This window comes from Arthrobacter sp. UYCo732 (assembly GCF_040547265.1).
Classification (GTDB): Bacteria; Actinomycetota; Actinomycetes; order Actinomycetales; family Micrococcaceae; genus Arthrobacter.
Genome location: NZ_JBEPPJ010000004.1, coordinates 1 through 55764, shown reverse-complemented (window position 1 = coordinate 55764; position 55764 = coordinate 1). Strand labels below are relative to the sequence as shown.

General features: G+C 64.6%; 59 protein-coding genes and 3 pseudogenes (1 of these 62 only partly in view). 31 read left to right on the top strand and 31 right to left on the bottom strand.

Features of this window, described 5'->3' with window-relative positions; all coding sequences use genetic code 11:
- On the top strand, nt 1-590 hold the 3' end of the coding sequence (locus tag ABIB45_RS08270; RefSeq protein WP_354183286.1) for a phenylacetate--CoA ligase family protein. The gene continues 772 nt to the left of window position 1, outside the view; the window shows 590 of its 1362 coding nt (coding positions 773-1362); its start codon lies off the left edge, out of view; it ends in the stop codon at nt 588-590.
- 85 nt (nt 591-675) lie between these two features.
- Here ABIB45_RS08270 and ABIB45_RS08265 read toward each other — a convergent pair whose 3' ends face one another.
- The 3 genes from ABIB45_RS08265 to ABIB45_RS08255 form a co-directional block, all read right to left on the bottom strand.
- Nucleotides 676-1212, bottom strand: coding sequence for an ABC transporter ATP-binding protein (locus tag ABIB45_RS08265; RefSeq protein ID WP_354215414.1), 537 nt, complete (start codon nt 1210-1212; stop codon nt 676-678).
- 91 nt (nt 1213-1303) lie between these two features.
- Nucleotides 1304-1492, bottom strand: a complete 189-nt coding sequence (locus ABIB45_RS08260; protein ID WP_354155565.1) for a YegP family protein — start codon at nt 1490-1492, stop codon at nt 1304-1306.
- A 183-nt stretch (nt 1493-1675) separates the two neighbouring features.
- Nucleotides 1676-1942: a hypothetical protein gene (locus ABIB45_RS08255; protein ID WP_354215413.1), complete on the bottom strand. Its 267-nt coding sequence runs from the start codon at nt 1940-1942 to the stop codon at nt 1676-1678.
- Between the two features lie 17 nt (nt 1943-1959).
- On the opposite strand from ABIB45_RS08255, the gene ABIB45_RS08250 reads away from it, so the two are divergent.
- A complete protein-coding gene (locus tag ABIB45_RS08250) occupies nt 1960-3573 on the top strand; it encodes a heavy metal translocating P-type ATPase (RefSeq protein WP_354215412.1) in 1614 nt (537 codons plus the stop codon).
- Nucleotides 3574-3604: 31 nt separating this feature from the next.
- On the opposite strand, the gene ABIB45_RS08245 is transcribed toward ABIB45_RS08250, so the two are convergent.
- The 11 genes and pseudogenes from ABIB45_RS08245 to ABIB45_RS08195 all read right to left on the bottom strand — a co-directional run bounded on the left by ABIB45_RS08245 (nt 3605) and on the right by ABIB45_RS08195 (nt 10288).
- On the bottom strand, nt 3605-4081 hold the full coding sequence (locus ABIB45_RS08245) for a pyridoxamine 5'-phosphate oxidase family protein (protein WP_354155563.1): 477 nt from the start codon (nt 4079-4081) through the stop codon (nt 3605-3607).
- A gap of 13 nt (nt 4082-4094) precedes the next feature.
- Nucleotides 4095-4958 carry a universal stress protein gene (locus ABIB45_RS08240; RefSeq protein ID WP_354155562.1) on the bottom strand — a complete coding sequence of 288 codons (864 nt, stop codon included), beginning with the start codon at nt 4956-4958 and terminating at the stop codon, nt 4095-4097.
- 14 nt (nt 4959-4972) lie between these two features.
- Nucleotides 4973-5419, bottom strand: coding sequence for a universal stress protein (locus ABIB45_RS08235; RefSeq protein ID WP_354155561.1), 447 nt, complete (start codon nt 5417-5419; stop codon nt 4973-4975).
- Nucleotides 5420-5494: 75 nt separating this feature from the next.
- Nucleotides 5495-5821: a hypothetical protein gene (locus tag ABIB45_RS22560; protein WP_502914525.1), complete on the bottom strand. Its 327-nt coding sequence runs from the start codon at nt 5819-5821 to the stop codon at nt 5495-5497.
- A pseudogene (locus ABIB45_RS08225) lies at nt 5798-6184 on the bottom strand (MFS transporter); the annotation flags it as partial. The pseudogene ABIB45_RS08225 and the gene ABIB45_RS22560, both read right to left, overlap by 24 nt.
- Before the next feature lie 101 nt (nt 6185-6285).
- Nucleotides 6286-7695: an MBL fold metallo-hydrolase gene (locus ABIB45_RS08220; RefSeq protein ID WP_354183283.1), complete on the bottom strand. Its 1410-nt coding sequence runs from the start codon at nt 7693-7695 to the stop codon at nt 6286-6288.
- A gap of 43 nt (nt 7696-7738) precedes the next feature.
- Entirely contained in the window at nt 7739-8101 is a 363-nt protein-coding gene (locus ABIB45_RS08215; protein ID WP_354155559.1) for a thioredoxin family protein, read from the bottom strand.
- Nucleotides 8102-8176: 75 nt separating this feature from the next.
- The gene (locus ABIB45_RS08210; protein WP_354215411.1) at nt 8177-8473 is read right to left on the bottom strand and encodes a rhodanese-like domain-containing protein; all 297 of its coding nucleotides are present in this window, start codon (nt 8471-8473) and stop codon (nt 8177-8179) included.
- 51 nt (nt 8474-8524) lie between these two features.
- A complete protein-coding gene (locus ABIB45_RS08205) occupies nt 8525-8866 on the bottom strand; it encodes a rhodanese-like domain-containing protein (protein WP_354155557.1) in 342 nt (113 codons plus the stop codon).
- Nucleotides 8867-8891: 25 nt separating this feature from the next.
- Nucleotides 8892-9665 carry a sulfite exporter TauE/SafE family protein gene (locus ABIB45_RS08200; RefSeq protein WP_354183281.1) on the bottom strand — a complete coding sequence of 258 codons (774 nt, stop codon included), beginning with the start codon at nt 9663-9665 and terminating at the stop codon, nt 8892-8894.
- Nucleotides 9662-10288, bottom strand: coding sequence for a rhodanese-like domain-containing protein (locus ABIB45_RS08195; protein WP_354155556.1), 627 nt, complete (start codon nt 10286-10288; stop codon nt 9662-9664). The genes ABIB45_RS08200 and ABIB45_RS08195 overlap by 4 nt, the downstream gene beginning before the upstream one ends.
- A 132-nt stretch (nt 10289-10420) precedes the next feature.
- Here ABIB45_RS08195 and ABIB45_RS08190 point away from each other — a divergent pair, with 132 nt between their 5' ends.
- The 10 genes from ABIB45_RS08190 to ABIB45_RS08145 all read left to right on the top strand — a co-directional run bounded on the left by ABIB45_RS08190 (nt 10421) and on the right by ABIB45_RS08145 (nt 19866).
- Nucleotides 10421-10678, top strand: a complete 258-nt coding sequence (locus ABIB45_RS08190; protein ID WP_354155555.1) for a metal-sensitive transcriptional regulator — start codon at nt 10421-10423, stop codon at nt 10676-10678.
- A gap of 38 nt (nt 10679-10716) precedes the next feature.
- The gene (locus ABIB45_RS08185) at nt 10717-11142 is read left to right on the top strand and encodes a DUF302 domain-containing protein (RefSeq protein ID WP_354155554.1); all 426 of its coding nucleotides are present in this window, start codon (nt 10717-10719) and stop codon (nt 11140-11142) included.
- 146 nt (nt 11143-11288) lie between these two features.
- Nucleotides 11289-11567, top strand: coding sequence for an SHOCT domain-containing protein (locus tag ABIB45_RS08180; protein WP_354155553.1), 279 nt, complete (start codon nt 11289-11291; stop codon nt 11565-11567).
- Nucleotides 11567-13045 (top strand): multicopper oxidase family protein, encoded by a 1479-nt coding sequence (locus ABIB45_RS08175; RefSeq protein WP_354155552.1) that lies wholly within the window; start codon nt 11567-11569, stop codon nt 13043-13045. The genes ABIB45_RS08180 and ABIB45_RS08175 overlap by 1 nt, the downstream gene beginning before the upstream one ends.
- 28 nt (nt 13046-13073) lie before the next feature.
- Nucleotides 13074-13703, top strand: a complete 630-nt coding sequence (locus ABIB45_RS08170) for a hypothetical protein (protein ID WP_354215410.1) — start codon at nt 13074-13076, stop codon at nt 13701-13703.
- Nucleotides 13704-15518: 1815 nt separating this feature from the next.
- A complete protein-coding gene (locus ABIB45_RS08165; protein ID WP_354215409.1) occupies nt 15519-16088 on the top strand; it encodes an RNA polymerase sigma factor in 570 nt (189 codons plus the stop codon).
- Nucleotides 16089-16123: 35 nt separating this feature from the next.
- Nucleotides 16124-16906, top strand: a complete 783-nt coding sequence (locus ABIB45_RS08160) for a hypothetical protein (RefSeq protein ID WP_354215408.1) — start codon at nt 16124-16126, stop codon at nt 16904-16906.
- A 739-nt stretch (nt 16907-17645) separates the two neighbouring features.
- Nucleotides 17646-18050: a helix-turn-helix domain-containing protein gene (locus ABIB45_RS08155; RefSeq protein WP_354215407.1), complete on the top strand. Its 405-nt coding sequence runs from the start codon at nt 17646-17648 to the stop codon at nt 18048-18050.
- Between the two features lie 519 nt (nt 18051-18569).
- Nucleotides 18570-19379 (top strand): glycoside hydrolase family 25 domain-containing protein, encoded by an 810-nt coding sequence (locus ABIB45_RS08150; protein ID WP_354215406.1) that lies wholly within the window; start codon nt 18570-18572, stop codon nt 19377-19379.
- Between the two features lie 247 nt (nt 19380-19626).
- On the top strand, nt 19627-19866 hold the full coding sequence (locus tag ABIB45_RS08145; RefSeq protein WP_354215405.1) for a DUF2188 domain-containing protein: 240 nt from the start codon (nt 19627-19629) through the stop codon (nt 19864-19866).
- A 59-nt stretch (nt 19867-19925) separates the two neighbouring features.
- Here the strand turns inward: ABIB45_RS08145 and ABIB45_RS08140 are convergent, their stop codons facing one another.
- Together ABIB45_RS08140 and ABIB45_RS08135 are read right to left on the bottom strand one after the other, a co-directional pair.
- Nucleotides 19926-20108, bottom strand: a complete 183-nt coding sequence (locus ABIB45_RS08140) for a hypothetical protein (protein WP_354215404.1) — start codon at nt 20106-20108, stop codon at nt 19926-19928.
- 468 nt (nt 20109-20576) lie between these two features.
- Nucleotides 20577-20825 (bottom strand): annotated as a pseudogene (locus ABIB45_RS08135) (transposase); the annotation flags it as partial.
- A gap of 76 nt (nt 20826-20901) precedes the next feature.
- Between ABIB45_RS08135 and ABIB45_RS08130 the strand changes: the two are divergent.
- Nucleotides 20902-21333 carry a recombinase family protein gene (locus ABIB45_RS08130; protein ID WP_354215403.1) on the top strand — a complete coding sequence of 144 codons (432 nt, stop codon included), beginning with the start codon at nt 20902-20904 and terminating at the stop codon, nt 21331-21333.
- 62 nt (nt 21334-21395) lie between these two features.
- On the opposite strand, the gene ABIB45_RS08125 is transcribed toward ABIB45_RS08130, so the two are convergent.
- From ABIB45_RS08125 to ABIB45_RS08115, 3 genes are read right to left on the bottom strand one after another with little or no spacing between them, the layout of a single operon-like run.
- Entirely contained in the window at nt 21396-22175 is a 780-nt protein-coding gene (locus ABIB45_RS08125) for a carbon-nitrogen hydrolase family protein (RefSeq protein WP_354215402.1), read from the bottom strand.
- A 36-nt stretch (nt 22176-22211) separates the two neighbouring features.
- Complete coding sequence (locus ABIB45_RS08120; protein WP_354215401.1) at nt 22212-23567, bottom strand: APC family permease; 1356 nt, start codon at nt 23565-23567, stop codon at nt 22212-22214.
- 9 nt (nt 23568-23576) lie between these two features.
- Nucleotides 23577-24455, bottom strand: coding sequence for a carbon-nitrogen hydrolase family protein (locus tag ABIB45_RS08115; protein WP_354215400.1), 879 nt, complete (start codon nt 24453-24455; stop codon nt 23577-23579).
- A gap of 93 nt (nt 24456-24548) precedes the next feature.
- Here ABIB45_RS08115 and ABIB45_RS08110 point away from each other — a divergent pair, with 93 nt between their 5' ends.
- Both ABIB45_RS08110 and ABIB45_RS08105 read left to right on the top strand, forming a co-directional pair.
- Nucleotides 24549-25307, top strand: a complete 759-nt coding sequence (locus tag ABIB45_RS08110) for a FadR/GntR family transcriptional regulator (RefSeq protein ID WP_354215399.1) — start codon at nt 24549-24551, stop codon at nt 25305-25307.
- 272 nt (nt 25308-25579) lie between these two features.
- A complete protein-coding gene (locus ABIB45_RS08105; protein WP_354215398.1) occupies nt 25580-25750 on the top strand; it encodes a hypothetical protein in 171 nt (56 codons plus the stop codon).
- A 407-nt stretch (nt 25751-26157) separates the two neighbouring features.
- On the opposite strand, the pseudogene ABIB45_RS08100 reads toward ABIB45_RS08105, so the two are convergent.
- Both ABIB45_RS08100 and ABIB45_RS08095 read right to left on the bottom strand, forming a co-directional pair.
- Nucleotides 26158-26846, bottom strand: a pseudogene (locus ABIB45_RS08100) (Re/Si-specific NAD(P)(+) transhydrogenase subunit alpha); the annotation flags it as partial.
- Nucleotides 26847-26935: 89 nt separating this feature from the next.
- Entirely contained in the window at nt 26936-27751 is an 816-nt protein-coding gene (locus ABIB45_RS08095) for a 2-oxo acid dehydrogenase subunit E2 (protein WP_502909112.1), read from the bottom strand.
- Nucleotides 27752-29257: 1506 nt separating this feature from the next.
- Here ABIB45_RS08095 and ABIB45_RS08090 point away from each other — a divergent pair.
- Complete coding sequence (locus tag ABIB45_RS08090; protein ID WP_354215397.1) at nt 29258-29455, top strand: hypothetical protein; 198 nt, start codon at nt 29258-29260, stop codon at nt 29453-29455.
- Nucleotides 29456-29555: 100 nt separating this feature from the next.
- On the opposite strand, the gene ABIB45_RS08085 is transcribed toward ABIB45_RS08090, so the two are convergent.
- Both ABIB45_RS08085 and ilvD read right to left on the bottom strand, forming a co-directional pair.
- A complete protein-coding gene (locus ABIB45_RS08085) occupies nt 29556-29783 on the bottom strand; it encodes a hypothetical protein (protein ID WP_354215396.1) in 228 nt (75 codons plus the stop codon).
- A 371-nt stretch (nt 29784-30154) separates the two neighbouring features.
- On the bottom strand, nt 30155-32023 hold the full coding sequence (gene ilvD, locus ABIB45_RS08080; protein ID WP_354215395.1) for a dihydroxy-acid dehydratase: 1869 nt from the start codon (nt 32021-32023) through the stop codon (nt 30155-30157).
- Nucleotides 32024-32099: 76 nt separating this feature from the next.
- Here ilvD and ABIB45_RS08075 point away from each other — a divergent pair, with 76 nt between their 5' ends.
- Together ABIB45_RS08075 and ABIB45_RS08070 are read left to right on the top strand one after the other, a co-directional pair.
- Complete coding sequence (locus ABIB45_RS08075) at nt 32100-32936, top strand: helix-turn-helix transcriptional regulator (RefSeq protein WP_354215394.1); 837 nt, start codon at nt 32100-32102, stop codon at nt 32934-32936.
- 596 nt (nt 32937-33532) lie between these two features.
- Nucleotides 33533-35128 (top strand): ABC-F family ATP-binding cassette domain-containing protein, encoded by a 1596-nt coding sequence (locus ABIB45_RS08070; protein WP_354215393.1) that lies wholly within the window; start codon nt 33533-33535, stop codon nt 35126-35128.
- A gap of 3 nt (nt 35129-35131) precedes the next feature.
- Here ABIB45_RS08070 and corA read toward each other — a convergent pair whose 3' ends face one another.
- Genes corA through ABIB45_RS08055 form a run of 3 tightly spaced genes read right to left on the bottom strand, consistent with a single transcriptional unit; the run spans nt 35132 to nt 37049 of the window.
- Entirely contained in the window at nt 35132-36127 is a 996-nt protein-coding gene (gene corA, locus ABIB45_RS08065; RefSeq protein WP_354215392.1) for a magnesium/cobalt transporter CorA, read from the bottom strand.
- 1 nt (nt 36128) lies between these two features.
- Nucleotides 36129-36554 (bottom strand): DUF1761 domain-containing protein, encoded by a 426-nt coding sequence (locus ABIB45_RS08060; protein ID WP_354215391.1) that lies wholly within the window; start codon nt 36552-36554, stop codon nt 36129-36131.
- Between the two features lie 9 nt (nt 36555-36563).
- Nucleotides 36564-37049 carry an Lrp/AsnC family transcriptional regulator gene (locus tag ABIB45_RS08055; RefSeq protein WP_354215390.1) on the bottom strand — a complete coding sequence of 162 codons (486 nt, stop codon included), beginning with the start codon at nt 37047-37049 and terminating at the stop codon, nt 36564-36566.
- Nucleotides 37050-37217: 168 nt separating this feature from the next.
- Between ABIB45_RS08055 and ABIB45_RS08050 the strand changes: the two genes are divergently transcribed.
- Entirely contained in the window at nt 37218-38462 is a 1245-nt protein-coding gene (locus ABIB45_RS08050; RefSeq protein WP_354215389.1) for an MFS transporter, read from the top strand.
- Between the two features lie 12 nt (nt 38463-38474).
- Here the strand turns inward: ABIB45_RS08050 and ABIB45_RS08045 are convergent, their stop codons facing one another.
- On the bottom strand, nt 38475-38978 hold the full coding sequence (locus tag ABIB45_RS08045; RefSeq protein WP_354215388.1) for an Lrp/AsnC family transcriptional regulator: 504 nt from the start codon (nt 38976-38978) through the stop codon (nt 38475-38477).
- A 146-nt stretch (nt 38979-39124) separates the two neighbouring features.
- A complete protein-coding gene (locus ABIB45_RS08040; RefSeq protein WP_354215387.1) occupies nt 39125-40381 on the bottom strand; it encodes an MFS transporter in 1257 nt (418 codons plus the stop codon).
- 95 nt (nt 40382-40476) lie between these two features.
- Between ABIB45_RS08040 and ABIB45_RS08035 the strand changes: the two genes are divergently transcribed.
- From ABIB45_RS08035 to ABIB45_RS08000, 8 genes are all read left to right on the top strand, one after another.
- Nucleotides 40477-41472 (top strand): LysR substrate-binding domain-containing protein, encoded by a 996-nt coding sequence (locus ABIB45_RS08035; RefSeq protein ID WP_354215386.1) that lies wholly within the window; start codon nt 40477-40479, stop codon nt 41470-41472.
- Between the two features lie 47 nt (nt 41473-41519).
- Nucleotides 41520-42497: an N-acetylglucosamine kinase gene (locus ABIB45_RS08030; protein ID WP_502909103.1), complete on the top strand. Its 978-nt coding sequence runs from the start codon at nt 41520-41522 to the stop codon at nt 42495-42497.
- Between the two features lie 190 nt (nt 42498-42687).
- Entirely contained in the window at nt 42688-43788 is a 1101-nt protein-coding gene (locus ABIB45_RS08025) for an ABC transporter ATP-binding protein (protein WP_354215385.1), read from the top strand.
- On the top strand, nt 43788-44498 hold the full coding sequence (locus ABIB45_RS08020; protein ID WP_354215384.1) for an ABC transporter permease: 711 nt from the start codon (nt 43788-43790) through the stop codon (nt 44496-44498). Before ABIB45_RS08025 ends, ABIB45_RS08020 begins: the two co-directional genes overlap by 1 nt.
- Entirely contained in the window at nt 44495-45241 is a 747-nt protein-coding gene (locus ABIB45_RS08015) for an ABC transporter permease (RefSeq protein WP_354215383.1), read from the top strand. Before ABIB45_RS08020 ends, ABIB45_RS08015 begins: the two co-directional genes overlap by 4 nt.
- Complete coding sequence (locus tag ABIB45_RS08010) at nt 45238-46197, top strand: ABC transporter substrate-binding protein (protein WP_354215382.1); 960 nt, start codon at nt 45238-45240, stop codon at nt 46195-46197. The genes ABIB45_RS08015 and ABIB45_RS08010 overlap by 4 nt, the downstream gene beginning before the upstream one ends.
- Before the next feature lie 201 nt (nt 46198-46398).
- A complete protein-coding gene (locus tag ABIB45_RS08005; RefSeq protein WP_354215381.1) occupies nt 46399-47619 on the top strand; it encodes a pyridoxal phosphate-dependent aminotransferase in 1221 nt (406 codons plus the stop codon).
- Nucleotides 47620-47669: 50 nt separating this feature from the next.
- Nucleotides 47670-48524 (top strand): PPK2 family polyphosphate kinase, encoded by an 855-nt coding sequence (locus tag ABIB45_RS08000; RefSeq protein ID WP_354215380.1) that lies wholly within the window; start codon nt 47670-47672, stop codon nt 48522-48524.
- Nucleotides 48525-48557: 33 nt separating this feature from the next.
- Here the strand turns inward: ABIB45_RS08000 and ABIB45_RS07995 are convergent, their stop codons facing one another.
- Both ABIB45_RS07995 and xseA read right to left on the bottom strand, forming a co-directional pair.
- The gene (locus tag ABIB45_RS07995) at nt 48558-48776 is read right to left on the bottom strand and encodes an exodeoxyribonuclease VII small subunit (RefSeq protein ID WP_354215379.1); all 219 of its coding nucleotides are present in this window, start codon (nt 48774-48776) and stop codon (nt 48558-48560) included.
- Nucleotides 48769-50082, bottom strand: a complete 1314-nt coding sequence (gene xseA / locus ABIB45_RS07990; protein WP_354215378.1) for an exodeoxyribonuclease VII large subunit — start codon at nt 50080-50082, stop codon at nt 48769-48771. Before xseA ends, ABIB45_RS07995 begins: the two co-directional genes overlap by 8 nt.
- Before the next feature lie 196 nt (nt 50083-50278).
- On the opposite strand from xseA, the gene ABIB45_RS07985 reads away from it, so the two are divergent.
- Both ABIB45_RS07985 and ABIB45_RS07980 read left to right on the top strand, forming a co-directional pair.
- Nucleotides 50279-51130 (top strand): hypothetical protein, encoded by an 852-nt coding sequence (locus ABIB45_RS07985; RefSeq protein ID WP_354215377.1) that lies wholly within the window; start codon nt 50279-50281, stop codon nt 51128-51130.
- 9 nt (nt 51131-51139) lie between these two features.
- Entirely contained in the window at nt 51140-52219 is a 1080-nt protein-coding gene (locus ABIB45_RS07980; protein ID WP_354215376.1) for a 4-hydroxy-3-methylbut-2-enyl diphosphate reductase, read from the top strand.
- Between the two features lie 74 nt (nt 52220-52293).
- Here the strand turns inward: ABIB45_RS07980 and ABIB45_RS07975 are convergent, their stop codons facing one another.
- Nucleotides 52294-53529 (bottom strand): DNA recombination protein RmuC, encoded by a 1236-nt coding sequence (locus ABIB45_RS07975; protein WP_354215375.1) that lies wholly within the window; start codon nt 53527-53529, stop codon nt 52294-52296.
- A 140-nt stretch (nt 53530-53669) separates the two neighbouring features.
- Between ABIB45_RS07975 and ychF the strand changes: the two genes are divergently transcribed.
- Together ychF and ABIB45_RS07965 are read left to right on the top strand one after the other, a co-directional pair.
- Nucleotides 53670-54755, top strand: coding sequence for a redox-regulated ATPase YchF (gene ychF / locus ABIB45_RS07970; RefSeq protein WP_354215374.1), 1086 nt, complete (start codon nt 53670-53672; stop codon nt 54753-54755).
- 257 nt (nt 54756-55012) lie between these two features.
- Nucleotides 55013-55666: an SDR family NAD(P)-dependent oxidoreductase gene (locus tag ABIB45_RS07965; RefSeq protein WP_354215373.1), complete on the top strand. Its 654-nt coding sequence runs from the start codon at nt 55013-55015 to the stop codon at nt 55664-55666.
- Nucleotides 55667-55764: the final 98 nt, after the last annotated feature.

The window sequence follows — 55764 nt, the reverse complement described above, 5'->3', positions numbered from 1 at the left end:
CCCCCTTCGACGTCTACGCCGCCACCGAAACGGCCGGCATCGCCTCACCGTGTACCTACCGGAACCGACATGTGTACGAGGATCTGCTGATTATTGAGCCTGTGGACGAGGCCGGGAATCCCGTGCCCGCGGGGACAACCGGGGCGAAGCTTCTTGTCACAGTCCTGTTCTCCCGCACCCTGCCGCTGATCCGCTATGAAATGTCCGACACTGTGAGGCTGGGCGGAGGGGGATGCCCCTGCGGGCGCACTTTCACCCTTCTGGAGGACATCGAAGGGCGGGTCGAAGATGTCCTGCAGCTGCCAGGCAAGGACGGCGCGGTCAGCGTCCACCCTATTGTGTTCCACCACGTTCTCGACGAAGCCGGAAGCGCGGGGTGGCAGGTCATCCAGGAGCCCACCGGGCTACGCGTGCTCCTCGCGGGCCTCGCTCCCGGAGCCTCCACTGAAGGAGTTCGGGATGCCGTGACCGGCGCGCTCAACGCAGCCGGCGTCAGTCCCCTCCGAGTCGAGGTGCAGTTGGTGGAACATGTTGAACGGACAGCCCTGGGGAAATCACCGTTCGTACGAGGCCTAACCCCACCGCAATAGGGCTCTTTCCCGTGCTGGGGCTCACGACGCCCAGCGTGAGCTCCGGTCAGAACCGGCGTCGGAAAACATGTTGTGCAGTAAACAGCTAGCGTAGTCTCGTTGATTCATTTACGACGGCCATGCCTTCGGTGGCCAATCCCTCCACCGATTCCAGGATGGAGTTGCGGGACTGCGGATCGACACCAACAGTCGGTTCATCCAGGATCAGCAACGTGGGACGGTGAAGCAGTCCGATTCCGATGTTCAGCCGGCGCTTCATCCCACCAGAAAACTTCTTGGTCTGGTCGCCGGCCCGGTCGGCCAGCCCGATGAGTTCCAGCACCTCTTCGGTCCGGGAAGTGAGTTCCTGGCCCCGAAGTCCCTGGAGGCGGCCAAAGAACCGCAAGTTCTCGCGGGCGGTCAGGTCCGGATATATGGCCAGTTCCTGGGGGAAGAGGACGATGTGCCGCTTCGGGCCCGTGGTCGAGGGCGTCATGGCTTCGCCAACGACACTGACCGACCCGGCATCGGCGGGGATCAGGCCCGTGACCATGGAAATGATCGTTGTCTTGCCGGCGCCGTTGGGTCCGAGGAGTCCGAAGGTTTCCCCCGCCCGGATCTGGAAGGTTACTCCGTCTACCACCGTTCGTTCGCCAAAGCGTTTAACCAGGCCTGTCACCGCCAGAACTTCGTCAGTCCGGGTTCTCACCTCCGGAGTCGCTGCCAGCCGCATCTCAGGCTGCCGCGCAGCAATCTTTGATGAGTCCTGTTCCGGCGCATTCACGGACATCGTTAATTGCGGCAACGGCGTGGCGTTTATCCGGGTACTGTCCGGAAACGGCGAGCACCGTCCCGTCCGGTGCCACAAGCGTGAACCGGACCTGTGATTCCTTGTCCGTGAACAGTTCGAATGATCCTGCCATGCGCTTGCTCCTTCCAAACTTCCTCGTTCGGGCCTTGGGCGGGGGTAGTCGTGCCAATGCTTCCAGAGCGGAACCACCTTTATCAGGGACGAAGGTCCCGGTATCGAGACAAAAGAGCGTGAAACCCTGGGTCCGGAAGCCCTGGCTGTGAACCACGGACGGCCATAGGGTCAAATTTATGACTCAGACAGATTTGAGGGACGCGGTGATGCGCTTCCCGTTGGTGGCCGGAACCATCGCGGCGGGGGCGGTCGTTGCGGTGTTGCTGGCCGCGGGTGAGGATTCGGCGGCCCAGTGGTTGGCCAGTGTCTTCGCCCTGCTTGTTGCTGCCGGCCGCACTGTCTCCATGATCAGGGCGTTGCGCAGCGGCCGGTGGGGCATTGATCTTCTGGCGGTGACTGCCATTGCCGCGACCGTGGCGGTAGGGGAGTACGTGGCAGCCCTGATCATCGTGCTGATGCTGTCCGGTGGCGAAGCCCTGGAAGAGATCGCCCGGGGGCGTGCTACCCGGGAACTCAGGTCCTTGCTCGAGCGCGTCCCGCACACAGCCCACCGGGAACTTCCGGGCCTGCCCCCCCGAAGACATCCCGGCCGGCGACGTCCGGCCCGGCGACACTCTACTGATCAAGCCCTCGGAAGTGCTTCCCGTGGACGGATTGCTCCTCTCCGGGACCGTCAGTTTCGACGAATCCACTTTGACGGGTGAGAGCTTACCGGCGGAACATGTCAAAGGCGACACGCTGCTCAGCGGATCCGTCAACGGCGACAACGCCGTGCACATGCTGGCAACCGCCACGGCGAAAGACTCGCAGTACAGCCAGATCGTGGCGCTGGTCCAGGAAGCGGCGTCGAGCAGGCCGCCGGTGGTCCGGCTCGCCGACAAATACGCTATCCCGTTCACACTCCTGGCTTTTGCCCTGGCAGGGGCCGGCTGGTACTTCAGCCAGGATCCAGTGCGGTTTGCCGAGGTCCTCTTCGTCGCCACCCCGTGCCCGCTGCTCATTGCCGCTCCCGTCGCATTCCTCGCCGGTACCAGTCGGGCAGCCCACGCAGGAATCATCATTAAGAGTGGCGGAACCCTTGAGCAGCTTGCCCGGGTGCGAACGGCGGTTTTCGATAAGACCGGCACCCTCACTCACGGCCGCCCGACCCTCCACGCCGTCCGGATCTCCAAGTCCTCAGCACCTGATATGTCTGAGGACAGGCTGTTGCAGCTGGCGGCTTCGGCAGAGCAGTACTCATCCCATGTCCTCGCCTCTTCCGTGATTGAGGCTGCCCGGCGCAGTGGGCTCCGGCTGCTGGCGGGCAGAAACGCGGTTGAGCACACTACGCAGGGAGTCACTGCCAGCTGCGGCAACCAAACCATCATGGTGGGCAAGCCTGACTTCGTACGCTCGGGCACGTCAGGCTTCGAGGAGGCCGACGTGGCCAGCGGACAACTGGCTGTCTACGTGGGCGTTGACGGACGCTTTGGGGGAGTCTTGATCATGAGCGACCCACTCCGGGAAAACGCGGTTGACACGCTGACCGCGCTGCGCCGGCTGGGCATTGAGGAAACTCTCCTGGTCACCGGCGACTCGTTGGCCACCGCCGAAAAAATCGCTGCAGAGACAGGGATCTCCCGGATTCAGGCAGGGTGCCTTCCGGGTGACAAAGTCTCCATCGTCGCAGGGCTGCGGGAGCGCCCGGTCATGATGGTGGGCGACGGCGTGAACGACGCCCCCGTCCTGGCCGCCGCCGACGTCGGTATCGCCATGGGTGCCAAGGGCGCAACGGCGGCGAGCGAGTCAGTCGACGTCGTGATCATGCTCGACGACCTGTCCAAGGCTGCGCTGGCCGTCGACATCGGACAGCGCACGGTCCGGATTGCGCTGGCGAGCATCTGGACCGGAATCCTGCTGAGCATCGGCCTGATGATTGCAGCGGTCTTCACCTATCTCCCCGCTGTGGCCGGTGCCCTCCTCCAGGAGCTGGTGGACCTGGCGACAATCCTTAACGCCCTTCGTGCACTGCGGCATGGCGGCCGGGTGCGCACGACGGCGTCAGGTGGCACACCGGTCAGCGTCGCCGGCGTGAAGTGAGGGCCGGCGTCGTCATCCCACCTGCGTCACCTCACCTGCCGCCCGGAGGTACTTGCCCCGGCGAGTCCAGCGGAGGCCACCAGCCCGATGGCGGGGTGATCACAAAGCGCCGGCCGCTGACCTCAGTGGGCGTTACCCGCACCAGATGGTCCTTGCTGCCCGTCTCCCAGGGCGAAAGCCCGGCGTCTGCGGCCTCCTGGAAGGCTTCCTGGGTGTCCACAACTTCGGCGGTCCCCTTGATGATGACACTCCATGCAATGGTGCCGTAGGCGTTCAAGCCGTCGGCTTCCAACGCAACCGGTTCGCCGCCACGAACAGCATCCAGTTTGGTGCCTGGACCGGTGCGGAACACCACGGTCCCGTAGTCGGGGACGTAATTCACCGGGAAGATCTCAGGCCCGCCGCCCGCAGTGATGGCGATCCGGCAGACCGAAGCGGATCGGAGGTACTTCCAGCAGTCATGAATGTCGAGGACTTCCGTTTCCGGTCCTGAGCCGTTTCCTTGCATGCCGGGGTTCCTCCTACTCGTGCTTCCTGCGTTGGATAGGGGTGATTACGGCAGGGCACGGCAGGTTCGTCAGGACCGCGTGTGCCGTGGAACCGAGCAGCAGCCGTTTGAAGCCGCCCCGGCCGCGGCTTCCCACCACGAGCAGCCGGGCGGCAGCCGCGGCCTGCACCAGCGCGTCCGCCGGTTCCTTTTCGCTTTCCAGAATCTTGTGCACCACAAGGTCCGGGTAATCCTCGCGGAGGCCGGCCACCGCTTCGGAGAGAACAATCTGTTCTTCTTCGTCAATCAGCTCGGCAAGGCTGCTGGTCGGCAGGCCGGCCTTGACCCAGCGGTTGGGGCCGCTGAAGGCGAACAGCACTGTAAGCTCCTGGCCCTCCCTGTCCGCCTCGGCCGCTGCGAACGCGACGGCCTGGGTGGACTCCTCCGAACCGTCCACGCCCACCAGGACTCCGCTGCGGCCTTCGAGGTCATGCATTCCGACGACGGCGACCGGACACTTCGCCGCGGCGGCGACCTGCAGGGCCCGGTCGGTGAGCGAACCACCCAAATGGGTGCCCCCGGAGCCCACCACAAGCATGGACACCTTGGTGGAGTACTTACCCAGTGAGCCGGCGACGCTGCCTTCCAGGAGTTTCGTGGTGATTTCGATCGGAACGGTGCCCCTCACTCGCCCGGCGGCAGTTTCCAACAATTCGCCACCTTTCTCCAGCAGCATGTCGGTCCAGGGGATAGGTTCCGCCACCCAACGGTCATCCACGACGTGGAGGATCACCAAGGGCTCGCCGCTGCGCTCGGCCCGGCGCGCAGCCCACACTACGGCCGCCTGGCTCTGGGCTGAATCATTGGTGGCGACGGCGATTGGCTTGGAGGATCTCACGGCAGGCCTTCCTGTTACATTTGTTCGGGACTGTGGACAACGAGGACCGGGCAGTGCGCGTGGGCAACGCAGGCTGAGCTGACGGATCCCAGAAGCAGGCCGCCGAATCCGCCATGGCCGCGCCTGCCCACGACGATCATGTCAGCGTGGCGGCTGGCGTCGATGAGTGCATCCCGGGGGTGTCCGCGGACGACACGAGGGACGACGTTCGGCGGCGTCTCCGCTCCGAAGGCCTTTTCCAGGGCTTCGTTGAGGATCATCTCTACACGCTCCTCGAAGCGGTCTATGCCCATAGCCACGTAGCCGGCGTAGACCTGCGGATCATCCCAGCAAGCCGTGGCCAGCACCTTGGCCCCAACGGGGACGGCCAGCCGCTGGGCCTGCCGGAGCGCTTCCACCGAGGCATCGGATCCGTCCACCCCCACCACGAATCTGGCATCCTGCAGTGTTGACTCCTCCATGACAGTTTCCCTTCGTGATGTCTGCTTGCTGCCTCCAGCCTGCGGTGCCGGACGGTGGACCTCTAGGGCCAAAAGTCACCTAGTCAGTACTACCGTCGCGAATATTTTGTCGTCCTTCGGCGTTTTAACCGCGTTCCTCGCGTGCGGGCGTGTTAATCCTTGGCGGTGGGCGATGATATTTGCGTGGCAGACGTGCAGGAGTGGGCCGATGCGCTGGCGGAGATCGGGGGAACTGATCGGGGCCAGATTCGCCCGTTCGGAGCCGCAGGCGAACGCTGTGGAGTACGTCAAGGGGCTGCTCTCCGGCGAGGAGCGGAAGAATTCCTGGACGCTCTCGGAGCGGGCCGGGCACAGGGTCCCGGACCGGATGCAGCGGCTGCCAAGGACAATGTTTGCGGCCACGATCCAACCCCATGTTGGCCCGAAGATCAAAAGGAGCGGGACGGGGAGGGCGATGAGCCAGCCGGCTACGAGGACCGGGTTTGCGGCCGTAGCGGTCTGAGAGAGGGTGCCGGCGAAGTAGTTGGTGGCGGCCTTGGCCAGGCCGAACGCCAGGATGAAGGTCAGCGCGCTGGTGTAGAGGTCAAGGTAGAAGACCTTCTGGGCGAGCAGCGGCAGTATGGTGCGTTCCTAGCCCAGTGTGCCGCCCACGAGGGCGTTGACAGCGACCAGAAGCATGAACTGGGCCAGGTTCTGCCGCAGGCCCAGCGTGAGCCCGGCGTCAGGGTCGCGCCGCTGCCGCGCGGCTGTGTTTCCGGGCTTCATCACTGCTCTGCCTTTTCATGGGATGGAGTGTAGGCGGCGGCCCGGCCTTTGGGCCACCGCCTAGGATCCTTGTGGTCTCTCTGTTTTCGATGCTGCCGGGACTAGTTGGCGGAAACGGATTCCGGGGTCTGCTGCCGTGCGGCCCAGGCGGCGTAGCTACCGTCGAGTTCGACGACGTCGTAGCCTTCCCGGCGCAGGATGCTGGCCACGACCGAGTTGCGGACACCGCTCTGGCAGTAGCTCACGATGGTCCCGTCAGCGGGCAGCTGGTCCAGGTTCCAGAGCACGCGGCCACCGCTCAGCTGGCTCGATCCGGGGATGTGCCCGGCGGCGTGTTCGGTGCGGTTGCGGACGTCGAGCATCAGCGCCGAGTCGAAGCTTTCCAGATCTTCGGGCTGGATCAGGCGCGGGGTGGCGGCCGGCAAGCCCTCGAAGCCGGTGACATAGCCGCTCACGGCGTCGATGCCGACGCGGACAAGGTGGTCCCACATTTCCTGGGCCTGCTCCTGGCCGGCGGCCAGCAGCACCAGCGGGCGGGAATCACGCTCGGGGTCAACGGCCCAGGCGCCGAAGCTGGCCACGGACTTTCCGGCCGGAATGTTCAGGGCGCCGGCGACCGTGCCCTCGTGCACCTCGGCGTTCGGGCGGGTGTCCACGAAGGTCACCGTGTCCTGGGCGAGGTCGCTGGCGACCGTCGCGGCGTCTAGCTCCGCCAGCGGGGCGCGTCCGCCCATGACGGCCGGGCCCTGCCGGTTCTGGCGCTTCATTCGACCGAAGTAGGCGTGGGCGTCCGGCTGGCCGTCGAGGAGCTCGTCGATGAAGCCCTGCTCGTCGTTCGCGGCGAAGTATGGGCCCCACCAGGCGTAGAGCCGTTCGTAGCCGACGGTGGAGGAGGGGATGGCGCCGAGGGCCTTGCCGCACGCGCTGCCGGCGCCGTGGCCGGGGTGGACCTGGACGTAGTCGGGCAGAGTCAGGAACTTCTCGCGCAGGCTGGCGAACAGCTGCTTCGCGCCGGCGAAGCGGGTGTCGACGCCGCCGGCCGCCTCGTCGAGAAGGTCAGGGCGGCCCAGATCGCCGGAGAAGACGAAGTCGCCGGAGAGCAGGTAGCCGGGCTGGTCGCTGAACGCGCCGTCGGTGATGAGGAAGGACAGGTGCTCGGGGGTATGCCCCGGAGTGTGCACGGCCTTGACGGTGATGTTGCCGAGGGTGATCGTGTCGCCGTCGTACAGGCGCTCGGCGTCGAAGCCGTACTGCCAGTCCGGGCCGCCCTCACCCGAGACGTACATGGCGGCGCCGGTGGCGGCGGCCAGTTCGCGGGTGCCGGAGAGGTAGTCGGCGTGGATGTGGGTCTCGGTGACGGCCACGATCTTCATCCCGTTGGCTGCGGCGAGGGACTGGTAGACCGCGATGTCGCGGCGGGGGTCGACGACGACCGCCTCGTTCTTGCTCTGGCAGCCGATGAGGTAGCTGGCCTGGGCGAGATCTTCGTCGTAGATGCGCTCGATAAGCATGTGGTTCTCCTTGATAAGTGGGTGGGGAAGCTGTCGCCGCGGGTCAGGCCTGCTGTTGTGGGACCTCGGCGCGGAGTGCCGCCATGTCCAGGTTCTTCACGGCGGTGATGACCTCTTCCAGGCCGGTGGCGTTCTGGGCGCCGGGCTGTGAGAAGACGAGGGTCTTGTCGCGGAAGGCCATCAGGGTGGGAATGGAGGTAATGCCGGCCGCGGCCGCCAGAGCCTGTTCGGCTTCGGTGTCGACCTTGGCGAAGACCAGGTCCGGGTGTCTTTCGGAGGCGGCGTCGTAGGTGGGGGCGAACATGCGGCAGGGACCGCACCAGCCTGCCCGGAAATCAACAAAAACGATCTCGTTGCCCTCCAAGGTCTCTGCCAGGGTCCGTTCGGTGATGTCGATCGTTGCCATAAGTGAATTGTATACCCCCCGGGGTATCTTGAAAAGTCGGATGGATGAGGGCCGGCCCCGCAGCCGGGGCGGTGTTTAGGCGGTGGGAAATCCGGCGCGGGTCCAGGCGATCATGCCGCCGGTCATGGTATCGGCGGTGAATCCGGCAGCGTTGAGGGCGTCCGCGACGTGGGCGCTGCGGTTGCCGCTGCGGCAGACGGCGATGACTGGAACGGCCGGGTCCAGTTCGGACAGTCGGGCCCGCAGTTGTCCCATCGGGATGTGGAGGGCGCCGGGGATCATGCCCTCGGCGACTTCGAAGTCTTCCCGGACGTCCAGAATTCGGGCGGTATCGCGGAGCTGGTCGGTTTCGGTAACGGTGATTTCTGACATGGGACTCTCCTTCGATCATTTTGGGTTTTCTGTTGTTCCCGGAGGAACGCTCTAGCGGACGGGTTCGCCGGACCGGCGCCAGGCGATCATTCCGCCGCGGATCGAGTAGGCCTCGTAGCCCTTCCCTGCGAGGGCCCGGGCCGCGGAGGCTGACCGGACGCCGGACTGGCATACGGCGATGACAGGCCGGTCTTTCCGGATGCCGGTGGTGCCGGTCTGCAGCCGGTCAAGCGGGACGTGTCTTGCCTGGGGTGCGCGCCCGGTGCGCCATTCCTGGGCGGAGCGGACGTCAATCAGGGTGGCGCCGGAGGTGAGGAGTTCCCTGGCCTCGGCCACCGAGATGGACTTGCAGGGTCTGCTGAAGGCTTTCTTGAGGGTGCTGATGAAGCCCATGATGAATCTCCTCTGTGTCGGTATCTCAGGCGGTGGGCATCAGGTTTCCGGCGGTGCTGACCGTCACCCAGGCGGCGACGATGAAGATGAGCACGGCGAACGAGATGCGGATGTGACTGTCCTTGAGGCGGCGGGCGAATCGGGCCGCCGCGAGGGAGCCTAAAATGGCGGGAACCGCGAACGCCAGGACGGTGGGCCAGTTGACGGTGAATCCGGCGGCGTGGGCGCTGAACCCCGCGGCGGAATTGACGACAATGATCGCCAGGGATGTTCCCACCGCCTGTTTCATCCGCAGTCCCAGGAAGAGGGTGAGTGCGGGGGTGATCAGGAATCCGCCGCCGACGCCCAGGAGCCCGGTGAGGAACCCCACCAGGAGTCCGACGCCGACGGCTTTGGGGGCGCAGGAGCGGAAGGCGCTGCCGGGTCCGGTACCGCAGGAGCCCTCGGTTTCGGTGGTGCTGTGGAGCATGCGGATGCCGGCGATCACCATGATGGCGGCAAAGGCCAGCATCAGGATGTCCGGGTCCAGCAACCGTCCGACGGCGGTGCCGCCCCAGGCCGCGGGGATGCCCGCCGCGCCGACCAGCAGCAGCACGGGCCAGTTGATGCCTTCGCGGAGCCTGGGGATCAGGGCCGCCAGCGAGGAGACGCCCACCACCAGCAGGGAGGTGGGGATGGCCTCGGCGGTACTCAGGCCCACACCGTAGACCAGGGCGGGGACGGCGACGATGGAACCGCCGCCCCCGACCAGGCCGAGCACGATCCCGACGACGAGTCCCAGGACCAGTGCCGGGATCACGACGCGCGGGCCTGCCCGGCAAGCGTGTTCACCACGGGCAACTGCAGGATGGCAGCTTCCCGGGTGGGTTCCGTGGCCGCCCTGTTCCAGGGCATAGCCGACAGGGCCTGGCCCATGGCACAGGTGTTGGTCGCAGCGGAGAAGGTCAGGCCGGTACCGATGGCCCCGGCGAGCATGCGGATCTTCGGGGAGACGAACCTGCCTCCGGCCAGGCCCAGAACCACCAGGGAACCGGCGGCGAGACGAACCTGGCGCTCCAGGTCCCAGCGCCCCTGGCCCCGGACGACGTCGCCGCCGGCCGCGGCAAATCCGGGGACCCCGCCGGTCAGAACATGGGCGGTCCCGATGCCGGCCCCGCCCAGGCGCTGCCGTGCCTGCTCTGCCCGCGCCCCGGACTGGCACACCAGAACCACTCGGCTGCCCAGCCTCGCCGCAAACTCATCGGTGTGTTCCGAGAGCAGCGGCAAGGGCACGTTGTAGGAGCCGCGGATGTGCATGGACTCGAACTCCGCGGCGGAGCGCACATCAATGACGACGAGGTCCTGATGCTCCTGGAACCAGGACCTCAGTTCCTGCGGGTCAAGGGACGTCATGGCCGGGGCCGAAGTGGAAGGGGAAGTCATGGATGTCCTTTCAAGACACATGCCGGCTACTGCGAATACCCCGTAGAGTATTCCAGATACCCCCAGGGGTAGTCAACACACCCCGGGGGGTATATGCTGAAGGTCAGAAACTTCCTGACTTGGAGACCCTTTATGCAACTCGATCCAACAGAACTGTCCCCCGTCGTTAACCGCCTCAAGCGCGCCCAGGGCCAGCTGGCTGCCGTGACCCGCATGCTGGAGGAGGGCCGTGACTGCAAAGACATCGTCACCCAGCTCGCAGCCGTCTCCAAGGCGCTGGACCGGGCAGGTTTCGCCATCATCGCCAGCGGCCTGGAACAGTGCATCGTCCGCGAAGATACGAGCATGAACAAGAAGGACCTGGAAAAGCTCTTCCTCTCGCTCGCCTGAGCCGCAGACAGCCGGAAAGCCCAATCAAGGAGCGCACCATGACCTACACCCATACCGTCGTTCTCCCCCTTGCCTGGCCCGAGGCCGTGCAGCAGACGCGCGAAGCCCTCGCCGTCCAGGGGTTCGGCATCCTGTCCGAAATCGATGTCCGCGCCACGTTCGAAGCCAAACTCGGATCCGACGCCGCCGACGCGGTGGGTGACTATGTGATCCTGGGCGCCTGCAACCCCGTCCTGGCCAGCCGCGCCCTCGCTTCCGAACCGGACCTCGGCGCGCTGCTGCCCTGCAACGTCGTCGTCCGCCGCGGCAAAGACGCCAGCGGGACAACCGTCCAGGCCATTGACCCGCAGACCATGGTCCGGCTCAGCGACAGCCCTGCCGTGCGGGAGGTCGCCGACGACGCCGACACCCGGCTCCGCGCCGCCCTGGCAGCCCTTGACGGCACCGGGAAGTCGCTCAGCTGATCCCTGCGGCGATGCTGCCGAGGCGCCGTTGAGTGGCGCACTGAACTGCAACGGCGGAATAGCCCCGGAGGACGGCACCGGCAGCCCACGGAGGAAACCGTGACGCTGACGGTGAGAACCAGACCGCTATTGAAGGAGATCCAGACATGATGGGTGGAAACGGCTTCATGTGGGGCCCGATGTGGTTCTTCTGGCTGCTCGTGGTCATGGGTGTCGTCCTGCTCGTGATTCTTGCCGTGCGGGCTTTCTCCGGCGGGATCGGCCGCCGCGGCGGCACCCCGGGGGACGTCCGCGGGGCGGATCATTTGTCGCCCCCCGCGGGCAGGAGCACGGCCAGACGCATCCTGGATGAACGTTATGCCAGCGGCGCGCTGAGTGCCGAGGAATACGCCGAACGGCTGAAAGTCCTGGGCGAGGATCACTGATGCAGCCCCTTAGCCGGCGCAGTGCCTTGGTCCTTGGCGGCCTGGGGTCCGCCGCCACGCTGACCGGGGCGGCAGGTCTGCTCGGGGTGTGGGATTCCAGCTTCAGGCCTGCCGGCGGGCAGGACCTTCTGCAGCCGGCGGCCGTGCACAGCGAGGGCGGCCGGCTGCAGGTGAGAATCTCGGCGGCCCAGGGACCGGTGCGCATTGCCGGCAGGGACGCTACCGCCCTGTCCTATAACGGGTCAGTTCCGGGCCCCGCGCTGTTCCTGAGCCCGGGAGACCTGCTGGAGATTACTCTCGAGAACCGTTTGGCCGTCCCGACCAACCTGCACGTGCACGGCCTGCACGTCTCCCCTCAGGGCAACGGGGACAATGCGCTCCGGTCAGTTGCCCCCGGGGCGTCTTTCGACTACGCCTACCGCCTTCCGGAGAACCATCCGCCGGGGGTGTACTGGTACCACCCCCATCACCACGGCAGCGTGGCGGATCAGATCTTCGGCGGACTCTTCGGCGCCATCATCGTGGAAGACCGACAATCCATCCCCGCGGCCAGGGAACGCATCATGATCGTCTCGGACATGACACTGGACGCAGCGGGACGACCGGAAGAGGTTTCAGTGATGGAGAAGATGATGGGCCGGGAGGGAAACCTGATCCTGGTCAATGGCCAGTCCAACCCGCGACTGTCGGCCAGACCGGCCGAACGCGAGCGGTGGAGAATTATCAACGCCTGCACCGCCAGATACCTCAGATTGCGGATCGACGGCGCGTCCCTGCAGCTGCTGGGCCTGGATTCAGGCCGCTATCAGGAACCCCGGGAGGTCGATGAGGTGGCGCTGGCCCCGGGCAACCGGGCGGATCTACTGGTCACCCCAGGCGCAGGCACCGCCCTCCTGCGCACCCTGCCCGTGAACAGGGGAACCATGGGCACCATGACGGGAGGAAACAACGGCACCCCGGGGCAGCAGCCGGGCCCGGACGGGACCGCCCTGGCCACCCTTGCGGCCACCGGGGACCCGGTGCCCGCTCCTGCACCAGTGCCGGCACAGCCGGCACCCAGAGACTTGCGGACCGCTGCGCTCACCGCCCGCCGGGAACTCACCTTCGCCATGGGCATGAACATGAACAACGGCATGGGCTCCGGGCCGGGGATGATGGCTTTCACCATCAACGGCAAACCATTTGATCCGGCCAGAGTCGACACCACAGTCTCCGCCGGAGGGATCGAGGAATGGACGCTGACGAACACGAGCCCGATGGACCACCCGATCCATCTTCACGTCTGGCCCATGCAAATCATCGAACAGGCAGCCCGCCCGGTGGATGCGGCCGAGTGGCAGGACGTTGTCAACGTCCCGGCCCGCAGCAGCGTCCGAGTCCGGATTCCGTTCGAAGACTTCACCGGCAAATCCGTCTACCACTGCCACATCCTGGACCACGAAGACAGCGGCATGATGGGCATCATAGAGGTCCGCTGATGGTCCGGAGGCGCTGTGCCTCTTGTACTTGGCCCTCACAGCCGGCAGCGACCGGGTGAAACGCCAGGTCATAGGGCTTGGCCTTCTTGGGTACCTGTTCTACTCATATGGCATCTATGTGATCGAGCGCGCCTACAACGGCCTATACCTCGTCTACATGGCAATTTTCACACTGGCTTTCTGGGCTATGGCCCTTGCTGGCGCTTACCTTCGCAGGGACCTGCACACACCGTCCCTCCCGAAAGCGCTTCGACTAGTGTCGGCATCCGGTGCGATGCTTCAGCCCCTCATCTTCTATCCGCTGTGGATCGGGATGCTCTTGCCGCTCATGCGCACCGGCGAGCAGATCGACTCCCTATACTCGATCTTCATCCTGGACCTCTGCTTCGTCATGCCCGCTTTTCTCATCCTGTCCGTCCTCACCTACCGGTCGCACAGGACGGGATTGCTTCTGCTGCCATCCATCTATGTTCTGGGCTTCACCCTCATCCTCTCCCTGGCGGTGGGGGAACTGGTTAAGCCGCTGTTCGGGGCGGCCTTGAACCCGGCGGCCTTGTGGCCAGCACTGGCGCTGTCCATTCTGTTCTTTGTGCTTGGCGCACTTCATTTGTACAAGCTGCGCCTTGGCAGGAGGCAGGATTATGCCCGGGGTGATTAGAGTCCGCGCTTCCTTGAACCGTGCCCGACCCAGGCGCTATAAGCCGCGGATCTTTCGATCCGGCGGTTGGCCGTCATCACCACGAGTCCCTCGCGGCGGCAGAGCCAGCTAAGGGGCCCTTCGGCGCCCGCTTCGACCCTACGGCTTCTGGCCCTCGCGCACCTGCGCCGGGTCCAACCGCTCCGAGCGACCCTGCTACCTAGCCTAGGCGTTCGCTCCGATGGGGTGCCGAGGTAGGCGATGGCCCCCCTCTGGTGCCCCTGCTGAGCCGGCGACTCTTTGGAGCGCAGACTTCCCAGAAGGTCGATACTTGGAGCGCTGGGCGGTCTCGACCTCCCTAAGGCCGTCGCACAGTGGCCACTAGTCCCCAGTTCGTGATTTCTAGAGTCAGGGCGGCCATAAGGTCCGTCCTTCCAGCACAAGCCTAGTTGCTGCCAGCCTGACGTCTGCCTGAACCCATAGATACCCATGGCTCTAGTGTCGCGGGTGGTCGAGTCCTGCGGCCGGACGCACCGGACTTCGTTGAGTGGCAGGCAGCCTCCACCAGCTCGGGGACGAATTCTGAAGTCATGCGGTTCGCGCCGCTCAAGACATGAAAGGGTATCCGCAGGGTAGTCCCGGCGGGGATCCCAGGAAGCATGGAGGGCGGCTGTCGTGGCCCCTGAACCTGAAGACCTGTCCAGCGATTTGGTGGCGGAGACGGCACCTGATCGGGGCGAATCTGGCAAGGCGCGCATGACACCGGACGAGCGCACCTCTGCCTTGAGGGAGGGTCCGATGCAGCGTGGAGCGCGCTGGCTCCGGGCAAGTGGGCCGCTGTGGTGGACAGGGCTGCTTCCAGCACATTCGTCGCAGTGACTGATAGTCAAATCATCACAGCTGCTCCCCGAGCGCTACTCCACCGAGGGGAACTTGGCGAAAGCTTCCTGCTCAGAGACGTGCAATTCGTTCGGCCTCCTCAGAAGCAGAGTGAGAGCGTACGTCCAACGATAGATGTCATCACGGAGCACCAAGACCTGCGTTGGATTTTCCCGTCAGCCGCCGACGACGGATCGATCGACAAACTCGCTGTCATGCTCAAGGAGGGCGCGAAAAGTACGCGAGGGGATCGAATGGCGATCGAGGATCTCCCTGTGCCAGAGCCGGAGCCCGGCGCAGACTAATCGGACGCCGACATACAGTGAAAACCGAGAACTGTCGATCGGCATCATGTCCGCCACACGTTTACCCCACGGAAATGATGAAAAACGTCGACATGTCACGGGTTGTCCGTCGGACCAGAAACGTCTAGATCCCGCCGATTTGCAACACAACACAAGCCCTTGGCAACCAATGAAATACACTGTCCTCTGAGAAGAGGTCAGGAGTTCGAATCTCCTTAGCTCCACAAGTAAAGCCCTTTGACCTGCGGAAACGTTGGGTTGGAGGGCTTTTCTCTTGGCCAGTTCTGAACCCACCCCACGTTTTGGGACGAAAACCTACACCACCTCCTGCAGACGGTCCGTTCGGATCAATGGGGCAACGGTCGCCGGTAGCCGTAGGTCGTTGCTAGACGATATGACGTGAGGGGTGCAGGTTCTGGCCTGTCTGGGACCGGCCATTATCGCCGGGGCGGTCCCGCAGCGCCAGCTTGGATGTAATCCGTGCCGTCTGTGTGGTGGGCGGCGCTGCGGGCCCTGATCCCGGGCGGTGATGTCCTTTATCCCGGACGGGTGGGTATGGGATTCATTAATTGATGATCGGCGTGGGGCGTTGGTGTGAAATTTTTTCGGACGGCTGCAACACACTTAGGTACGTGGCGGACAAGTACAGGGTATGAGCTACCTATCGAGAGCCCCTGATCGGGCAGAGGACTTTCGGGCACTATACGAATCGGCGTACGGTGACCTACTGAAGTTCGTTCAGCGTCGCAACGACTCGGCAGATGCTGAGGACGTGGTGGCTGAGGCGTTCGTTATTGTTTGGCGACGATTTTCGGAAGCGCCAACGCACGAAGGTGATGCACGCGCTTGGGTTTTTGGCATCACGCGAAATCTCATGCTGAATGCTCGACGTGGAGAACAGCGACGCCAGGCCCTCGGTGTTCGGCTTGCCGAGACGACGCCGATCTCTCACGGCGATTCTCACGCTGACTTGGTCAGCAGCCGCGTTGACCTGAGTAGGGCCTGGGCGCTTCTCTCCGAAGTCCACCAAGAAACCTTGGGACTCGCGATCTTCGATAACCTCGCCGCACCACAAGCAGCACACGTCGTGGGTATTTCACCCGTGGCTTTTCGGCTCCGCCTGACCCGAGCACGACGAGCCCTGCGACTGCTGCTTGAGCACTTACCCCGCAATGCCTCTGCCGTGCCGGCAAAATTTTCCGAAAAGGCGTCAACACCATGAAAAGCAACCAGAACATTGACACCCTCCTACGGTCCATGGACGCAGCTGAGCAGAGTCCAGCCCCCGACTCGGACCGTTCACAGAAAGACCTGCACCGCATTCTCGGGTCCCACCCAACTGCTGCGGGAAACAGAAAAGCAACCACAGAACACAAACCGGCCGCGCCACAACCCAACCGCCGCCGGCGCTCCTTCGTCGTGGGTGGATTTGCCGCGGCAGCCACGGCCGTATTGCTCATCATTCCCGCTCTTTCCGGAGGAGACGCGGCGTTTGCGACGTGGACGGCGGCTCCTGGAGAGCTGAGCGGTACCGAACGTGACGGAGCGGTCTCCGACTGCCTCCGCTCGAGTCACGGGGTTGGCAGTGGCATGTACTCAAGCGACCTGGCGGTAGCAGAAGTCGCCATCGCTGAAAAACGTGGCGCCTGGACAACTGTTGTCCTCACCGGACGGGACGGCTTTGAAGCAACGTGCACCACGGATACCACAGCCTCATGGTTCAACAAGGGATCCTTCGGTTCAGTTGGAAAGCCCGGAAACGATCAGACTCTCACCGCGCGAGCGGTCATGGCTACCCAGCTCGGAACAGGGGTAATCTCCAATAACCCGCTCTCAATGGCATCAGGTCGAATTGGCACAGACGTTATCGCCATTACTTACATGAGCGCGGCCGGCGAAAAGATCAAGGCGACCGTCTCCAAAGGTCAGTTCGCCTTCTGGCTCCCCGGCGATGAAATAACAAACTCCTCCGACCAAAACGTGCCCATCGAAGTGACCTACAGCGACAACTCGACCGAAACCCAATACCTCAGTCTCTAGCGGGCCGCCCTGAATCATGCCTCGCATGGCTGCAATGTGGGTACGCAGCGTCATACGCATCGTGTCGGATAGTCCAAGACGTGGCGAATCGGCCCCAAGCGTCTTCGAGTTCACGCTGGCTACGTCAGCGAGCAAGATATCAAAGCTGGCCGATCGGTTCCGGGATCTGCGATCTGCGAGTATCTTCCTCGACTGCCAGTTCGTACCAGGTCTCCGCTCCCCAGCGCCGGGCTGGGTGTATCCAAGTTCTGATACAGGGCATCGATGAGATTACTGAGCTCCCCTGCGGTCAGGGTGGGGGAGGACCTTTTCAGGGCCGCGGGGATCGTTGATGAGGACGAGCGGTGCCTTCGAAGTTCTCATCGCCCGGACTCCCGGCTGTCGGGTCGACGCTGCATGCTGTTCACGGGGCTCCATCCGGACACTAAGAAGACGGCATAGTTCCTGAGTCTATGCGGGGGCCGGAACCGCCACAAACGGGCCGGGTAGTTTCGGCCAGGACGGTTTCAGCAGCAGTGTGGAGCTGGCGACGGCTGGGGGTGACGTTCGCTATCTCAGACGGACGCCTTCGTCGCCAGCTCCGGTCACGAGCCTACGGACTCTGCCTGCAATACGCGCGAGTAATCGGTACGCGTTTTTTAAAGCCGACGTACCCTCCCCTAACTTGTGGCCCGTGGCTGGCCGCCTAGTGTAGCGTGCCGTTGATCCCTTTGGTTCTGGTTTTTGTCAGACTTGATCCATGGTTTATCTGGCAAGGGCTTTGGAATTGCGTGACGGTGACCGGGGGGCTTTGGAGGCGCTGACCCGCGGGAAGGCATCCTTCGCGACGTTGGCGTTGCGGGCGCGCACGGTTTTGTTGGCTGCCGACGGGATGCCGAATATCCGGATCGAGAAAATCACCGGGTTTTCGGCACCCACGGTCTTGAAGGGGCGCAACCGCTATGCCGAGGGCGGGATCGAGGCCCTGTCCGATGTCCAGCGCCCGGGCAGGGAGCGGGAGATCGACGAACTGGCCCTCATCGCGGACACCCTGACCAACGACGGGAAGCCTCGGGCAGAGTTGGGGATCTCGCACTGGTCCGCCCCGGATCATGGCCGAACGCCACGGAATCTCCTTTTCCTCGGTGGTGAACAACTAAATTGAGCCCGAAACACGAGTCGGCGATACTCGTTCCTCATGGAAGCGATACTTGCTTGTGCCCAGCACGTATTGCCCGGGCGTCAGTGGCCCTTATGGGCGTTATTCGAACCAAATACCGGCCACCGGCGAGCATCGCCGAGGGATTGCAACAATCCTTGTGCTGCCTATTCCAAGCCCACTTCGCCGGTTCATTGAAGGACAGAAAGCATCGGGGAAAGCCGCTCTCTGACTTCCTGACTCTCACACAGCGCTGCCACTGCATGGGTATTGCGTCGCATCAAAGTCAGGCGGCTTCGAGTGAGATCGATGTCAGAGAGACTTGGGAGGTCATGCCAATGGTGAAAGATAGGTAGGCGGAGTCCAGATGGCTGGGTGGCTTGCCCTGCGGACGGACGCAGTGACTACGACTGCGAGCCCGCCTCTAGGTCCAGGTATTCCGCCGGTGCCCGAATACCTTGACTTGGACAGGCAGGGACCCTCATTCTGGGTACCTGATTGCTAAGAGCCGAAACGGGGCCGACCATGAACATCACCCGCCCAACGTCCATGCTGAGCCGGTTTCGCTATCTGCTGGCCGCCATTGCAGCAATGCTGTTGACGCTACAGGCCCTCCCGGCGGAAGCCACAACAGCCGCCGGCCCGGGCAATGACGTCTCATGGCCGCAGTGCGGCAAGGCGCTGCCCAAGGGCCAGACCTTTGGAATTGTTGGCGTCAACAACGGCCTCGCAAATACCACTAATCCCTGCCTCGCTACCCAGCTGTCCTGGGCCGGATCGTCAACCGGCGCTACTGGACAGCCCAAGGTCGCGCTCTACGTGAACACCGCCAATCCGGGGTCAGCTGGCTCATGGTGGCCTACAAGCAATACCTATGGCGGAACTACTGTGGCCAACCCCTACGGCCAGTGCACGAGCGGATCCTTTGGAGCGGCCTGCTCATACATGTACGGGTACGCCAAGGCATATGACGATGCAAACATTCGAGGCGTGAGCAATCCCGCCTCATACACATGGTGGCTCGACGTCGAAACCGGCAACAGCTGGTCCGCCGACAAGGCTTCCAACCGCGCGGATCTTGAAGGCATGATTGCCTACTTCGCGAGCATCGGTGCATCGAGCGGAATCTACTCGACGAGTAGCCAGTGGTCGCAAATAGCCGGCACCGCTCCAACGTCGAGCCCGCTCTACACCTCCAGAAGTTGGCTCGCCGGGGCAAGTTCGCTGGCGTCGGCGAAGCGCATGCGTGGCGCTGCGCCGCTGACCGGAGGAGGCAAAGTCACGCTCACGCAGTATGTCTCAGGTGGCTTCGACTACGACTACTCCTGCGTCTGAGCTCCGGAAACCACTCAGGGCACTTTTCCGTCCGGTAGCGGCACATGTGGAGTCCTGAACCCCTCTGGGCGGGCATCCGAGTGACTGGCCGTGTTTGAAGGACGGATCCGGAGAGAGTGCTGCTCCAAGGGGGCTTGTTTTTCCGTCCCCGCGGGAGTGGACTGATTCCATGGCTTGTGCTGCGGCCAGTAGTCAGCGCCCTGGCGGAGCCTGGTCCACCTATAGAGAATCGCGGATGGAGATCGCCATGAGTACAGCGACGCTCGATAAGAAGGCAGTGAAGCGCGCCACTTTCCACGTGCAGCCCTGCGACGGGACGGATGGCAACAAGTGGGACCTGCATAAGTTCAGGACCAGCAAGCACCAGTATTTCCGCACTCAGAAGGAAGCCTTGGCCGCTGCGCACCTGGCCGTCGGCTCGCAGCCGGCGCACGTGGTGATGCACGCACGGGACGGGCACGCCTACCGGGAATTCGACCTGAACTGAATCAAAAAGGAAGTGGGCGACGGCGGGATTGTCCGCCGTCGTTATCCTCGGTGCTGCCTTTACTCGGCTCTAACTGCTTCCCGGACGCTGAGGGAGCCCAGTCCAATCCGGATGACGAAGATCAGGGCGATCATCCCGTAGGTGGCGAAGTTCTGCGTGGCAACCAACTGCGCCCCGTACGTGGAACCGGCGGCGAGCCGGGCCGAGCCGAAGCCAAAGTCGGTCAGGCAGGCGTTCAGCATGTTGGCGTTATGGCCCGGGGAGGGGGCGGTCGGCCCGGTTCGGACGGTACACCTCCAGCACCGGCAGCCTTTCGCCGCGTCGGGTCCTGGCGAGTAGTCGTTGAACCTGTTCCTTCGATGCCCCCCGCGGTGACCGTACCGTGGCTGGCAATGAAATCCCACGATCTCTGCGGTATCCGGACCTCACCGCAAGGAATTCCCGGTCCGCGAGGGGTTTGCCACATCCGGTGATGACGGCCACGTGGTGCGGGCCTGCGATTCTCGTAACTATGTGTCGAAACCTCACGGTTGAATCGGCGGTACTAGCTAACCCCTATTTACGAGACGCCGTGGAGCGGTCGTGACCAAGCTGATCGGATACGCGAGGGTACCGACCCGAACTCTTGCGCTGGTACGATCGGCGTCAGCGTCCGCCGGTCAAGTCCAAATGCGTGGTGTATTGCGGTTGCCGCGTGATCCTTGGTTTGTTTAGGCGCTGAGCGCCAGTTCTGTGGTTGTCGTTGCCTCCTTGGTTGTCGGGGTGCCGACGGTTTGGGCCTGTTGGATGAGCCCCAGGCCGAGGTAGCGGCGGGCTTCGATCCAGTCATCGTGTTGCTCGGCCAGAACGGCGCCGACGGGGCGGATCAACGAGTTCCGGTCGGGGAAGATCCCGACCACGTCGGTGCGGCGGCGGATCTCCCGGTTCAGGCGTTCCTGCGGGTTGTTGGACCATCGTTGTGGCCTTGATTGTCAGCTTCAGCCTGGTTGATGCTCGGCGGACTTCCACCTCCTTTATGAGGGATTTTGGAAGCCAGTGGCCGGCTGCCGTTTATCGTCCGGCACCGGCCGGGTGCTGTTCGCGTTCTTCGCCGCGATGGCAGAAGCCGAACGCGAGAATATCCGCGAAACCACCCTCGAAGGCCTAAACACGGCCGCCCGCAAGGGAAACCACGGCGGCCGCCCGCCAGTCATCACCGACGACATGCTGCACCCCGTGATGCGCCGCCGCGCCAACGGCGAGTCCGTCGAGGACATCCGCCCCGACCTGATCATCCCCACGGGCAAACGCAAAGGCCGCAACCCCAGCCCGGCTAGCATCTACCGGGCCCTCATCGAGTACGAAAACGTCAGGCCTACCCCGAAGCCGTTGACCAAGCCCACGCCGACTTTGCCACGCTCCAGCAGGGCACCTGACGCGACGGAACGGTCGGGTTTCCCTGGCCAGCCATATCCGCATGATTTTTAGCGAGTACTACGGCGACCCCACCTCAGTAGGAACCACGGACCGGGGCGCAGCCCCGCCGCCGGCTACAGCCGGCGTTGGCGGAACATCGGGAATAACTCCCGCACCCGCGCCACCGTCTGTGGGGAGATGTCCACCGCTGCGACGCCGACACCGAGCCCGAGATCGGCTTCGGTGACCCCCATCGGATCGACCAGAATGCTGCGCCCTACCGAGACCGGCGGCGCCTGGCACACCCCGGCTACGTAGAGGCTGTTCTCGATGGCGCGCGCTGTATTCAGCGCCAGCCACTGCTCGGTTTTATGGGTGCCCGGCACCCAGGATGAGCAGACGAGCAGGACCTGGGCGCCGGCGTCGGCCAGTTCCCTGGCCAGCTCCGGGAAGCGAAGGTCATAGCAGGTCATCAGGCCAAAGCGCGTTCCCCCGTGCTCGAAAACCACCGGATCAGTGGACGGGCCCGGCTTGATGAACATCGACTCCCCGAAGCCCTGCGCATCGAAGAGGTGGATCTTCCGGTAGCAGGCCAGCCGGCTTCCGTCCGGCCCGAACGCCACCACGGTGTTGTACGCCTTGCCCGGCTCCTCCGAGCGTTCCACCACGCCCGCCACCAGCGCGATGCGGTGGCGGCGGGCAGTGCCGGCCAGTTCCTGGCAGATGGGACCGTCCAGCGGCTCAGCCATCACGGGGAACGTAGCGTCCACCTTCTTCTTCTCGTACGTGGCATATTCCGGGAATGCAACCAGCTCGGCGCCCTCGCGCACGGCCTCGGCGGCGAACCGGTCGATCACTGCGAGATTGGCCAGGATATCGGTGCCCGACTCCAGCTGCCCGAGCGCTATCCTCACGGTTGTTCCTTCCCTCCGGTCAGGCGGCGGCCCGGCTCAGGCTGCAGCCTCAACCGTCGCCCTCTCCGTGGCCGACATTTCCGGCGGCGCCGCTTTGAAACCACGCGTAATCAGGGCCAGGACAACGACGCCCAGCACCAGCCATGACAGTCCCAGCGTAATCGCGTTACCGTCCAGCTGGGAGAGCAGGTACGCGCAGATGATGGCTCCCACCGCCGGGACCACCACGTAGGACACGGGGTTCAGGTTCTGCCCGGCGCGGCGCTGCCGGACGTAGTGGAACACCACGGAGACGTTGACCAGGGTGAAAGCGGTGAAGGCGCCGAAGTTGATGAACGAGGTCGAGGTGGCCACGTCCAGGAAGATCGCGATCAGGCCGACAATGCCGGTAAGGATCAGGTTCACCACCGGGGTGTGGAACTTCGCGCTGAGCCGGCCGAAGACCGCCTTGGGCAGCACGGAGTCCCGGCCCATGGCGTAGAGCAGGCGCGAAGCGCTGGCCTGCGCCGCGAGGCCGGAGGCGAACTGAGCCACCACCAGGCCGGCGAGGAACACGGCTCCGAAGAGCTGACCGCCGATCTGCAGCGCGATGGAGCTGGCCGCGGAAGCCGAGTCCTCGAACACCCCGCCGGGGTGGACCAGCTGGGTCACGTAGGACACGGTCACGAAGATGCCTCCGCCGATCAGGGCGATGAGCATGATGGCGCGGGGCATGTTCTTGCGCGGTTCGATGGTCTCCTCGGTGAGGGTGGTGACGGCGTCGAACCCCAGGAACGAATACGCCGCGATGGCCGCACCCGCGGAGATGGTGGCGAAGCTGGAGGTGTCGTTGAAGAACGGCTGGGTGCTGGCCAGGCCGCCCGCGCCGGAGGTGGACACCACGTTGCCTATGGCCAGCGCCACAAAGAACACGATGACCAGCAGCTGGAATGCCATCAGCACGTAGTTGGCCTTGTCCGCCACCTTGATGCCCAGGACATTCAGGGCCGTGGTGATGAGGATGAAACCAACGACCCAGCCACCGATGGGGATTTCGGGGAACTGCGCGCTGAGATAGGAGCCGCCGATCAGCCAGATCACCATGGGCAGGAAGAGGTAGTCCAGCAGGATGGCCCAGCCCACCAGGAACCCCACCCTGGGATCGATGGACCGCCGGACGTAGGTGTAGGCGGACCCGGCCACCGGGTGTGCGACGGCCATCCGGCCGTAGCTGTGCGCCGTGAACAGCATGGCCACGAGCGCCACCAAATACGCGGACGGTGAGGCCCCGCCGGTGGCTTCGGCGATGATGCCGAAGATCCCCAGGACGATCAGCGGGGTCAAGTACGCGAGGCCGAACAGGACCAGAGAGGGCAGTTTCAGCGTGCGCGTGAGGGTGGGTGTTGTTGTCACGGTGTTTCCTTAGGCGTTGAAGGACTGGGGAGCCCAGGTGGCCGGGGTGATCCGGCCCTGGTAAACGGGCAGTTCAATGGCGTCTTCGCCGTCGCGGAACTGGGACCAGGGGCGGTTGAGGTTTTCGGTGCCGTGGGTCCTGACATGCTCGACGGCGGCAAGGTCGAGTTCGGCTGTGAGCAGTACCGTGGTGTCGTCGGGCGCCTCGGTGAGGGTGTTGCCCTCGGGGTCCACGATGATGCTTCGGCCTGTTCCGGTGGGACCGGCGCAGTTGACGCTGACCATAAAGACCTGGTTCACGATGGCGTTGGCCTTGGCGAGCACCAGTTCCTGCCTGCGGTCCGGCGTGGTGGTTTTCACGACGTTGAGGATGACTTCGGCGCCCATCCAGGCGAGCTGGCGGGACACCTCGGGGAACCACGCGTCGTAGCAGATGTTCAGGCCCACCCTCCCAATGCCGGCGAGGTCCACGGTGGTGAACCGGTCACCGGGGTCGTAAGGTTCGAAGGGCCGCCAAGGGAAAACCTTCCGGTAATAGCCGGCAAGCCCGCCCTCCGGGGAAAGGACCAGCTGGGTGTTGAACAACTGCCCTTCCGGGCCTCGCTCGCACACGCTGCCCGGGACCAGCCAGATGCCAAGATCACCGGCGATCTGCCGCAGTTCCTTGACCCGGGGGCCCTCCAAAGGCTCCGCGGAAGCCTGGAGCGCTTCCGTGCGCTGCTGGTCGGGATCGGAATCCCCGAACAGGTGAAGCTCCGGAAAGACCACCAGCCTGCTGTGGGGCTGGACGGCGAGGGCGGCTTTGACCTCGTCCGCAAACGCCGAGACTGGCTCGCCGATGAGACGGGGCCGGGTCTGGGCTGCGATGAGGGGAAGGATGCGTTGCATGGTTATCTCCACGTTGGGGTGTGATCTGCACTATATTAGATCAGAATGATCTAATTATGGGAAGAGGAAGGATTGGGCCGTAAAGTAGCGGATATGACCCGTCAGTTAGACGACACCGCCGACACTTCGCCCATCGAGGCCGGAAGCCTGGCCGGCATCGACCGTCGCAGCGCCATTGACGCCGTGCGGCTTCGGATCGGCATGGCAATTTCCCTGGGCCTGCTGAAGCCTGGCGATCGCCTGCCCGATCAGGAGGACGTCGCCCTGGGCCTGTCTGTCAGCCCGATCACCGCCCGCCGCGCGCTGGCGAGCCTGGCGGAGCACGGTGTGGTGGTCCGCCGGCGCGGCCGGGGCGGTGGAACGTTCGTGGCCGACGAGCCCCCGCGGAGCGTGCTGGCTGAACTCTCCGCATCACCGGCCGAGTCCCGGGCCGTGAACCGGATGGTGGACCGGAGGCTGCTTTTCGAATGCGCCGTGACGCACTACGCGGCGGTAAACGCCACGGCAGAACAGCTCGATGAGCTCGAACGGCTGACTCATGACATGGCCGAATCTGCGGACTGGTCCGACTACCACAAGGCAGACGAGCAGTTCCATCAGCTGGTGGGCACTGCGTCGGGGCTGGGCACCGCGGTGCAGGAGTACCACGAGACTCTGGCACAGCTCTACGCCTACTTCATCCCCTACCCGATCCAGCTCCTGCACAAATCGAACTACGACCACATCGCACTGGTGGCGGCCCTACGGGGACGCGATGTCCAGGAAGCCGTGGAGGTCTCGCGCAAACACGTGGACATCCTGCACCTGACGATGTTCATGGGCCTGACGAACGGCGGCGCCACCTCCGAGTGATGAACGACGGCATCGACTCAAGGTGGATGCCTTTCGGGCATCCGGGGGAGCCCTTGTTGACCCATGTCCAGAGGTCCGGGAAGGCGCCTTCGTTGCCCGATATGGGAAGTCCCGGTTCGGCGACAGTTTATAGATGCGGTGTTGACGTCGCGTGGTGGCTCTTTAGCTTGAGAGAGGGCTTCGACCTCTGCCGTGAGCCCTTGGATCCAACGGGGCCGATACATCCCCGTTAGCTCTGCGTGGCCTCCAGCAACAAGTCAGGCTCACCCAGCGTGGCCACAGACGACAAACGCGCTGCCTACGACGCAGGCCGTTACATCCCGGAGTTCGGTCACCGCCGTCTCGGCCCCCTCACCAGCGACGCGGGCTCGGCCTGCATGGCACACAAACGCCCACGGCGTCCCTCCACGCCGTGGCCGAAGGCCAATGTGGGCTCCGACTAAGTTGACACAATCATGCCATCACGGGCAGCACCGTTCCGCTGCCCACAACCGGGTCAATCCTCACGGGTTATCCACCGCTACGGAGGCCCGTGAACTACCCCCCAACGGCTCCCAATTTCCAGCCGCGGATATCCCTGACTGGCCCCTCGGCTGCGGACAGCTCAAAGTCACCTGCAGCTCCGGCTGGACGGCCCAGGAATCAACCTTTGTCCTTGACAACATCATTGAGATTCCTCCGGATTGTACGTGGCCGCTCCGGACCGTCCAGCCCCTCCTTCGTCGGGGCCTGATCGAGTATCACATCTGGGACCTGCAGCGGCTCCACCAGATCCAGGAGTTCAACAGTGGCCGGTCAGAAATTGAGATCGATCTTGAGCAGTGGCTCCCGTTGGGCCTCCCGGTGCTCACGTGGCCTTGGCATAACCATCCGAGGACTTCATCTCCTCCTCGACCTCAACCTTGAGGTAGGCCGCCAATGGACTTCACCTGATCAGCGACCTCGGGCCGCGGATCAGTCGCCCGCACAATCGCACCCAGACTGGAGGCCGCCCCGATCGCGGCCAGGCCCGCAACCCCGGCCCCGGCGACCAGCACCTTCGCCGGGGGAACCTTGCCGGCAGCGGTTACCTGTCCCGTAAAGAACCGGCCGAACTCGCGAGCCGCCTCAATAACGGCCCGGTAACCGGCAATGTTCGCCATCGAACTGAGCACATCCATCGACTGCGCCCGGGAAATGCGAGGCACGGCATCGAGCGCCAACGCCGTGATCGGACGCGCCGCCAACGCCTCCACCAGCTCCGGCCGCAGACCCGGGCTCAGCGACCCGATCAGCGTGGCCCCCTCGGCCAGGCGGCCGATCTCATCCCCCGGTGGGCGGATTGATCCGTAAAACCACCTCACTGCCCCACGCCTCGTCCGCGCCCACAATCACCACACCCGCCGCGGCATAGTCGTCATCACGGAAGGACGCGGACTCTCCCGCACCCTTTTCGACCACAACGTCGTAGCCCAACTCCAACAACTGCCCGACGGTGACAGGCGTCGCCGCCGCCCTTCTCTCGTGACCCAACTCGACCACAATGCCAATACGCGTCACGTTTACTCTCTTTCATCCAACCAGCTGGCATCGGGCAGAAACCCGCTGCCCGATGCGCCAGTATCTGCTTTCGAGCGGCCAGGGGAACCTCAGATGAGGATGGACAGTGGGTTCTCGATCCGTTTGACGAAAGCAGCCATCCATGCGGCCGCTACCGCGCCGTCGACCACCCGGTGGTCGGCAGACAAGGTCGCAGTCATCACAGTACCGATTACGAGCTCGCCATCCTGGACGACCGGTTGCTGCTTTGCCGCACCGACGGCGAGAATTCCAGACTGCGGGGGGTTCAGTATTGCCGAGAACTGGTCGACGCCGAACATGCCCAGGTTGGACACAGCGAAGCTCCCGCCTTCCAGTTCCCGCTGTTGGAGCCGGCCGTGCCGGGCCCGTTCGGCGAGATCAGAGATTCTATCGCCGATCGCCGTGAGGGAGAGGCCGTCGACGCCGCGCAGGACGGGCGTAAGCAGCCCGCCGTCGGTAGAAACGGCCACCGCCAGGTCCACGTGGTCGAAGCGCCTTGTGGCCGCGTCCATCCATATGACGTTCGCCGCCGGAACATCCACAAGCGCCGCAGCGACGGCCTTCACGACAAAATCGTTGACCGAGATCTTGCGGGGCGACGTGGAGTTAACTTCGGTCCGAAGGGCGAGCAGCCGGTCGACGCGGCAGTGCGCCGTGACGTAGAAGTGGGGAACGGTCGACTTACTCTCTGTGAGCCTGCGCGCGATCGCCTTGCGCATGCCGGTGTACGGAATATCGGTGAATCCGGCCGCATCTGCAGCGGCCGCCGCCGGCGGATTGACGGGGAGGGCGGGCTGAGCCGGGGTAGGTGCGGGCGGAATTACCGCGGGAATGACCGGAGCCGGGGCCAGTGCGGGCTGGAGGTCGTCCAGATCACGTCGCACGATTCTCCCGTTGGGTCCGCTGCCCGCGACTCCGGAGAGATCTAACGAGCGTTCCTTCGCGATGCGGCGCACGAGCGGACTCGCGAATAGCCGGTCACCGATAGCGGTGGGCGCTGCCGGCGGCTTAAGAAGAAGTGGGCTTCGGCTGCATCGACCTGTACAGCCGGTGCACTGGGTGAGAAGACCCGCAAAATGCTGAATTGGAAGTGCCGCGGATGGCTGGCATTGGCGCCGGCCAGTTCAGGGAGGGAGACATTGCCGCCGTGGCCGTTCCGGGAGTGTTCGCTCCACCGTCCCAGAAGCGTTCAGCACCGTCCACCTCGGCGACGTACAGCTTGCCGGTATTCGTGCCGGCGATGAGATAAATGCCCTGCACGGAACTGAGGGCTGTCTGCCATTGCTTGCAGCGGTCATCAGAGACGACTGTCTGGAGCTCGTCGTAGCTGATCAGGAGCGACTCAAACCGGGGAACGGCTCGGTCCGCGGATCAGCAAATTCGACCACAGTCATGAGGCTTGCGTGCGTTCCCGGTTTTGCCCAGTTCACCTTGTCCGCAGTCCATTCGATAACCAGCCGGTCCGCGAGGGCGGAAAATGCCGGGGAGGACTCCTTCGAGCTTGTTGTGCCCGTGTTCGCGGGTGTACATGGTCGAGCCGGACAAGAGGAGCCGGCGACGGCTGGGGAGGTGCACTCGATCTCAGAAGCGCACCCTCGTCGCCGGCTCCTCTCACCACCCTAGGGCTCTTTCCTGAGTGGTGCCCGAGTGGTGGGTACCTGCTTTAGACACCCCGAGGTACCGGAAGGACACGTCGATGTCTGGCGCTCAGTCCCCTGTCCAGGGGGTAGCATCGCCGGCTGCGGTCCAGATCTGTCAGGCGAACGGGGTAATGATTGCCTTCAGCTGCGGACCTTCCGGAGGCGCAGCCTGCGTCGCGCCGTGTCCTGGCCTGTTACAGGGCGGACGCGCCGCCATGGCCTGTGGGGATGGATGCTGCCGGGTTCAGCGGGAGGGGAAGCCGCCGCTACCAGCGAGGACCCGTTCCGGCGGCGGCGACGGCGCAACCGGACGAGTACGAATACCGTCAAGCCGATCCAAGCGAAAGCCGCACCGAAAATCAGGACCAACGACGAGATCGTACTCATGGCTCAGTGTAGGCGCGCAGCAAGCTTTAAGCCTTACCCGATTCCCAGGGGACTGATTACTTGTCTAACAGGGATGAAGATTTCACCTTCCCCGACAGAAAGACGCACTAGTGACAGCCGTTAGCCAGAGCGACGGACTCCCGGTCACACTCGCCAGATAAGCACGATCGTGCGGGATTTCCAGCGCTACCCGATATTCTGGGTTGACCACGCGTACTGCGTGACCTGGGAGCAGCGGGCAGGGTTGTAATGAGCTGGGACAACCGCCTGCGACCCAAGGATGCTAATGACCGCTTTTCACCTCCATGCTCTGCGCTGCCCACAGTGGTAGCCGCAACCACCCAGTCCAGGCCGCGGCGGAGCATGGTCAGGCACCCCCGGTTCATTGCGGGGGAGCGGGTCCGTTTCGCCGAAGGTTCGACGACCGGCACCGGCGTCGTGGATGCCGCAACGGATGACTACTCGATCATCTGGATATGGACCGACGGCGGCCTTGGCCGGCGGATGTTCTTCCAGGGCTGCGGCAGCATCATTTCCTCCCTCAAGGATCAGCAGGAGTAAGCCTTTCCGCGCAGCGGACATGACCAAGGGGTGCACCCCCTTTCGACAAGCTGCACCCCTTGGTCATACTCACTTGACGCTAAGGGTCCACCTCCATTGGCTACGGGGCCGCGGCGAGCTGCTGTTCGCCAATGACGCGAAGAACCTTGGAGCACGCGCTTACAGGCTGCTGGATGATCTCCACGATGCCCGTCGAGGCCAGGCGGCGGGCCGTCTCGCTAAGGGGTCCACCGGCGATGATGACCGCTTCGGCTCCGTCGTCCCGACTCGCTTTCTGGACCGCTCCGAGCAGCTCCTGGAACTGTTGCGCCGGATCAGCGGCCAGCACATCGGGTGCCGAGGGGGTGAGCCTAACCCGCGTGAACCAGTGTGTCTGCCCGTGTCCCTCAACCAGCGATGCTAGGGAGTCCGCCAGCAGTGGAGTGCTGGTGGCTATGCCAGACCTACGGCTACGGCCACGGCCGACGGCCGCAATTATCTACCCGGACTGATGCCCACGGCCGGAATGCCGAGGTCCTTGGCGAGTGCTTTCAGCGAGGCGTTGTTCCGGTTGATGCCGCGGTGTGGAACGCGGCGGTTGCCTCGCCGGCGCTTACCCTTCGGGACCCGGTCTCCGCCACAACCTTGGCGATCGGCTGCATGACCGGTGCGCGTTCTTTTAGGCCGCCAGCCGCGTCACCAACCTCCGTGTTAATCCGGCTAGGCCATGGTGGCGACCGGCAGGGGTTCCAGGGGCACGTGCCGCACCGCTCCCTTGTCTGCCGAGAGAGCGAAAGCCGCGTAGGCGCGCAGGGCCGGGGAGACGGCGCGCTCGCGGTTGCGGGGCTGGTAGCCTGTGGTCGCTTCCAGCAGCGCGCGACGGCGGTCCATTTCGTCGTCGGACACTTCTACTGTGATTGAGCGCGAAGGGATGTCGATGGAGATCGTGTCGCCGTTCTCGATGAGCGCGATGGCTCCTCCCGCCGCGGCCTCGGGGGAGATGTGGCCGATCGACAGTCCGGACGTGCCGCCGGAGAAGCGGCCGTCGGTGATCAGCGCACACTTCGCGCCGAGTCCCAGCCCCTTCAGGAACGAAGTCGGGTAGAGCATCTCCTGCATGCCCGGGCCACCGCGCGGGCCTTCGTAGCGAATGACGACGACGTCCCCTGCGACGATCTGTTTGCTCAGAATGGCTTCAACAGCATCATCCTGCGATTCGAAGACGACAGCCGGGCCGGAGAACTGGAAGATCGATTCGTCCACGCCGGCTGTCTTCACCACGCAGCCATCCGCTGAGATGTTTCCACGGAGCACGGCCAGCCCGCCCTCCACCGTGTGCGCGTTCTGGATCGAACGGACGCAGCCGTTCTTACTGTCGGTATCGAGGCTGTCCCATCGTTCCGATTGGGAGAAGGCCGTGGCGGACCGGACGCAGCCGGGCGCGGCATGGAACAGTTCAACGGCCACGTCGCTGGCCTTGCCGCCGCGGATGTCCCAGGTATCGAGCCATGAACGCAGGTCCGGGCCGTGCACCGACCGCACATCGTGGTTGAGCATCCCGCCGCGGTCCAGTTCACCCAGAATGGCCGGGATGCCGCCGGCTCGGTGCACGTCCTCGACCAGGTAGTCCCCATTCGGAGCTACCTTGGTCAGGCACGGGGTGCGTCGCGAGATGGCGTCGATGTCCTCGAGCGTGAAGTCGAGTTCGGCCTCCTGGGCGGCAGCGAGCAGATGCAGGATGGTGTTCGAGGAGCCGCCCATGGCGATGTCCATGGTCATGGCGTTCTCGAACGCGGCACGGCCGGCGATGGCACGCGGCAGAACCGACTCGTCGTCGCCGTCGTAATGGGCTTTGGTGATGTCCACGATGGCCTTGCCGGCGTCCTGGTAGAGGTCGCGGCGGGCGGTATGCGTGGCGAGCGTGGTGCCGTTGCCGGGCAGCGAGAGGCCCAGGGCCTCGGTGAGGCAGTTCATCGAGTTGGCCGTGAACATGCCCGAACAGGAACCGCACGTGGGGCAGGCATTCTCCTCCAGGCGGAGCAGGTCGGCATCCGAGACGCTCTCATCCACCGCGTCCGCGATCGCAGAGATCAGGTTCAGCCGCTTGCGGACGGTGCCGTCCACCAGCACGGCCGTGCCGCCTTCCATGGGGCCGCCGCTGACGAAGACCGTGGGGATGTTCAGGCGCAGCGCGGCCATCAGCATGCCGGGGGTGATTTTGTCACAGTTCGAGATGCAGATCAGGGCGTCGGCGCAATGCGCGTTGACCATGTACTCCACCGAGTCGGCGATCAGATCGCGCGAGGGCAGAGAGTAGAGCATGCCGCCGTGGCCCATGGCGATGCCATCATCGACGGCGATGGTGTTGAACTCGCGCGGGATGCCGCCGGCCTCGATGATGGCGTCGGAGACGATGCGTCCCACCGGCTGGAGGTGTGTGTGGCCGGGGACGAATTCGGTGAAGCTGTTGGCGACGGCGATGATCGGCTTGCCGAAGTCGGATCCGTTGACGCCGGCGGCGCGCAGCAATGCGCGTGCGCCGACCATGTTGCGGCCGTGGGTGACTGTTCGTGAACGTAGTGGAGGCATGAAAGCAGTCAACCAGTGGAAGTATGACGGTGGAAGGCGGTGCTGATACTAGTAGTGGCAGTGCTAGATTTTTGGGATGAGTGATGAACGACGGCGGGAGCTGGGGCAGTTCCTGCGCGTCAGACGCGGGAACCTGGTTCGGGCGGAACTGGGCCTGCCGCCCATAGGCCGCAGCCGCACCCAGGGACTCCGCCGCGAGGAAGTTGCCTCCTTCGCTGCTGTCAGCGTCACCTGGTACACGTGGTTGGAGCAGGGCCGGGAGATCAACGCCTCGCGCCAGGTCCTGGATGCCATCGCGCGCGTCCTCCGCCTGACAGGTGCCGAAGCGTCCTATCTGCTCGCACTGGGCGGTTACGCTCCGGTTCCAGCGGCCGAGGTCGCGACCATCGAGGAGGCGCCTGCGCACGTGCAGCGGCTGCTGGATTCTCTTGGTTTCCCGGCCTTCGCCGTGGCCCCGGACTGGGGGATCGCCGGCTGGAACCGGGCCTACGCCGGCCTCTATTCACGGATCGCGGCCGTGGACCCGGCTGAGAGGAACCTGTTGTGGCTCATCTTCACAGACCCCCACCTGCGCGAGATGCTGCCCGATTGGGAAGAAACCTCGCGCCACTTTGTTGCTGAATTCCGGGCCGAGGCAGGCCCCCGGCTCGGATCGGCCGCCCACACCGCACTGATCAACCGGCTCGGCAAGGCCAGCCCGGAGTTCGCACAACTCTGGGCCGACCGTGGGGTGGAACGGTTCGCCTCCAGGCAGCGGGTGTTCCTGCATCCCCGCCTCGGTGAACTGGTCTTTGAGCAGCACCGCCTGGTGCCCTCGGATGCCCCGGAGCTGCACCTGGTGATGTACACGCCGGTGCCGGGCACCCCAACCGGCGCACGAATCCCGGCACTGATGGAGGGCCAGCCTGGATGACACCGCACTGTCAGCCGCCTGGACCGCCGCGATGCCGGGCCGCGCTCACCGCGCTGCTCGCCTACCTCGGACGGTAACGCGCGCCCGGATGGCACACTAGGGCGCCGAGACTCATGCCGTACACGCCGCGTACAACCGGGTCGGCGACTGCTCCCAAGCGCCACCCGGACTGTAACAGACTTCACGATGTGAGCTTCGTAGGCGGCTCCTTCCGCGTAGGTCTCCACCCGCTGGATGGTGGCACCCTGGTTGGCTGCCAAGGCGGCGTCGGTGACCTTAGCGGCAGTGTCGCCGGTCAGCAGGGTCTCGGTCATCCCGTTCGCCTGGTGCCCACCCTTGGACTCGTCCCGGGCCGGTGCCGTGGTGGACTGGCTGGAGTCAGGCGAAGGGGCGGTGGTCGCGGCGTTGGCCGGAAGGGCCGAGACCGCCAGGGCTCCGCCTCCAATTGCTGCGGCGAGGGTCAGGCTGGCGCTGTGCATCCGGCCGGGAAGGGGGTACGCCCGCGAATCTGGATCGGCAGCGTATTCGTGAGAGAGTGTGATGCGGCCGCATCTCTGGCCTGTCGCCATTACCCATGACTGGATTGGACAGCAACGATGAGTTTGATCCGGCTGAATGACGTCAACGTCAGCTTCGACAACGCACAGGTACTCCGGGAAGCCTTCTTCAAGCTTGAGGCCGGGGACAGGGTGGGCCTGATCGGGAAGAACGGCTCGGGCAAGTCCACTATCCTCAAACTCATCCAAGGCCAGGTCGCTCCCGACGCCGGCACCGTGGCCGTGGAGCTGGGAACCAGGACCGCCTACTTCTCGCAGTTCTCGGAGTTGAACGGCGAGTCCACCATCACAGAGGTCCTGAACGGCCTGTTCGCCCACGTGACGGAGATCGAGTCTGAGCTCGCCGGAATCGATGCGGCCATCGCCACCGACTCCTCCGACGGTGCACGGCTGGACGAGCTGATCCACCGCCAGTCCGAGCTGTTTGAGGCCATGGACCGGCTGGACGGCTGGGACTACCAGCGCAGCATCGACAAAGTCCTCACAACCCTCGGCTTCAGTGAGCACCACCGGACCTGCGCCATCGACGAGCTCTCCGGCGGCTGGCGGAACCGGGCAGCACTGGCGAAGATCCTGCTCGAGGCCCCGGACGTCCTGCTGCTGGATGAGCCCACCAACTACCTGGACGTTGCCGGCGTCGAATGGCTCGAAGGCTGGTTCAGGACGTTCAAGGGCGCCGCGATCATCGTCTCGCACGACCGGAAGTTCCTGGACTCCGTTGTCACCCGGATCATCGAGGTGGAGAACCACCACCTGCACGAGTACCCGGGGAACTTCGCCGAGTACGTGGTGGCCAAACAGTTCCGGCTCAAAAGCCTGGAAAGCCAGTTTGTCCACGAGTCGGAGCTGCTCGCCTTCGAAGCCGAGGGCATCTCCGACCGCCGGGAGGCTGCCAAGGCCGCGGGCAAGGGCCTGGCGAACCAGCTGGCCAGGATCAAGAAGTCCAGGGCGCCCCGGCCAGTGGACCAGATCATCACGGAGATCTATGGCGGCCTCTACGTCAAGGACGTTCTGTGCCGGGTGGAATCGCTGGGCAAGGCCTACGGCGGCAGGACTCTTTTCAGCGATCTGAGTTTCGAGATCGGTCGCGGCCACCGGATCGCGGTCATCGGAGCCAACGGCAGCGGCAAGACCACGCTGCTGCGGGCGCTCACCGGTGAAGAGCCGGCTGATGCCGGCACCGTGGCCTGGGCCAAGGGCGCGGGCATGGTCTCGTACAACCAGGTACTTGAGGAACTGGACGACGACGACACCGTCACCCACGCGGTCAACGCGATGCCGGACAGCCTGGCCCTGACGGCGACGAAGAAATCGGTGAACAGGTTCCTGGCCATGTTCCAGTTTTCCGAGGCCGATCTTAAACAGAGAATCGGCAACCTCTCCGGCGGCCAGCGTGCCAGGGTGGCGATGGCCCAGTGCCTGCTCTCCGGCGCCTCGGTACTGCTGCTTGACGAGCCCACCAACCACCTTGACCTGTCCAGCACCCAGGTCATGGAACGCGCCCTGCTGCACTTTCCGGGGGCCGTTGTGGTGGTCAGCCACGACCGTTTCTTTACGGACAAAATCGCCAACCGCCGGCTGGTGTTCAGCGCAGCAGACTCGGGCCACGGAGCCGTCGCCCTGCAGGCCAGCTGACCCCTAGAGCCAGCCCTTGCGCTTGAAGATGGCGTACATCAGGGTTGCCGTGGCGGCCATCAGCACCATGGCTAGGGGGTAGCCCAGGGTCCAGTGCAGCTCAGGCATGTGATCGAAGTTCATGCCATACACCCCGGCCACGAACGAGGGCGCGAAGAAGATCGCCGCCCAGGATGAGATCTTCTTGACCTGTTCGTTCTGTTCGGCGCTGGCCTCGCTCTGCCGGTTGGCGGTCAGTGTCCCGTCCAGCGTGAGGGCGTTCTGTAGCAGGTCACGGAACGAATCCGCGCGGGAGATCAACCGTGCCACGTGGTCCTCGACGTCGCGAAGGCTGTGCTGCAGGTCCGAGTCCACCCCGTACTTTTCGAAGCCGCGTTTGAGCTGCTGCATCATATCCGGCAGGGGATGGATGGCGCGCTGGAACTGGATGACTTCGCGTGCGAGTTCATAGATCCGGCGGGACACCGTGGCATCCCCGCTGAACAGCTGGTCTTCGATCTCGTCGATGTCGTTTTCCAGGCCGGCCACCACCGGTGCGTAGTCGTCCACCACCATGTCCAGCAGGGCGTAGAGGACTGCCTCGGGGCCGTGCCGCAGGAGGTCGGCGCGGTCCTCCAGGCGGCGCCTCACCCGGCCAACCCCGGCCATTTCGGCATGGCGGATGGTTACCACGAAGTTCGGGCCTGTGAAGATGTGCAGTTCGCCGAATTCCACGGTCTCGGTTGAATCCAGGTAGCGTGCCGGCCGGAGCACCGTAAACAGGTTGTCCGCATAGCGTTCCAGCTTGGGGCGCTGGTGCGCCGAAATGGCGTCCTCCACCGCCAGGGCATGCAACCCGAACTCGCTGGCCACCGCTGCCATTTCCTCCGCAGTGGGCCGGTACAGCCCAATCCAGGCCATGCCGCCGTGGTGGGCGAGGGCGTCGAAGGTCTGTTCCAGGCTCTTCGGCTCTGCACTGCGGACGCCATCCACATACACGGCATTATCGATGATGGTCACGTCAGGACATCGCCCCGATGATGACGCCGGACAGCGTCATGGCGGGCAGGCCATGGCCGGAATCGATCCGCGTGACTGCCGCGGGACGCCCGGCGAACCCGTTGTGGATGACCTGGCCTCCAGCGCGGAACACGAGCGCCAGAACCAGTGCGAACAGGCCGCCCGCCAAGGCAGTGTCCAGGCCCAGCTTGCTGATCAGGACAGCCAGCAGGACGTCAGTCAGGGCAGCAGCCACCATCATGGGAACCCAGATCCCGGCGCCGCCACTGATGTTTTTGAGGTCATTCTCCGTCTTGCGGATGGATGCCATCCATCGCTTGCCCAGGACGGCGGGCATGTACCAGACGAAGCCGATGGCCATGCTGGCGATGAACGCCAGAAGCACGGCGAGCCAGTAAATTTGTGAAACATGTGAAAGCCAATCCATGCTCGAAGCCTAGCCTTTGCCCGGCATGGCCTGTGCAAGACGGCTGATTAGCGGCTCGGTCCGGTAGGGAATGTGGGTGTGGAGCGCCAGGACTGTTTCGGTCCGGATAACGCCTTTGATGCGGAGGATCTGGCGGAGGGCTGACTGCAGATTGTGCGTATCGGTGGCCACAACGCGGCACCACACGTCTCCCCGGCCGGAGATCTCATGGACCTCCAAAACCTGGGGCAGCAGCCGGAGGGCGCCCACCACTCCGTCCAGCTCCCGGTGTGTCACTTCGATGGTGACGAAGGCGACGACGTCGTACCCCACCGCCGCGAGGTCCACCTCGCGTCCGCCGCCGTGCAGCACACCGGCGCGGAGCAGGCGCCGGACGCGGGACTGCGCGGTGTTCCGGGCAATCCCCAGCGCCTCGCTGAGTTCGCCAATCTGGACGCGGGGATCCCGGACGAGTTCCAGCAGGATCTTCAGGTCTGTGGGATCAAGTGTTTGCAAACTGTCACTTTCGATTACCAAGGCTACAAATAATTGCCTGTTTTGCTCAATTGTTGCATGAAGAGCAGATGAAAAAAGCAGAAAGGGCACAGAATTTAGCTATCCATTTGCACCCCGGCGCGGCTTCCCACAAGGACCTCCCGCCCGGCAGATGCCAAGGCAGCGCCAATGACAGTCTTCAGTGAACTTCGCATGCGTCCGGCCACCGCCGGGCGTCAAGGGTGGAACGCTTCCACCACCGCCCGGCTGGTGATGGCCTGTGCCGTCATCTCCCTGTTGCTGGTCGGTGCAAACCTGGCCACACCCCTCTATCCGCTGCTGCAGGCAAACCTGGGCCTCTCGGCGCTGGGTGTCACTGCGGCCTTTGCCAGCTACGTCCTGGCCCTGGTGGCCACGCTGATGCTGGCGGGGCATTGGTCTGACCACATCGGTCGGCGGGCAGCGCTCATTCTTGCCGTCATCGCCGGACTGGCGGGTGGCTGGGTGTTTTCGCAGGCGGAGAACCTGGTGGCGCTTTCAGCAGGCCGGGCGCTGCAGGGTGTGGCCGTTGCCCTGGCTACCGGCGCCAGTGCCGCCGCGCTGCGCGAGCTCCTTCCGTCCCGGCCGGAGTGGGCGTCCCGTTTCACCCTGCTGGCGACGGCCGGCGGAGTGGCGGCCGGCCCCGTCATCGGCGGCGTGCTGTCCATGCTGCCGGGGCCCACCACGGCGCCGTACTACGTACACTCGGTAGTTCTGGCCGGGATGCTCGTGCCGCTGTTCCTGCTGAACGCCCGGCCGGCCATCAAACCGCCAGCCGGGCGGCGGCCCATTCTGGTCCTGGTTCCACGCCGGCCGTCGGTGTCCACGGAGGCGAGGGGCGCCTTCTGGCTGGCGGCCGCCGTCGGATTCCTCAGTTTTTCCGTTTTTGGTTTTTGTCTGTCGCTGGCCCCCGGCTACTTCGCCCAGATGGTGCACACGGACTCGCGGCCGCTGATCGGTGCCTTGGCTGGAATGATCCTTGCCGCCTCGGCGCTGAGCCAGCTGCTGGCCGTGCGGGGCCGCTTTGTGGTTCCGGCCGGGCTGGCGGTCCTGGGAATCTCCGTACTGCTGCTGGCGGCAGCGGCCGCATGGCACAGCCTGCTGCTGCTGGCTGCCGCTAGTGTCTGCGCAGGGCTGGGCCAGGGCGTTGCGTTCCGCACCGTTTTCAACGACGTCGCGGCCAAAGTGGAGGTGTCGCACCACGCACAGGTCATCAGTACGGTTTACGTCATCACGTACCTGGGCAGCGCCGTTCCGGTCATCGGACTGGGATGGGCCACTGCGGCCTTCGGACTCCCGGCATCGGTGACGGCGTTTGTCATGGTGTGCAGTGCCGCCGCACTGACCCTGGCCGCGCACACCCTCAGGACGGCCGTGCAGCGGGGCCCGGCCTAGCCGCCGGAACGCCTACTCGGGCAGCGGACCGTGGTTGCCCTGGATGTGTTCGAAGACGAGGGTGGTTTCTGTGTGGCCCACCACGGGGTCGGTGGCGAGGTTGTCCAGGACCCAGTCCCGCAGGTCCTCGGTGGTTCCTACCGCGATGTGCAGCAAATAGTCCACGGAACCTGACGTGTGGAAGGTCGAGAGCACTGCCGGCAGGTGCGGCACTCGGGCGGTAAAGCGGTCGATCTGGTCCCGGTCATGTGCCCTGAGTCGGACAGCCACCAGCGCCTGGACGGACCGGCCGATCGCCGAGAGGCTGAGCTTGGCCTCGAAGCCCTGCACGATGCCGCGCTCGGACAGGGCACGGGTCCGCATCAGCGCGGTTGACGGCGCGATGCCCACCAGCTCAGCCAGCTGCTTGTTGGAGATCCGGGCATCATCCACCAAAGCGGCGAGAAGCCGCTCATCAATAGCGTCCAGCGGTTCAATCTGGCTGCCCGGACGGATGGATTTTGGATTGGTGCTCATGGGATCTCCTCGTACGTCTTTGAGTTCATCCTAGACGCCCGTTTCACCACAATCACCTCCGCCCAGCCCCTTTCGCCGAATAATCACCACAGATTCTGGCCTTTGGTGGCTGATAGTTTTACGGCTGGCAGCGCGCTGCGGGTCGGTCAGCCCGGGGCCGGCGTCCCGCTGTGCGGGGAGTGATGGACGACGGCGACTGTCACCGCCGTGATGCACGCCAGTACCATGACGGCCAGGGCAAGGGCCGCCCACCCCAGGGACTGGAAAACGAGGCCGCCGGCCCAGCCGATGACGCTTGAGCCCAGGTAGTAAGCCGAATTATAGAGCGACGCGGCCTGGGCGCGGCCGGTGGTGGCAATGCTGCCGGACCAGCCGGAGCCGATGCTGTGGGCGGCGAAGAAGCCGCCGGTAAAGATCACCAGGCCGGCCAGGATCAGGGCGAGCACCTGAGTGAGCGTCAGCGCCAGGCCTGCGACCATCAGGATGAGGCCCGCCAGCAGGACATTCCTGCGGCCGAAGCCGGCTGTCAGCCCACCAGCCCACCGCGAGGTAAGGGTGCCCGAAAGGTAGGCGAGGAAAATCAGGCTGATCACGGTGGCAGGAAGCGCGAAGGGCTCAGCGGACAGGCGGAAGCCCAGGTAGTTGTAGACCGCCACAAAGCCTCCCATCAGGAGGAACGCCTGCACGTAGAGAGCCAGCAGGCGGGGGGTCCGCAGGTGGCCCGCCAGCAACCCGAAAGCGCCGCGGAGCCCGGCGGCCCTGGTGGCGGTGAACCCTTTCGCCTTGGGTATCAGGATCAGGAAGAGTACGGCTGCCGCGGTTGCCAGCAAGGACACCGCAAGGGCCGCTGTCCGCCAGCCCCACAACTCACCGGCCGGGCCAGCCACCAGCCGGCCCGCCAGGCCGCCCAGGGTGGTGCCGGCAACATAGCTGCCGGCGGCCATCGCCGCATGGGCCCGGTTCACTTCTTCGTTCAGGTAGGCGATGGCGACCGCCGGGATCCCACCCAGGGCCATGCCTTCGAGCAGCCGGAGAGCGAGCAGCACGCCAAAGCTCGGCGCAAGCGGCACCAGGAGTCCCAAGACGGTGGCCGCCGAAATGCCCCAGGTCATGGCCTTGACTCGGCCTATCCTGTCCGCCAGGAAAGACCAGGGAATGACAGTGATGGCAAGGCCCACCGTGGCCAGCGAGATGGTCAGGGCCGCCTCGGCGGCGGTGACCTGCAGATCCGCCGCCATGATCGGCAGCACCGCCTGGGTGGAGTAAAGCTGGGCAAAGGTCGCGACGCCCGCAAAAGCCAGGCCCGCCAATACCTTGCGGTAGGCGGCGGAGCCCTTGGAGTGGCCCTCCCACACGTCCCGCTGCGCCGCGGAGGTTGCTGATGCGGTCGCGAGTTCTGGCATAGCTCAAAGGGTAGGCTTTTGGAATTCATGCTTCCAATGCATGTTTTAGCTAGATTCCATAGCAGATATGGAACACTTCCAAGCTGTCAGTCAGAATGGGGTCCGCGATCGACGATCATCAGCAGCTGGCAAAACTCCTCCCGCTTCTTCCGATCCTTGCTGAACTGGGCCGCACGCAGCACGTCACGGAAACCGCCGAGCTGCTCGGAGTACCACAGTCCACCGTGAGCAGGGCACTGTCCCGGGCAAGCGCCGTCGTCGGAACTGAGTTGCTGATCCGGGACGGAAGGGGCGTGCGCCTCACGGCGGCCGCCCAGACCCTGCTGCCTTATATTGACTTAGCCCTGACGGAGTTCCAGGCCGGGTTGGCCCTGGTCCGGCACGAGTCGGACGTTGTGCGGGGGAAGATCTCGGTGTCTTTCCAGCACACGTTTGGCGAGGCCACGCTGCCACTGCTTATCAGTGCTTTCCGCAGCCGTCACCCGGAAGCAGGATTCATCCTTCGCCAGGGGGCGCGGGATGCGTGCCTAGCGGAGCTCGCCTCAGGTCAGGCAGACCTTGCGCTGATCGCGCCCGTGCCTGCAGCGAGCAGCTCTATCTTCTCGGCGGCCCTGTACCGGGAGCCGCTTCGACTGGTGGTGCATCACAGTCACCCGCTGGCTGGACGCGGCAGCGTCGGGCTGCAGGATATCCGGCGGGATTCCTTCGTGGCTCTGGAACCGGGGTACGGCATGCGGTCCCTGACCGATGCACTGTTCCGAGAAGCCGGATTCCGACCACGGATCGCCTTCGAGAGCCAGGACACCCACACCGCCCGCGGCCTGGTCTCCGCCGGGCTGGGCGTCAGCATCCTGCCGCCGGGCGGGAATGGGCCGCGGCGCCATGTCAGCCCTGAGACGGGCAACCTGGGCTGGGTTGAACTTGCGCTGGAGTCCGGGCTCGCCTACCGGGAAATCGGGCTGGGGTGGCGACGCCGGAAGCCTGGCCCTGATGCTGAACCGGATTCCGTCCGGTATTTCCGGGAACTTGTCATGCAGGAGGGGCCGCAACTGCTGGCGGGCCTGGTGGCCGCGCGGTCCGAAGGCGGCTGACGGCCGGCCCTTGAGACAGGACGGCGGCCGTTCAGTAGGCTGATGACGTGACTGATACCGAGCGTCCCCAGGCTGCATCTTCCGGAAACCGGGCCGAGACCGCAGGCGCGTCCGAAGCTGTCCCGCGCGCCTTGGCGGGCGTCATTATCGGACTGGATATCGGCGGCACCAAGACCCGCGGTGTCCGTTTCGAAGACGGTGTGGGAGTCGCTGACGAGTCGGCCGGGAGTGCCAACGTCCAGAACGTCAGCCCTGAACAGGCGGCGCTGAACCTCGCGGACCTGTTCGCCCGGATCGGTGCGGGCCCAGTGTCCCAGGTGTATGCCGGGGCGGGCGGCATTGATACCGACGACGACGCTGCCGCACTTGCTGCGCTCATTACACCTCATGTTCCGGGAGCGAAAGTCACGGTGGTCCACGATTCGAGGCTGCTGCTGGCCGCCGGCGGCGCCGGCACGGGTGTGGCCGTGATTGCCGGGACAGGCTCCGCGGCCTGGGGCAGGAATACAGCGGGGGAGGAGGCCCGGGCCGGCGGTTGGGGCTACCTGCTCGGTGATGAGGGCAGCGGCTACTGGCTGGGCCGTGAGGCCGTCCGGCACAGCCTGCGCCGGATGAACCAGGGGCTGCCGGCCGATCAGCTCACTACTGCCCTGCTTGCCGCCTGCGAAGCGGACCACCCCAACAGGCTGATTGCGCTCTTCCATTCCCCGGCGACCGGCCGCCGGTTCTGGGCCCAGCAGGCCCGCCTCGTTGTGGGCGCCGCTGCGTCAGGCCACGAAGCCAGCCAGGAACTGCTGGACCAGGCCGGCAAGGACCTGGCGGCGCTCGCCGTACAGGCACTCCGGAAACTGGGAATCGAAGGCCCGGTCATCCTGGGCAGCGGGCTGGGCATGAACGTGGTTCCGCTGCAGGAGGCCTTCCGGAAGCATCTGGCGGCCGCCGGCATCACCGACGTCCGGGTCCTGGACCAGGATCCTGTGTTCGGGGTCCTGCAGCTGGTGAAGGATCCCCCAGGAACCGTTTGACTTCGACGGCGGGCGAGCCGGGCCCCCGCCGCGCCGGGGCCCGCCAACGAATGAATGATTACAATAGGGATTCGCTTGCCCGAAATTGCCCGCGGATCTGGTTACGCTGGGAACTGATTGGGCTACGGTAATTATCAGTGAGCGCGTCTGCACCGTCCGATGCTGTCCCACAGAACAGGTATGACAGGGAATGGACCCAGCCATGATTGTGTTCCAGAGCGTCACCAAGCAGTATCAGCGCGGGCACCCGGCCGTGGACCAGCTCACCATGTCAATCGACCAGGGATCCATCACTGTTTTCGTCGGGCCGTCGGGCTGCGGCAAGACCACCTCGCTGCGGATGATCAACCGCATGGTGGAGCCGACGTCGGGCGTCATCACCGTGAACGGGCGTGACGTCACCACCGTTCCGGCCGCCGAACTGCGCAGGTCAATGGGCTACGTCATGCAGTCCTCCGGGCTCATGCCGCACCGATCCGTGCTGGATAACATCGCCACCGTGCCCCGGCTCAACGGTGTCTCCAAGACGGAGGCCCGCAAGCGCGCCACCGAACTGCTCGACGTCGTCGGGCTGACTTCATCACTGGGGAAGCGCTACCCGTCCCAGCTGTCCGGCGGCCAGCAGCAGCGCGTTGGCGTGGCCCGGGCGCTCGCAGCGGATCCACCGATCCTGCTGATGGATGAACCGTTCAGCGCCGTGGACCCGGTGGTGCGTGACGAACTGCAGCAGGAGCTCCTGAGGCTGCAGCAGGACCTCGCCAAGACCATCGTCTTCGTGACCCACGATATTGACGAGGCAACCATCCTGGGCGACAAGGTGGCGGTGTTCGCCGTCGGCGGCAAGCTGGCCCAGTACGCCACGCCGGAGGAAATCCTGCGGGCACCCGCCAATGACTTCGTGGCCTCCTTCGTGGGCCGGGACCGCGGCTTCCGCCACCTCGGGTTCACCACTTCCGACGCCGTGGCTATCCATCCGGTGCCCACGCTGGTGACACGCGCCGGGAAGTTCGACGGCGACCCCGCCGCGGTGACGGACTGGCAGCTTGTGGTGGATGGGGACATGCGGCCCCTGGGCTGGGCCCGGCCGGGAACGGACTCTGAGCTGATCCCGGGGGGTTCCCTGTTCCACCAGGGCGAATCCCTGCGGCGGGCACTTGACTCAGCGCTCTCGTCCCCTTCCGGCCAAGGCGTGGCAGTGGACGGCCGGGGACGTGTGCTGGGGGCCATCAGGGCACAGGAAGTCCTGGCTGTCATCGAGTCGGCCCGCCAGGTCAGGCAGGCTGCCCTCTGATGGACTGGTTCCTGGCAAACAGCGGCATGGTCCTGGAGCGGACCGGGCAGCATATTGTGCTGGCACTGGTCCCCATGGTCCTGGGGCTGGTGATTTCCATTCCCTTGGCGCAGGTGGCACGGATCCATACCGTGCTGCGGTCTGTTGTGGTGACGGCCAGCTCGTTGCTGTACACCATCCCGTCGCTGGCGCTGTTCATTATCCTGCCCTCCATCCTGGCAACGCGGATCCTGGATCCCGTCAACGTCGTTGTGGCGCTGACCATCTACGCCGTGGCGCTGCTGGTCCGCGCCGCCCTTGATGCCTTTGACTCGGTGGAAGAGGACCTCCGGCAGGCCGCCACCGCCATGGGATACAAACCCTGGCTCCGCTTCGTCCAGATCGACCTGCCGCTTTCCCTGCCGGTGATGTTTGCCGGGCTGCGGGTGGTCTCCGTGAGCAATATTTCCCTGGTGAGTGTCGCCGCGCTCCTGGGCGTGGGCAACCTCGGGATGCTGTTCACCGACGGACTGCAACGCTCGTTCGTGACCGAAGTGGTGGTGGGCATCCTCGCCATCCTGGTGCTCGCGCTCGTGATGGACGCCTTGCTGGTCCTCCTGGAGCGGCTGCTGACGCCGTGGACCCGCGCTGCCAAAGCTGCCGGTCCGTCAGGACCGGCCAGCGCACAGTACGTGGCCGACGCCAACGTCCATGCGGGGGCCGGCCCATGAGCAACATTTTCACCGACACCCTGGCCTGGATCGCGGCCCCCGCCCACTGGTCCGGCAGCTCCGGCATCCCGGCCCGCTTGGTGGAGCACCTCCAGTACAGCGGGCTGGTCCTGGTGATTGCCGCCGCCATCGCGGTTCCCGCGGGTCTGTACATTGGGCACACCGGCCGCGGCCGCGTGGTGGCTGTTGCCGTGGCGGGCGCGCTTCGTGCCCTGCCGACGCTGGGCCTGCTGGTCCTGTTCGCGCTGCTTGCCGGCAGCAGCCTGATGCCGCCGGTCTGGGCCCTGGTGATCCTCACGGTGCCGCCCCTCCTGGCCGGAACCTACGCGGGAATCGCCAGCGTGGACAGGGCCGTGGTTGATGCGGCGCGGGCCATGGGGATGACCGAGCTGCAGATCCTGTTCCGGGTTGAGCTGCCCAACGGCCTGCGGGTGATGTTCGGCGGCATCCGTACCGCTGTCCTGCAGGTCATCGCCACCGTATCGGTAGTGGCCTACCTGCCGCTGGGCGGGCTGGGCCGCTACCTCTTTGACGGGCTGGTCCTGCAGGACTTCCCGCGGATGCTGGCCGGGTCGCTGCTCATCGCAGGGCTTGCCATCGTGTTTGACCTCATCCTGGCCATGGTGCAAAGAACCCTTCTTTCGCCGGGCCTCAAGACCGATCCCAGCGGTGGCCGGACGGCCACCGCTGATCTCTCAGTTGCCGCGCCCGCGCCAGCTGCTGTTCAAGGAGGCACCGCATGAAAGACAACATCCGGACAACCGTCACCCGCCGGGGACTGGCCGGCCTGGCCGCCGGCGTCGGCCTCGCCGTGGCGCTGACTGCCTGCGGCGGCAGCGACCCCCTGGCCACGCCCAGCACCAGCGCCACCACCGGAGGCAGCGGGGGCGGCTCGCTGATTGTCGGCTCGGCCGACTTCCCGGAGAGCCAGATCGTGGCCGAGATCTACGCCGGCGCCCTGAGCGCCGCGGGCATCACGGCAACCACCAAGCCAAACATCGGCGCCCGCGAAATCTACTTCAAAGCTGTCCAGGACGGATCAATTGACCTGGTCCCGGACTACTCCGGCAACCTGCTCTCGCACGTGGATCCTAAGGCCGCCGAAGTCTCGGCCGAGGACATTTACAAGGCGCTGCCCGGGAAACTGCCCCAAGGCTTGGCGGTCCTCGAAGCATCCAAGGCAGAGTCCAAGGACGCCATGGTGGTTACCAAAGCCACCACCGAAAAGTACCAGCTGAAGTCCATCGAGGACCTCGCCAAAGTCTGCAAGGACCTGACCATGGCGGCACCGGCAACGTTCGAAACCCGGGCCTATGGCTTCCCGGGCCTCAAAGCGAACTACGGCTGTGAACTGAAGGCGCTGAAGCCCTTCAGCGACGGCGGCGGCAACCTGACCCTGCAGGCCCTGCTGACCAATGACGTCCAGGTAGCTGACATTTACACCACCACGCCGGCCATCGCGGACAACGACCTGGTGGTGCTGGAAGATCCCAAGAACAACTTCAAGGCCCAGCAGGTGCTGCCCCTGTACAACACGGCAAAAATGACGGACAAGGCCAAGGAAGCGCTCAACGGCGTCTCCAAGATCCTGACCACGGATGACCTGGTTAACCTCAACCGCGCCGTCAGTGGAAGCCAGAAGCAGAACCCCAAGGACGCAGCTGCCAGTTGGCTAAAGGACAAGGGCATCGTTAAGTAGCACTCGGCGTCTTGCGGTAAACCACGACGGCGGCTGCCGGACCCACACGGGACGGCGGCCGCCGTCGTACCCCCGTTGAGTTTTTGTCCAGATAATCCCCGGAAACCTGTCTAATATCGCCGATAAGTGGACAAAAACTCGGGGGACGATGGTGAGTGAGGTCTCAACGGAAGTACATCCGTCCTGTGGCATATTTGATGAATGGCAGAATTCAAGCAGTCCACCAAGCTTCACAACGTCCTTTACGACATCCGTGGACCGATTCTTCAGGCCGCCCAGCAGATGGAGGCGGAGGGTCACCGGATCCTCAAACTGAACATCGGAAACCCGGCACCGTTTGGATTTGAAGCGCCGGACGCCATCCTGGTGGACATGATCCGCCACTTGCCGCATGCCCAGGGCTACAGCGATTCCCGCGGCATCTTCTCTGCCCGCACCGCCGTCTCGCAGTACTACCAGACCCGCGGCATCCAGAACATCCACGTGGACGACATCTACCTGGGCAACGGCGTCAGTGAACTCATCACCATGTCCCTGATGGCGCTGCTCAACGACGGCGACGAAGTCCTCATCCCGACGCCCGACTACCCGCTGTGGACCGCCTCCGTTGCCCTCGCCAGCGGCAAGCCCGTGCACTACCTCTGCGATGAGGACTCAGGGTGGCAGCCGGATCTCGATGACATGGAAGCCAAGATCACGCCCCGTACCAAGGGCATCGTGGTGATCAACCCCAACAACCCCACCGGCGCCGTCTACCCGGCGGAGACGCTGAAGAAGATCGTGGCACTGGCCGAGAAGCACGGTCTCATCATCTTTTCCGACGAGATCTACGAAAAGATCCTGTACGAAGATGCCGTGCACACCAACCTGGCCGCGCTGACGGGCGACGACGTGCTGTGCCTGACCTTCAGCGGGCTGTCCAAGGCCTACCGCGTCTGCGGCTACCGGGCAGGGTGGATGGCCATTTCCGGGCCTAAAAAGGACGCAGCGGACTATCTGGAGGGCATCAGCCTGCTCGCCAACATGCGCCTATGCGCCAATGTCCCGGCCCAGCACGCCATCCAGACGGCGCTTGGCGGCTACCAGAGCATCAACGACCTGATCCTACCTGGCGGCCGCCTGCTGGAGCAGCGGAACAAGGCCTATGACATGCTCAACGCCATTCCCGGGGTCAGCACGCAGCAGGCCCGGGGCGCCATGTACCTCTTCCCGAAGCTCGATCCCGAGGTATTCCACATCCGTGACGACGAGAAGTTCGTCCTGGACCTGCTGCGTGAGCAGAAGATCCTGGTTTCTCACGGCCGGGCCTTCAACTGGGTCCGCCCGGACCACTTCCGGATGGTCACCCTGCCGCTGGTGAAGGACCTGGAGGAGGCCATCAACCGCATGGGGGACTTCCTGAGCCGGTACAAAGGGAACTAGCCTGTGGTGACGTGCACGCTTGGCACGTTGAACCTTGGAAAGGACCGTCCGTGGCCCGTGTTGTTGAGTTTGAGAAGCATCCTTCCGAGACACTGAGGGTGGGGAAGGGTTTTTCGCTTGCCGATGCTGATCCTGAGGCGACGCCCGGCTTCAAGGGCAATAAGGCCAATGGCGAAGCACTTTTGGCTGACCTGGACGGAAAGCTCTCCACCCTCCAGGAAATGCTCTTCGCGGAATCCCGGTTCGGCGGGCGGAATCGGATCCTCCTGGTGCTGCAGGCCATGGACACCGCAGGCAAAGGCGGGATTGTCAATCACGTGATGGCCACCATGAACCCGCAGGGTGTCCAGTTCAAAGCATTCAAAGCGCCCACGGAGGAGGAAAAGTCCTACGACTTCCTCTGGCGCATCGAGAAAGCTGTTCCCGCCGCGGGCATGGTGGGCATCTTCGACCGCTCCCACTACGAGGACGTCCTGATCCACAGGGTCCACAACTGGGCGACTCCCGATGAAATCAAGCGCCGCTACCGGGCCATCAACGAGTTCGAGCGGCGGCAGAGTGACGCGGGCACCAAGATCATCAAAGTGATGCTTAACATCAGCAGGGACCAGCAAAAGGCCCGGCTCCTGGCCAGACTGGAGGATCCCGCCAAGCACTGGAAGTACAGCAGCGGTGACCTGCAGGAGAGGGCCTTCTGGCAGGACTACGTCGACGCCTACCAGGCCGTATTTGATGAGACCAACAAGGACTACGCTCCATGGCATGTGATTCCGGCGAACAAGAAATGGTACGCCAGGATCGCCGTGCAGCAACTGGTGTTGGGCGCGCTGTCCGAGATGAAGCTTGAATGGCCCAAGGCCGAGTTCGACGTTCCGGTGGAACGCGAGTTGGTGGAGCGGTCCTGAACCCGTGAGCTGAGCCCGGTTTGCCGGTCAGGGTCAGAGCGGCTGGTCGCGGGCTGCGGCGAGGCGCTTGCGGGCACCCTCCAACCATTCCTCGCACCGCTTGGCCAAGGCTTCCCCGCGTTCCCAGAGCGCCAGCGACTCTTCCAGGCTGGCGCCGCCGGCCTCCAGTTTGCTGACCACCTGGACCAGCTGCTCCCGGGCTTCCTCATAGCTCAGGGCATCGATTTCGGGATGAGTTTTAGTCTCAGGCATCTGCTTCTCCTTGTTGAAGTTCCCCGGTGGATGTGGCGCCAAACTGGCCTTGGGCGACCCGAACCGAGAGTGCGGCACCAGCCGGTGCCTCTGACGGGTTGCGAACCACGGCGTGGCCGGCGGCTTCCGTGGCCCGGGCGGGCCGGCCATTGGCGAGCTCCACTACGGCGTAGCCGCGGTCCAGGGTTTTTTGTGGTGACAGGGAGCGCACCTGGGCCTGCAGGTGCACCAGTTGGTCAGCGGCCCGCACCACCGTGGTGCTGACGGCCGCCGATGATCGACTGAGGAGCCGTTCAATTTCCTCCGAGCGCACAGTGACCATTCCCTCGGGGCTGGCCAGCACGGGCCGGGAATGGAGTGAGGCGAGCCTGTCCGTCTCCCGTTCCACCAGCCTGCCGATGCACCGGCGCAGGTATTCCCGCGCCTGGCGCACACTGGCCAGTTCCTCGGTGACGTCAGGCACAATCCGCTTGGCAGCATCAGTGGGCGTGGACGCTCGGAGATCGGCAACGTCGTCGAGCAGCGGCCGGTCAGCTTCGTGCCCGATGGCGCTGACCACCGGGGTGGCCGCAGCCGCCACGGCACGGATCAGCTCCTCGCTGTTGAAGGGCAGCAGGTCCTCCAGAGCTCCGCCGCCCCGGGCAATGACGATGACGTCCACGTCGGGGCGGGCGTCCAGCTCCCGAAGGGCACGGACGATCTGCGACACCGCGGTGTTGCCTTGGACGGCAACCTCACGGATCTCGAATTCCACGGCGGGCCAGCGCAGCGCGGCATTTTGGAGAACGTCTTTTTTGGCGTCCGAGTCCCGCCCGGTGATCAGTCCAATCCGGTGGGGGAGCAGCGGGAGCGGCTTTTTGCGGGACTCGGCAAAAAGCCCTTCGGCGGCGAGGGCCTGGCGCAGCCGTTCGATCCGGGCCAGGAGATCACCGAGGCCAACAGGCCGGATATCCCTGACTTGCATGTTGAGGCGGCCGGTCTTCAGCCAGAACTCCGGCTTGAGCAGGGCCACCACGCGGGAGCCGCGTTCCAGCGGCATGTTCTGGCGGTCAAGGACTTTCGTCCAGACGGAGGCGGGCAGGGAAACTTCCGCGTCCACGTCCCGCAGGGTGAGGTAGGCGTTGCCGCCGCGGCGGTTCATTTCGATGACCTGGCCCTCGACCCAGGCCGCAGGCGCGCGGTCGATGTGGAACTTGAGTTTCTGGGACAGCAGCTGCAACGGCCAGGGATTGTCCGGGGTGGTCTCGGCGGCGGTGGCCGGCAGCGTTGTGGCAGCAGCGCCTGGTAGGGCAGCCTGTTCAGACATGCGCGCTGCCCGGGGAAGCTGTGGCTTGCGGCATGGCAGTCCTTTGTTCGGCAAGTGCAGGTACGGCTTATGGATAAGGTTGAATGGCGGCCGTCATTCAACCTTATCCATAAGCTGTACCACCCGGGACTGACATCCACTGTCCAGGAACCGGTCCTATGATGGCTGTGCCGCCGCCAACCTGTGAGGAGCTGTTTTGCGCACCTTTGTCTCAGCCGTAGCCGCCGTTCTGGGCCTCCTGCTCTCAGCCGCGGCAATTCCGGCGATCTGGGCTGACCGAAACATCGTGCAGGAGGACGGCTTTGTGGCGCTGGCAGCACCGCTCGGGCAGGACGCCGGGTTCCAGCAGCGGCTTGCGGCGGCCACGGTAGGCACCATCGATACCGGCGCCATCCCCGATGCCCTGGCTGGCCTTGTGAGGCCCGTGCTGGAAGCGGCAGTCGGAAAGCTGACAGGCCTGCCCGGTTACCCGGCGGCGTGGGAAGAGACACTCCGCAAGAGCCACCGGCTCAGTTTTACCGATCCCGCGTCGCTGCCTCCCGAAGCGGACACGTCCTCGTCCCTCACCCTGGACATAGCACCCCTGGTGGCGCTGGCGACGGACGAACTCTCGCGCGCAACCGGACTGCCGCTTGACGCGCCGGAACAGACCCTAATCAGCGTCGGACAGTCGGACCAGCGCCAACTGGTCGAGCGGGTGTCCGCCTACGCTCCGCTGGGTTACCCGGTGGCCATCGGGGCTGGAATCGCCTTTGCGCTGGCGCTGGTTGCTGCCCGCCGGCGGTGGTCAGTACTGGCCAGCATGGGCTTCGGAGCCTTGGTGCTGGCAGGCCTGTGGACCTTGGCCTCCCAAGCGGCGCGCAAGGCCGTGCTGGGCACAGCGAGCGGAAACGACGTTGCGGACATGTTCAAAGACGCGTTTGTGGCGGCTGCTTCAGCCAGCTTCGAATCCTGGGTCACGGGCACAATCGTTGCCGGCGGTGCGCTTCTCGCGGCGGCCCTTGCGACCAGGGTCGCTTCACCGGGGCAGCGGCGCCCCAGCCGGTAGCATGGAGGCATGACTCCCTCCGCAGTTTCCCTCTCGATGCCAACTGTCCCGCGAAGGCGGCGCTCGCCTGAGGAAGTATCCGCCGCGGCGCCGGTGTCCGGCCCCAAGAAGGTCCTCCTCGCCGCTCCCCGGGGTTATTGCGCCGGCGTGGACCGGGCTGTCATTGCCGTGGAAAAGGCCTTGGAACACTATGGCCCGCCCGTATACGTCCGCAAGCAGATTGTGCATAACGTCCACGTGGTGAGCTCGCTCGAGGAGCAGGGTGCCATCTTTGTGGACGAAACCGACGAAGTGCCCGAAGGCGCCCTCGTCATCTTCTCGGCCCACGGTGTCTCACCCGCCGTCGTCCAGTCCGCCGAGGATCGTGGACTGCGCACCATCGACGCCACCTGCCCCCTGGTGACCAAGGTCCATAAGGAAGCCGTCAGGTTCGCCAAGGACGACTTCGATATCCTGCTGATCGGCCACGACGGCCATGAGGAAGTTGAAGGAACCGCGGGCGAAGCCCCGGAACACATCCAGATCATCAACGGCCCACACGAAGTGGACAAGGTGACCGTCAGGGATCCGGAAAAGGTCATCTGGCTTTCCCAGACCACTCTGAGCGTGGACGAGACGATGGAAACCGTCCGGCTGCTGAAGGAGCGGTTCCCCACACTTCAGGATCCGCCCAGCGACGACATCTGCTACGCCACCACCAACCGCCAGGTGGCCATCAAGAAGATCTCGCCCCACGCGGACCTGGTCATTGTGGTTGGGTCAGCCAATTCTTCGAACTCGGTCCGGCTGGTTGAGGTTGCCCTCGAATATGGCGCCAAGGCCTCATACCGGGTGGACTTTGCCAACGAAGTGGACGAGGCCTGGTTTGAGGGCGTCGCCACTGTGGGCGTTACCTCCGGAGCTTCCGTTCCTGAGGTCCTGGTCACGGACGTCCTGCGTCTGCTGGCCGACTACGGGTACGGCTCCGTGCAAGAAGTTGTCACTGCCGAGGAAGATCTCCTGTTCTCGTTGCCCAAGGAACTCCGCGCAACCCTGAAGGAAGCCGGCGACGTCAGCCGCGCCCTCGGCGGACGCCGGTCCCGCGACTGACGCGCCCAACCCCTCCCGGCGGCGGGCTGCGCCCCTCCACCCGGGGGCGGTCTGCCGGCCTCAGGATGTTGGCGTCAGGCTGCAGCCTCGTCCTGCTGAAGCTCGGGCGCGGCCAGCGAACGCGGGGTCACCTCGAGCGCGGCAGGGGTTGTCAGCAGACCGGATTCGTCCATGGCATTGAGCTTCCGGGCAGTGGGCAGAATCCGCGCCTCAAGGGTGCCGACCATCGAGTTGTAGCGGTCCACCGACGACTTCAGGGACGAACCCAGCTTCCCCACGTTCTCGCCCAGGGTTCCCATGCGTTCGTACAGCTGGCGGGCGAGGTCGAACAGTTCGCGTGCACTGTCAGTCAGCACGTCCTGGCGCCATGTGAAGGCCACCGATTTCAGCACGGCCAAAAGTGTGCCCGGCGAGGCCAGGACTACATTCCTGGACAAGGCATGGTCCAGGAGCGTCGCATCCGCCGTAAGTGCTGCTGCGAGGATCGATTCCGCCGGCAGGAAGCAGATCACCAGCTCCGGGGAGTTGCCGGGAATGTCCCAGTATTTCTTGTTGCTGAGCGCATCCACGTGGGCGCGCAACGCCTTTGCGTGGGCAGCGAGCAGCGCCTGCTGGGACGCGTTGCTCCGGGCGGTTCCGGGACCGTTGAGTGTAGAGTGCTCCGGACCTGTGCCCGAGCCCAGTTCCTGTGCTTCGAGATACGAGGACAGTGGCACCTTGGCGTCCACCACCAGCTGCTTCTGGCCCGGAAGCTGGACCACCAGGTCGGGTCGGATAGTGGACTCGCCGCCCGCGCTGTGGACCTGTTCGAGGAAATCGACGTGCTTCAGCATCCCCGAGGCTTCCACGACGCGGCGCAGCTGCACCTCACCCCACTGCCCGCGGGCGCTGTTGGAGCGGAGGGCTGATTCGAGGGCATGGGTGGATCGGATCAGCTGCGCATCGGACAGCCGGGCCTCCTGCAGCTGCTGCGCCAGCTGGCCATACTGCTCCAAGCGGTCCCGCTCCAGCAGCGCCACCTGCTGCTGCACTGCAGTCAGTTTCTCCGCCACGGGGGCGAGGGCGCGAAGCACGTTTCCGTCCTGGCTGCGGGCCTCCCCAAGTTCCCGGTTCTGCATGTTGAGGAGCCGGCGTTCGGCGTCGGCCGCCGCGAACTGGACGTTGACTTCGGAGAGGCGAGCCGAGACGGCATCGAAATCCTCTTCGAGTGCGCCGGTGCGCCGGCGGAAGAACAGGTAGGTGGCTGTCGCGCCGGCGAGGGCACCGAGCAGCAGCATCAACAGGGCAAGAATCAGGGCGAGAGCATCCATAGCCTCACTGTGGCACGGCCCTCTGACAATTTACGGAAGCGACATATTCCAGTGGGTGTTCCACGGGCTCCGGACCACCCGGGCACCGCCGTCGGACCCGCTGGGGCCCTCGCGCCCCGCAACCGGTAGAATCAATGATCGTGGCTCTTACTATTGGCATCGTCGGACTGCCCAACGTCGGCAAATCAACTCTCTTCAACGCACTGACCCGCAACCAGGTCCTGGCAGCGAACTATCCGTTCGCCACCATCGAACCCAATGTGGGAGTAGTTAACCTGCCGGATCCCCGGCTCCAGCAGCTTGCGGAGATCTTCGGCTCCCAGCGCCTGCTGCCCGCCCCGGTGTCTTTCGTCGATATCGCCGGCATCGTGAAGGGTGCGTCCGAGGGCGAAGGCCTGGGCAACAAATTCCTGGCCAACATCCGCGAGGCCGAGGCCATTGCCCAGGTAGTGCGCGTGTTTGATGACCCCGATGTCATCCACGTGGACGGCAAGGTGGATCCACGCTCGGACATGGAGACCATCAACACCGAGCTGATCCTGGCTGACCTTCAGACCATCGAAAACGCTATTCCGCGGATCGAAAAAGAAGTCAAGATCAAGAAGCGGGAAGCCGTCGAACTTGCAGCCATCAAGGCGGCCCAGGCGGTCCTGGAACGCGGCGACACAGTCTTTTCCTCTATTAAGAGCGACAAGCTGGAGATGGAGCACCTCAAGGAGCTCAGTCTCCTCACCGCCAAGCCTTTCATCTACGTCTTTAACGCAGACGAAGGCATCCTCGGCAGCCCCGAAAAGCAGGAAGAGCTGCGCGCACTGGTTGCGCCGGCAGACGCCATCTTCCTCGACGCGAAGCTCGAGTCCGACCTCGTGGAGCTGGACGAGGAAGAGGCCCGCGAGATGCTTGAAATGAATGGCCAGGATGAGTCCGGGTTGGACCAGTTGGCGCGCGTGGGATTCCACACCCTTGGCCTCCAGACCTACCTCACGGCCGGTCCCAAGGAAACGCGAGCCTGGACCATCCACCGGGGCGACACCGCCCCGCAGGCAGCCGGCGTTATCCACTCCGATTTCCAGCGCGGTTTCATCAAAGCCGAAGTGGTTTCCTTCGACGACCTCATCGAGGCCGGCTCCATGGCGGTAGCCAAGTCCCGCGGCAAGGTCCGCATCGAAGGCAAAGAATACGTGATGGCCGACGGCGACGTGGTGGAGTTTAGGTTTAACGTATAGTTAACTGAGTTCACGAAACGGCCCCATCTGCTTCGGCATACGGGGCCGTTTCTGTTTGTGCGATTTAAGTTCCCGCGGATTCTGGGTGTCAGTTGCGCAATCGGTGTGTGTTCATCCGTGCGGCATGAAACCTGGGCGCTTCACCCCGGGGGTGCGCGTGAAGACTGCCTCGCTGCATGGGGGAATACCGCAGCCGTCCAACGTCAGCCAACCGACTCGCGCAGGGCTACCTGCCGCACGTGATTTAGGATCTACCCATGACGAATCTTCAGGGGGTGGTTGTTCTGGTAGTCGGCGCGACCGGAGGGCTCGGCTCGCGGATCGCCGCTCAGCTGGAGAGTAACGGCGCCATCGTCGCCCGGTCGTCAAAGTCTGCGGGGCACGATCTACGCGAACCCTCTGTGATTCGGGAGGTGCTTGATGCCACGAATGCGCAGCACGGACGTCTCGACGGGCTAGTGGTTGCGTCGGGGGTCGTCGCCTTCGGCGCCGCATCAGACCTTGCCCCTGCGACGGTGGACGAACTATTCGCGGTGAACACGACCAGTGCGATCCAGCTCATTACCCAGAGCCAGCCCTACCTCGCGGCCTCGGCACGTGACGGCCGAGAGCCCTTTGTGGTAACTCTGAGCGGCGTTGTCGCTGAGACTCCCGTCGCCGGTCTGGCAGCGTACTCGGCGTCGAAATCGGCGCTCGCCGCCTTCGTTGTCGCAGCGGCGCGCGAGTATCGTCGCACGGGCATCCGCATCGTGGATGCTCGCCCAGGCCACACTGGCACCGCGCTGTCCGAGCACCCGATCGCCGGGTCAGCGCCGCGGTTCGGAGCGGCGCTGGATCCAGACCTCGTGGCAGCGCGGATCATCACCGCAATCGTCGATGGCGAGATGGATCTGCCCAGCACCGCCTTCTGATCGGAAAATGAGGTGACCTTCCTGCGGTCTGTGCAGGGGTGGTCTCCGGCGGGGTGGTGGCGCTGAAGCGGGTGGTGTGGGTTTGTGGGTCAGGCTGC

Coding starts and splice junctions, on each gene's coding strand:
- ABIB45_RS08155 (WP_354215407.1), top strand. CDS start 17,646: ATGGTTTATCTGGCAAGGGCTTTGGAATTGCGTGACGGTGACCGGGGG.
- ABIB45_RS08025 (WP_354215385.1), top strand. CDS start 42,688: ATGGACCCAGCCATGATTGTGTTCCAGAGCGTCACCAAGCAGTATCAG.
- ABIB45_RS08020 (WP_354215384.1), top strand. CDS start 43,788: ATGGACTGGTTCCTGGCAAACAGCGGCATGGTCCTGGAGCGGACCGGG.
- ABIB45_RS08220 (WP_354183283.1), bottom strand. CDS start 7,695: ATGCTTATCGAGCGCATCTACGACGAAGATCTCGCCCAGGCCAGCTAC.
- ABIB45_RS08160 (WP_354215408.1), top strand. CDS start 16,124: ATGGACGCAGCTGAGCAGAGTCCAGCCCCCGACTCGGACCGTTCACAG.
- ABIB45_RS08180 (WP_354155553.1), top strand. CDS start 11,289: ATGATGGGTGGAAACGGCTTCATGTGGGGCCCGATGTGGTTCTTCTGG.
- ABIB45_RS08110 (WP_354215399.1), top strand. CDS start 24,549: ATGACCCGTCAGTTAGACGACACCGCCGACACTTCGCCCATCGAGGCC.
- ABIB45_RS08045 (WP_354215388.1), bottom strand. CDS start 38,978: ATGAGCACCAATCCAAAATCCATCCGTCCGGGCAGCCAGATTGAACCG.
- ABIB45_RS07980 (WP_354215376.1), top strand. CDS start 51,140: ATGACTCCCTCCGCAGTTTCCCTCTCGATGCCAACTGTCCCGCGAAGG.
- ilvD (WP_354215395.1), bottom strand. CDS start 32,023: ATGCCTCCACTACGTTCACGAACAGTCACCCACGGCCGCAACATGGTC.
- ABIB45_RS07975 (WP_354215375.1), bottom strand. CDS start 53,529: ATGGATGCTCTCGCCCTGATTCTTGCCCTGTTGATGCTGCTGCTCGGT.
- ABIB45_RS08205 (WP_354155557.1), bottom strand. CDS start 8,866: ATGGGCTTCATCAGCACCCTCAAGAAAGCCTTCAGCAGACCCTGCAAG.
- ABIB45_RS08215 (WP_354155559.1), bottom strand. CDS start 8,101: ATGGCAACGATCGACATCACCGAACGGACCCTGGCAGAGACCTTGGAG.
- ABIB45_RS08005 (WP_354215381.1), top strand. CDS start 46,399: ATGGCAGAATTCAAGCAGTCCACCAAGCTTCACAACGTCCTTTACGAC.
- ABIB45_RS08150 (WP_354215406.1), top strand. CDS start 18,570: ATGAACATCACCCGCCCAACGTCCATGCTGAGCCGGTTTCGCTATCTG.
- ABIB45_RS08245 (WP_354155563.1), bottom strand. CDS start 4,081: ATGCAAGGAAACGGCTCAGGACCGGAAACGGAAGTCCTCGACATTCAT.
- ABIB45_RS08165 (WP_354215409.1), top strand. CDS start 15,519: ATGAGCTACCTATCGAGAGCCCCTGATCGGGCAGAGGACTTTCGGGCA.
- ABIB45_RS07965 (WP_354215373.1), top strand. CDS start 55,013: ATGACGAATCTTCAGGGGGTGGTTGTTCTGGTAGTCGGCGCGACCGGA.
- ABIB45_RS07995 (WP_354215379.1), bottom strand. CDS start 48,776: ATGCCTGAGACTAAAACTCATCCCGAAATCGATGCCCTGAGCTATGAG.
- ABIB45_RS08175 (WP_354155552.1), top strand. CDS start 11,567: ATGCAGCCCCTTAGCCGGCGCAGTGCCTTGGTCCTTGGCGGCCTGGGG.
- ABIB45_RS08260 (WP_354155565.1), bottom strand. CDS start 1,492: ATGGCAGGATCATTCGAACTGTTCACGGACAAGGAATCACAGGTCCGG.
- ABIB45_RS08035 (WP_354215386.1), top strand. CDS start 40,477: ATGGGGTCCGCGATCGACGATCATCAGCAGCTGGCAAAACTCCTCCCG.
- ABIB45_RS08255 (WP_354215413.1), bottom strand. CDS start 1,942: ATGATCAGGGCTGCCACGTACTCCCCTACCGCCACGGTCGCGGCAATG.
- ABIB45_RS08185 (WP_354155554.1), top strand. CDS start 10,717: ATGACCTACACCCATACCGTCGTTCTCCCCCTTGCCTGGCCCGAGGCC.
- ABIB45_RS08070 (WP_354215393.1), top strand. CDS start 33,533: ATGAGTTTGATCCGGCTGAATGACGTCAACGTCAGCTTCGACAACGCA.
- ABIB45_RS08115 (WP_354215400.1), bottom strand. CDS start 24,455: ATGCAACGCATCCTTCCCCTCATCGCAGCCCAGACCCGGCCCCGTCTC.
- ABIB45_RS08075 (WP_354215394.1), top strand. CDS start 32,100: ATGAGTGATGAACGACGGCGGGAGCTGGGGCAGTTCCTGCGCGTCAGA.
- ABIB45_RS08010 (WP_354215382.1), top strand. CDS start 45,238: ATGAAAGACAACATCCGGACAACCGTCACCCGCCGGGGACTGGCCGGC.
- ABIB45_RS08090 (WP_354215397.1), top strand. CDS start 29,258: ATGGTCAGGCACCCCCGGTTCATTGCGGGGGAGCGGGTCCGTTTCGCC.
- ABIB45_RS08140 (WP_354215404.1), bottom strand. CDS start 20,108: ATGCTGAACGCCTGCCTGACCGACTTTGGCTTCGGCTCGGCCCGGCTC.
- ABIB45_RS08210 (WP_354215411.1), bottom strand. CDS start 8,473: ATGTCAGAAATCACCGTTACCGAAACCGACCAGCTCCGCGATACCGCC.
- ABIB45_RS08050 (WP_354215389.1), top strand. CDS start 37,218: ATGACAGTCTTCAGTGAACTTCGCATGCGTCCGGCCACCGCCGGGCGT.
- ABIB45_RS08060 (WP_354215391.1), bottom strand. CDS start 36,554: ATGGATTGGCTTTCACATGTTTCACAAATTTACTGGCTCGCCGTGCTT.
- ABIB45_RS08195 (WP_354155556.1), bottom strand. CDS start 10,288: ATGACTTCCCCTTCCACTTCGGCCCCGGCCATGACGTCCCTTGACCCG.
- xseA (WP_354215378.1), bottom strand. CDS start 50,082: ATGTCTGAACAGGCTGCCCTACCAGGCGCTGCTGCCACAACGCTGCCG.
- ABIB45_RS08235 (WP_354155561.1), bottom strand. CDS start 5,419: ATGGAGGAGTCAACACTGCAGGATGCCAGATTCGTGGTGGGGGTGGAC.
- ABIB45_RS08040 (WP_354215387.1), bottom strand. CDS start 40,381: ATGCCAGAACTCGCGACCGCATCAGCAACCTCCGCGGCGCAGCGGGAC.
- ABIB45_RS08145 (WP_354215405.1), top strand. CDS start 19,627: ATGAGTACAGCGACGCTCGATAAGAAGGCAGTGAAGCGCGCCACTTTC.
- ABIB45_RS08190 (WP_354155555.1), top strand. CDS start 10,421: ATGCAACTCGATCCAACAGAACTGTCCCCCGTCGTTAACCGCCTCAAG.
- ABIB45_RS08015 (WP_354215383.1), top strand. CDS start 44,495: ATGAGCAACATTTTCACCGACACCCTGGCCTGGATCGCGGCCCCCGCC.